The 57,671-nt window shown below is 34.7% G+C and carries 67 protein-coding genes and 1 riboswitch (1 of these 68 running past the window's edge); of the genes, 18 read left to right on the top strand and 49 right to left on the bottom strand.

The window, feature by feature from the left end:
- The 21 genes from F8162_RS20220 to F8162_RS20120 form a co-directional block, all read right to left on the bottom strand.
- Positions 1-10, bottom strand: partial view of a chemotaxis protein gene (locus F8162_RS20220; protein WP_061680553.1) — the 5' portion only. The gene continues 899 nt to the left of window position 1, outside the view; 10 of the gene's 909 nt are visible here — the first part of the coding sequence; its start codon is at positions 8-10; its stop codon lies off the left edge, out of view.
- A gap of 120 nt (positions 11-130) precedes the next feature.
- Positions 131-616, bottom strand: coding sequence for a LysR family transcriptional regulator (locus tag F8162_RS20215; protein WP_151630955.1), 486 nt, complete (start codon positions 614-616; stop codon positions 131-133).
- Positions 617-838: 222 nt separating this feature from the next.
- Positions 839-1,177 (bottom strand): DUF3964 family protein, encoded by a 339-nt coding sequence (locus tag F8162_RS20210; RefSeq protein ID WP_000213334.1) that lies wholly within the window; start codon positions 1,175-1,177, stop codon positions 839-841.
- A gap of 49 nt (positions 1,178-1,226) precedes the next feature.
- The gene (gene flgE, locus F8162_RS20205; protein WP_098585632.1) at positions 1,227-2,540 is read right to left on the bottom strand and encodes a flagellar hook protein FlgE; all 1,314 of its coding nucleotides are present in this window, start codon (positions 2,538-2,540) and stop codon (positions 1,227-1,229) included.
- Positions 2,541-2,561: 21 nt separating this feature from the next.
- Positions 2,562-3,134: a flagellar hook assembly protein FlgD gene (locus F8162_RS20200; RefSeq protein ID WP_151630956.1), complete on the bottom strand. Its 573-nt coding sequence runs from the start codon at positions 3,132-3,134 to the stop codon at positions 2,562-2,564.
- Positions 3,135-3,137: 3 nt separating this feature from the next.
- The gene (locus F8162_RS20195; protein WP_151630957.1) at positions 3,138-4,247 is read right to left on the bottom strand and encodes a flagellar hook-length control protein FliK; all 1,110 of its coding nucleotides are present in this window, start codon (positions 4,245-4,247) and stop codon (positions 3,138-3,140) included.
- Between the two features lie 10 nt (positions 4,248-4,257).
- The gene (locus tag F8162_RS20190; protein WP_033692809.1) at positions 4,258-4,668 is read right to left on the bottom strand and encodes a hypothetical protein; all 411 of its coding nucleotides are present in this window, start codon (positions 4,666-4,668) and stop codon (positions 4,258-4,260) included.
- Between the two features lie 116 nt (positions 4,669-4,784).
- Entirely contained in the window at positions 4,785-6,089 is a 1,305-nt protein-coding gene (fliI, locus tag F8162_RS20185) for a flagellar protein export ATPase FliI (RefSeq protein WP_151630958.1), read from the bottom strand.
- Positions 6,086-6,775 carry a FliH/SctL family protein gene (locus F8162_RS20180; RefSeq protein ID WP_151630959.1) on the bottom strand — a complete coding sequence of 230 codons (690 nt, stop codon included), beginning with the start codon at positions 6,773-6,775 and terminating at the stop codon, positions 6,086-6,088. The genes fliI and F8162_RS20180 overlap by 4 nt, the downstream gene beginning before the upstream one ends.
- The gene (locus F8162_RS20175; protein WP_000883361.1) at positions 6,762-7,766 is read right to left on the bottom strand and encodes a flagellar motor switch protein FliG; all 1,005 of its coding nucleotides are present in this window, start codon (positions 7,764-7,766) and stop codon (positions 6,762-6,764) included. Before F8162_RS20175 ends, F8162_RS20180 begins: the two co-directional genes overlap by 14 nt.
- Before the next feature lie 13 nt (positions 7,767-7,779).
- A complete protein-coding gene (locus tag F8162_RS20170; RefSeq protein WP_087958212.1) occupies positions 7,780-9,354 on the bottom strand; it encodes a flagellar M-ring protein FliF C-terminal domain-containing protein in 1,575 nt (524 codons plus the stop codon).
- Positions 9,355-9,376: 22 nt separating this feature from the next.
- A complete protein-coding gene (gene fliE / locus F8162_RS20165) occupies positions 9,377-9,676 on the bottom strand; it encodes a flagellar hook-basal body complex protein FliE (RefSeq protein WP_048551712.1) in 300 nt (99 codons plus the stop codon).
- Positions 9,677-9,692: 16 nt separating this feature from the next.
- Positions 9,693-10,106, bottom strand: coding sequence for a flagellar basal body rod protein FlgC (gene flgC / locus F8162_RS20160; protein WP_042511534.1), 414 nt, complete (start codon positions 10,104-10,106; stop codon positions 9,693-9,695).
- A gap of 20 nt (positions 10,107-10,126) precedes the next feature.
- Positions 10,127-10,534, bottom strand: a complete 408-nt coding sequence (gene flgB / locus F8162_RS20155; protein WP_072192053.1) for a flagellar basal body rod protein FlgB — start codon at positions 10,532-10,534, stop codon at positions 10,127-10,129.
- Between the two features lie 370 nt (positions 10,535-10,904).
- Complete coding sequence (locus F8162_RS20150; protein ID WP_001058080.1) at positions 10,905-11,177, bottom strand: hypothetical protein; 273 nt, start codon at positions 11,175-11,177, stop codon at positions 10,905-10,907.
- The gene (fliS, locus tag F8162_RS20145; protein WP_151630960.1) at positions 11,167-11,535 is read right to left on the bottom strand and encodes a flagellar export chaperone FliS; all 369 of its coding nucleotides are present in this window, start codon (positions 11,533-11,535) and stop codon (positions 11,167-11,169) included. The genes F8162_RS20150 and fliS overlap by 11 nt, the downstream gene beginning before the upstream one ends.
- A gap of 22 nt (positions 11,536-11,557) precedes the next feature.
- Complete coding sequence (locus F8162_RS20140; protein ID WP_151630961.1) at positions 11,558-12,934, bottom strand: flagellar hook-associated protein 2; 1,377 nt, start codon at positions 12,932-12,934, stop codon at positions 11,558-11,560.
- Between the two features lie 19 nt (positions 12,935-12,953).
- Positions 12,954-13,817 carry a flagellar hook-associated protein 3 gene (locus F8162_RS20135; RefSeq protein WP_151630962.1) on the bottom strand — a complete coding sequence of 288 codons (864 nt, stop codon included), beginning with the start codon at positions 13,815-13,817 and terminating at the stop codon, positions 12,954-12,956.
- A gap of 41 nt (positions 13,818-13,858) precedes the next feature.
- On the bottom strand, positions 13,859-15,157 hold the full coding sequence (flgK, locus tag F8162_RS20130) for a flagellar hook-associated protein FlgK (protein WP_097949033.1): 1,299 nt from the start codon (positions 15,155-15,157) through the stop codon (positions 13,859-13,861).
- A gap of 17 nt (positions 15,158-15,174) precedes the next feature.
- A complete protein-coding gene (locus F8162_RS20125; protein ID WP_151630963.1) occupies positions 15,175-15,627 on the bottom strand; it encodes a hypothetical protein in 453 nt (150 codons plus the stop codon).
- 16 nt (positions 15,628-15,643) lie between these two features.
- Complete coding sequence (locus F8162_RS20120) at positions 15,644-16,108, bottom strand: YaaR family protein (protein WP_000946323.1); 465 nt, start codon at positions 16,106-16,108, stop codon at positions 15,644-15,646.
- Between the two features lie 143 nt (positions 16,109-16,251).
- Here F8162_RS20120 and F8162_RS20115 point away from each other — a divergent pair, with 143 nt between their 5' ends.
- Complete coding sequence (locus F8162_RS20115) at positions 16,252-16,749, top strand: flagellar motor switch protein FliG (RefSeq protein ID WP_151630964.1); 498 nt, start codon at positions 16,252-16,254, stop codon at positions 16,747-16,749.
- Between the two features lie 39 nt (positions 16,750-16,788).
- Complete coding sequence (gene cheR, locus F8162_RS20110) at positions 16,789-17,571, top strand: protein-glutamate O-methyltransferase CheR (protein WP_116443078.1); 783 nt, start codon at positions 16,789-16,791, stop codon at positions 17,569-17,571.
- Between the two features lie 32 nt (positions 17,572-17,603).
- Here the strand turns inward: cheR and F8162_RS20105 are convergent, their stop codons facing one another.
- From F8162_RS20105 to F8162_RS20075, 7 genes are all read right to left on the bottom strand, one after another.
- On the bottom strand, positions 17,604-18,320 hold the full coding sequence (locus F8162_RS20105) for a hypothetical protein (RefSeq protein ID WP_097840426.1): 717 nt from the start codon (positions 18,318-18,320) through the stop codon (positions 17,604-17,606).
- Positions 18,321-18,347: 27 nt separating this feature from the next.
- Entirely contained in the window at positions 18,348-19,700 is a 1,353-nt protein-coding gene (locus F8162_RS20100; RefSeq protein ID WP_151630965.1) for a transglycosylase, read from the bottom strand.
- A 16-nt stretch (positions 19,701-19,716) separates the two neighbouring features.
- Positions 19,717-21,357 carry a flagellar motor switch protein gene (locus F8162_RS20095; protein ID WP_151630966.1) on the bottom strand — a complete coding sequence of 547 codons (1,641 nt, stop codon included), beginning with the start codon at positions 21,355-21,357 and terminating at the stop codon, positions 19,717-19,719.
- A gap of 173 nt (positions 21,358-21,530) precedes the next feature.
- A complete protein-coding gene (locus F8162_RS20090; RefSeq protein WP_151630967.1) occupies positions 21,531-23,534 on the bottom strand; it encodes a chemotaxis protein CheA in 2,004 nt (667 codons plus the stop codon).
- Between the two features lie 129 nt (positions 23,535-23,663).
- A complete protein-coding gene (locus F8162_RS20085; RefSeq protein WP_000940576.1) occupies positions 23,664-24,032 on the bottom strand; it encodes a response regulator in 369 nt (122 codons plus the stop codon).
- A gap of 149 nt (positions 24,033-24,181) precedes the next feature.
- Complete coding sequence (locus tag F8162_RS20080; protein ID WP_151630968.1) at positions 24,182-24,859, bottom strand: OmpA family protein; 678 nt, start codon at positions 24,857-24,859, stop codon at positions 24,182-24,184.
- Positions 24,860-24,881: 22 nt separating this feature from the next.
- The gene (locus F8162_RS20075) at positions 24,882-25,715 is read right to left on the bottom strand and encodes a flagellar motor protein MotP (protein ID WP_000502146.1); all 834 of its coding nucleotides are present in this window, start codon (positions 25,713-25,715) and stop codon (positions 24,882-24,884) included.
- 172 nt (positions 25,716-25,887) lie between these two features.
- Here F8162_RS20075 and F8162_RS20070 point away from each other — a divergent pair, with 172 nt between their 5' ends.
- A complete protein-coding gene (locus F8162_RS20070) occupies positions 25,888-26,490 on the top strand; it encodes an HD domain-containing protein (RefSeq protein ID WP_151630969.1) in 603 nt (200 codons plus the stop codon).
- A gap of 25 nt (positions 26,491-26,515) precedes the next feature.
- Here F8162_RS20070 and hfq read toward each other — a convergent pair whose 3' ends face one another.
- Entirely contained in the window at positions 26,516-26,704 is a 189-nt protein-coding gene (gene hfq / locus F8162_RS20065) for an RNA chaperone Hfq (protein WP_098093065.1), read from the bottom strand.
- 53 nt (positions 26,705-26,757) lie between these two features.
- Positions 26,758-26,976 carry an aspartyl-phosphate phosphatase Spo0E family protein gene (locus tag F8162_RS20060; RefSeq protein ID WP_151630970.1) on the bottom strand — a complete coding sequence of 73 codons (219 nt, stop codon included), beginning with the start codon at positions 26,974-26,976 and terminating at the stop codon, positions 26,758-26,760.
- A gap of 239 nt (positions 26,977-27,215) precedes the next feature.
- On the opposite strand from F8162_RS20060, the gene F8162_RS20055 reads away from it, so the two are divergent.
- The 6 genes from F8162_RS20055 (at position 27,216) to F8162_RS20030 (ending at position 31,861) form a co-directional block, all read left to right on the top strand.
- On the top strand, positions 27,216-27,335 hold the full coding sequence (locus F8162_RS20055) for a YjcZ family sporulation protein (RefSeq protein ID WP_000120179.1): 120 nt from the start codon (positions 27,216-27,218) through the stop codon (positions 27,333-27,335).
- Between the two features lie 166 nt (positions 27,336-27,501).
- Positions 27,502-27,969 carry a VOC family protein gene (locus F8162_RS20050; RefSeq protein ID WP_151630971.1) on the top strand — a complete coding sequence of 156 codons (468 nt, stop codon included), beginning with the start codon at positions 27,502-27,504 and terminating at the stop codon, positions 27,967-27,969.
- A gap of 7 nt (positions 27,970-27,976) precedes the next feature.
- Positions 27,977-29,191, top strand: coding sequence for an MFS transporter (locus F8162_RS20045; RefSeq protein WP_151630972.1), 1,215 nt, complete (start codon positions 27,977-27,979; stop codon positions 29,189-29,191).
- 128 nt (positions 29,192-29,319) lie between these two features.
- Positions 29,320-29,769 (top strand): ArsR/SmtB family transcription factor, encoded by a 450-nt coding sequence (locus F8162_RS20040; RefSeq protein ID WP_063263704.1) that lies wholly within the window; start codon positions 29,320-29,322, stop codon positions 29,767-29,769.
- 19 nt (positions 29,770-29,788) lie between these two features.
- Positions 29,789-31,009, top strand: a complete 1,221-nt coding sequence (locus tag F8162_RS20035) for an MFS transporter (protein ID WP_151630973.1) — start codon at positions 29,789-29,791, stop codon at positions 31,007-31,009.
- A gap of 126 nt (positions 31,010-31,135) precedes the next feature.
- Positions 31,136-31,861, top strand: a complete 726-nt coding sequence (locus F8162_RS20030; RefSeq protein WP_151630974.1) for a sulfite exporter TauE/SafE family protein — start codon at positions 31,136-31,138, stop codon at positions 31,859-31,861.
- Positions 31,862-31,955: 94 nt separating this feature from the next.
- Here F8162_RS20030 and F8162_RS20025 read toward each other — a convergent pair whose 3' ends face one another.
- The 4 genes from F8162_RS20025 to F8162_RS20010 form a co-directional block, all read right to left on the bottom strand.
- Complete coding sequence (locus tag F8162_RS20025; protein WP_151630975.1) at positions 31,956-32,540, bottom strand: DJ-1/PfpI family protein; 585 nt, start codon at positions 32,538-32,540, stop codon at positions 31,956-31,958.
- A gap of 85 nt (positions 32,541-32,625) precedes the next feature.
- Positions 32,626-33,360, bottom strand: a complete 735-nt coding sequence (gene nfsA / locus F8162_RS20020) for an oxygen-insensitive NADPH nitroreductase (RefSeq protein WP_151630976.1) — start codon at positions 33,358-33,360, stop codon at positions 32,626-32,628.
- A 229-nt stretch (positions 33,361-33,589) separates the two neighbouring features.
- On the bottom strand, positions 33,590-33,907 hold the full coding sequence (locus F8162_RS20015) for a DUF4870 domain-containing protein (RefSeq protein WP_151630977.1): 318 nt from the start codon (positions 33,905-33,907) through the stop codon (positions 33,590-33,592).
- Positions 33,908-34,056: 149 nt separating this feature from the next.
- Positions 34,057-34,635, bottom strand: a complete 579-nt coding sequence (locus F8162_RS20010) for a YdcF family protein (protein ID WP_225990166.1) — start codon at positions 34,633-34,635, stop codon at positions 34,057-34,059.
- A gap of 161 nt (positions 34,636-34,796) precedes the next feature.
- Here F8162_RS20010 and F8162_RS20005 point away from each other — a divergent pair, with 161 nt between their 5' ends.
- Positions 34,797-35,462: a DUF421 domain-containing protein gene (locus tag F8162_RS20005; RefSeq protein ID WP_000923941.1), complete on the top strand. Its 666-nt coding sequence runs from the start codon at positions 34,797-34,799 to the stop codon at positions 35,460-35,462.
- A 36-nt stretch (positions 35,463-35,498) separates the two neighbouring features.
- Here F8162_RS20005 and F8162_RS20000 read toward each other — a convergent pair whose 3' ends face one another.
- Together F8162_RS20000 and F8162_RS19995 are read right to left on the bottom strand one after the other, a co-directional pair.
- Positions 35,499-36,854 carry an MATE family efflux transporter gene (locus tag F8162_RS20000; RefSeq protein WP_151630979.1) on the bottom strand — a complete coding sequence of 452 codons (1,356 nt, stop codon included), beginning with the start codon at positions 36,852-36,854 and terminating at the stop codon, positions 35,499-35,501.
- A 148-nt stretch (positions 36,855-37,002) separates the two neighbouring features.
- Positions 37,003-37,833 carry a MerR family transcriptional regulator gene (locus F8162_RS19995; RefSeq protein ID WP_151630980.1) on the bottom strand — a complete coding sequence of 277 codons (831 nt, stop codon included), beginning with the start codon at positions 37,831-37,833 and terminating at the stop codon, positions 37,003-37,005.
- A 268-nt stretch (positions 37,834-38,101) separates the two neighbouring features.
- Here F8162_RS19995 and F8162_RS19990 point away from each other — a divergent pair, with 268 nt between their 5' ends.
- The gene (locus F8162_RS19990; RefSeq protein WP_098873124.1) at positions 38,102-39,265 is read left to right on the top strand and encodes a cation:proton antiporter; all 1,164 of its coding nucleotides are present in this window, start codon (positions 38,102-38,104) and stop codon (positions 39,263-39,265) included.
- A 63-nt stretch (positions 39,266-39,328) separates the two neighbouring features.
- Here the strand turns inward: F8162_RS19990 and F8162_RS19985 are convergent, their stop codons facing one another.
- The 8 genes from F8162_RS19985 to F8162_RS19950 all read right to left on the bottom strand — a co-directional run bounded on the left by F8162_RS19985 (position 39,329) and on the right by F8162_RS19950 (position 45,886).
- The gene (locus tag F8162_RS19985; protein WP_192797641.1) at positions 39,329-39,691 is read right to left on the bottom strand and encodes a DUF3986 family protein; all 363 of its coding nucleotides are present in this window, start codon (positions 39,689-39,691) and stop codon (positions 39,329-39,331) included.
- Positions 39,691-41,040, bottom strand: a complete 1,350-nt coding sequence (locus tag F8162_RS19980) for an aspartate aminotransferase family protein (protein WP_151631761.1) — start codon at positions 41,038-41,040, stop codon at positions 39,691-39,693. Before F8162_RS19980 ends, F8162_RS19985 begins: the two co-directional genes overlap by 1 nt.
- A gap of 180 nt (positions 41,041-41,220) precedes the next feature.
- Positions 41,221-42,771, bottom strand: a complete 1,551-nt coding sequence (locus tag F8162_RS19975; protein ID WP_001103251.1) for a cation acetate symporter — start codon at positions 42,769-42,771, stop codon at positions 41,221-41,223.
- Positions 42,772-42,773: 2 nt separating this feature from the next.
- Complete coding sequence (locus F8162_RS19970) at positions 42,774-43,115, bottom strand: DUF485 domain-containing protein (protein WP_151630982.1); 342 nt, start codon at positions 43,113-43,115, stop codon at positions 42,774-42,776.
- A gap of 246 nt (positions 43,116-43,361) precedes the next feature.
- On the bottom strand, positions 43,362-43,991 hold the full coding sequence (locus F8162_RS19965; RefSeq protein WP_098259039.1) for a sterol desaturase family protein: 630 nt from the start codon (positions 43,989-43,991) through the stop codon (positions 43,362-43,364).
- An 82-nt stretch (positions 43,992-44,073) separates the two neighbouring features.
- Positions 44,074-44,367, bottom strand: coding sequence for a cytoplasmic protein (locus F8162_RS19960; protein WP_151630983.1), 294 nt, complete (start codon positions 44,365-44,367; stop codon positions 44,074-44,076).
- 19 nt (positions 44,368-44,386) lie between these two features.
- Entirely contained in the window at positions 44,387-45,019 is a 633-nt protein-coding gene (locus tag F8162_RS19955; protein ID WP_000466560.1) for a LysE family transporter, read from the bottom strand.
- 138 nt (positions 45,020-45,157) lie between these two features.
- Entirely contained in the window at positions 45,158-45,886 is a 729-nt protein-coding gene (locus F8162_RS19950; RefSeq protein WP_151630984.1) for a YqcI/YcgG family protein, read from the bottom strand.
- 267 nt (positions 45,887-46,153) lie between these two features.
- On the opposite strand from F8162_RS19950, the gene cspB reads away from it, so the two are divergent.
- On the top strand, positions 46,154-46,351 hold the full coding sequence (gene cspB, locus F8162_RS19945; protein ID WP_001161731.1) for a cold shock-like protein CspB: 198 nt from the start codon (positions 46,154-46,156) through the stop codon (positions 46,349-46,351).
- A 119-nt stretch (positions 46,352-46,470) separates the two neighbouring features.
- Positions 46,471-46,719, top strand: coding sequence for a DUF2564 family protein (locus F8162_RS19940; protein ID WP_000534395.1), 249 nt, complete (start codon positions 46,471-46,473; stop codon positions 46,717-46,719).
- A gap of 33 nt (positions 46,720-46,752) precedes the next feature.
- Here the strand turns inward: F8162_RS19940 and F8162_RS19935 are convergent, their stop codons facing one another.
- From F8162_RS19935 to F8162_RS19925, 3 genes are all read right to left on the bottom strand, one after another.
- On the bottom strand, positions 46,753-46,929 hold the full coding sequence (locus F8162_RS19935) for a zinc-finger domain-containing protein (RefSeq protein ID WP_000358801.1): 177 nt from the start codon (positions 46,927-46,929) through the stop codon (positions 46,753-46,755).
- A 12-nt stretch (positions 46,930-46,941) separates the two neighbouring features.
- Positions 46,942-47,601, bottom strand: a complete 660-nt coding sequence (locus F8162_RS19930) for a ribonuclease H family protein (RefSeq protein WP_151630985.1) — start codon at positions 47,599-47,601, stop codon at positions 46,942-46,944.
- Positions 47,602-47,749: 148 nt separating this feature from the next.
- Positions 47,750-48,238: a QueT transporter family protein gene (locus tag F8162_RS19925; RefSeq protein WP_151630986.1), complete on the bottom strand. Its 489-nt coding sequence runs from the start codon at positions 48,236-48,238 to the stop codon at positions 47,750-47,752.
- A gap of 6 nt (positions 48,239-48,244) precedes the next feature.
- Positions 48,245-48,289, bottom strand: a riboswitch (PreQ1 riboswitch).
- A gap of 132 nt (positions 48,290-48,421) precedes the next feature.
- On the opposite strand from F8162_RS19925, the gene F8162_RS19920 reads away from it, so the two are divergent.
- The 3 genes from F8162_RS19920 (at position 48,422) to F8162_RS19910 (ending at position 50,669) form a co-directional block, all read left to right on the top strand.
- Positions 48,422-49,294: an aldose 1-epimerase family protein gene (locus tag F8162_RS19920; RefSeq protein WP_151630987.1), complete on the top strand. Its 873-nt coding sequence runs from the start codon at positions 48,422-48,424 to the stop codon at positions 49,292-49,294.
- A gap of 69 nt (positions 49,295-49,363) precedes the next feature.
- Positions 49,364-49,750 carry a reverse transcriptase-like protein gene (locus tag F8162_RS19915; protein WP_000573873.1) on the top strand — a complete coding sequence of 129 codons (387 nt, stop codon included), beginning with the start codon at positions 49,364-49,366 and terminating at the stop codon, positions 49,748-49,750.
- Positions 49,751-49,763: 13 nt separating this feature from the next.
- Positions 49,764-50,669 carry a DMT family transporter gene (locus F8162_RS19910; protein WP_151630988.1) on the top strand — a complete coding sequence of 302 codons (906 nt, stop codon included), beginning with the start codon at positions 49,764-49,766 and terminating at the stop codon, positions 50,667-50,669.
- A gap of 2 nt (positions 50,670-50,671) precedes the next feature.
- On the opposite strand, the gene F8162_RS19905 is transcribed toward F8162_RS19910, so the two are convergent.
- Positions 50,672-50,932 carry a DUF6123 family protein gene (locus F8162_RS19905; protein WP_001195212.1) on the bottom strand — a complete coding sequence of 87 codons (261 nt, stop codon included), beginning with the start codon at positions 50,930-50,932 and terminating at the stop codon, positions 50,672-50,674.
- A gap of 182 nt (positions 50,933-51,114) precedes the next feature.
- Between F8162_RS19905 and F8162_RS19900 the strand changes: the two genes are divergently transcribed.
- Positions 51,115-51,675: a cysteine hydrolase family protein gene (locus F8162_RS19900; RefSeq protein ID WP_151630989.1), complete on the top strand. Its 561-nt coding sequence runs from the start codon at positions 51,115-51,117 to the stop codon at positions 51,673-51,675.
- Between the two features lie 42 nt (positions 51,676-51,717).
- Here F8162_RS19900 and F8162_RS19895 read toward each other — a convergent pair whose 3' ends face one another.
- Entirely contained in the window at positions 51,718-52,578 is an 861-nt protein-coding gene (locus F8162_RS19895) for a GNAT family N-acetyltransferase (RefSeq protein WP_151630990.1), read from the bottom strand.
- Positions 52,579-52,700: 122 nt separating this feature from the next.
- Between F8162_RS19895 and F8162_RS19890 the strand changes: the two genes are divergently transcribed.
- Positions 52,701-57,671 (top strand): beta strand repeat-containing protein (locus F8162_RS19890; protein ID WP_151869341.1); only part of this gene is annotated, 4,971 nt, incomplete at its 3' end.

Here is a 57,671-nt window from a genome sequence, read left to right as displayed (position 1 = left end):
CTTGTGACATAAAGGTGTCGCTCCCCTTCCATTAATTCCGTATATCTAATTATTAAGCTTTATAAAAGAGAAAAAGTCAACTACCTATATAAAAAATATAGATAGTCGAAAGTTTTATTTTAAAAGACGCTTAATCGTGTATAAACGAAGCAAGTGCCTCTAATAACACTTCTTGTGCTCCTACAATTTCTGTCGGCATTGCTTCCCACTTTTTTGAAAGCTCCGTTTCGACTCGTATTCTTAGCTCCGAATCCATTTCTTCTAGCACATATTCTTTCGTCGCTATATCAACATCAAGTAGTGCAAGCGCATATAATTCTGGATCATTTATTTTTTTAAATAATCGTTTCAATATAGATGGTGCTATATGTTTTAATTTTTCAATATGAATTTCTTTATCAGAAAATAGTAACTCATATTGAATAAACGTAACATTTTCTTTAATCACTTTAAAATAGCAATTATTTTTTTTATCATTTACAAAGTAACCGTTCGGATCTGCAATAATACTCTCTACTTTACGAATTAAATCCGGCAAACTACTCGCCGCCATTACAGTCCGCTGCTCAACCTCACTCGGCGAAATGAATGTAACGCGATACTTATTTTGCGCCATCCTCCTCACCTCTCCTTTTATAGAAATCTATCGTCACAAATAAACTTATTAGTCCATCTAACACGCTAAGACCATATTATTCATACTACACTTCACTTAAATCTTCTTAAACTAACCTAGTAACTCTCCATATCTCTGGTCTTAAACAACGGTCGAGCACCCACATAAGCACTAATCGCCAGATCCTCTCTCAAAACCTAAAAAAGGGCTTTTAAAAGCTTTTTAAGAGCTTTTCAATAACTCGATGTTATTGAACCAAAATGCAATCTGCTGATCCGTTATCCCTGATAGTGTAATAAAAAACTCACGGCACTTCATCTCGTCCTTAAACAGTTGATACTTCCATTCTCCTTCGCTACCAACACTTACGAAATAAAACTCATGAATACGGCCAATAATTGATTGCTTTTCACCAAATGAATATGCAGGTACTTGCTTAATTTCAAATTGATCAGGTAAATATATATGCTCTTCTCGTTCCATTTTTAACACTTGCTCTGCAAGTTCACGTTTATTTTCGAAAAAAGGCAATTGTAAAATTCGCTCTTGTCTTGTCGTCATACGAATAAAAAACCCTTTCTACTACATTACAATTTTACTTTATGATATATTATCGAATTAAGTTTACAACTTCATTTAATACTTCATCTGAAACTTTAATTACTTTCGCATTTCCTTGGAATCCGCGTTGATAAAGCATTAAATCAACAAATTCTACAGATAAATCTACGTTTGAACTTTCTTTTGCTGACCCTCGTACATTACCTGCACCATTCTCACCAGCAACACCTACCCCTGGAATACCCGCTGATGGTGTCGCAACGTAATTTCCATTCCCTGTTTTCATTAATCCACCTGAATTCGGGAATGTAGCTACAGCTAGTTGCCCTACAACTTTCATACTACCATCCGAATATTTCATCATAACGAAACCACCATCTGAAATAGAATAGTCATTTGCAATTGCAGCTGGACGCCCCGTTACTTCTGTTGTAGAAATAGTTTTCCCTGTCGGATAATTTGTTAATCCGCTTAAATCAAGTGTTAGACCACCACCAAAAGGAATTTGAACAGATCCACCTTTAGTAATTTCACCAGTTACTGGATCTTTTTGTACAGCCTCATCTGTCTCCTTTAAATTTCCTAATGTATCAAATTTAAGATTTTTTTCGCCCGTCATGCCTTCGACAGGCTTAAATTCTTTTTCATTTTTAGAATCATTCCTTACAGAAACTGTATATGTATATTCGCCTGGCACTGGCTTTTCAACTTCTTTACCATCTACAGTCTCTTTTGTAGTCTTTTGTTTAATATTTACACGTAACGTTAACGAGTTCCCTTCCGCATCAAAAACTGTGAATTCGTGAGATAATGCATTTTGGTTTCTAGGAAGGTTGCCACCTATTGTCGCTTTATCTGTTTGAATCCCACCAACAGCTGATCCCATTGGAATATGAATTGGGCTTGGTCGTGAAGAAAAATCTACTTCTTGTGTTCCTGTTTTTACACCATAACCTAGTACATACTGTCCACCTGTATTTGTAACATAGCTATCTTTCGATACACCAAAAGACCCTTTTCTCGTATACTCTACATTTCCCCCGTTACGATCACCAACTAAAAACAAACCGTTTCCTTCTATCGCTGTCTCCATTTTATCACTAGTTAAAGTAATAGAACCGTCACTAAAATCTGTAGATGTCCCACTGAACTTTACACCGTTACCAATACTCTTTGGATTCGTACCAGCATAGGCACCATCACCACGTGAACCAACCGTATTATTATATAGCAAATCATCAAATATAGCCTTTTGCTTTTTATATCCAACTGTTTGTGCATTTGCAATATTATTTGAAGTAACACTTAATGCATTTTGTGCTGCATTCATCCCTGTAATACTTGTATATAACGCTTTAATCATAACCTTTGTACACTCCTTTTATTAATCTTGCTTAACCTCTTCATTTTTTTCTATATCATCTTTCTTCTCATCTTCCGGATTAGTTTCTGTTATTGGTTTATCAGAAACCCTTTCTATGAAACGAAGTGAGACAACTTGATTATCAACAATAAGTTGCACATCGTTATTTTCAGCAAGTCGAACGGTTTCCACTTGACCAGTCACTTGCTTTCCATTATTGCTTACACCTCTAACGTACTTTCCTAAAAACTTCATCCCTCCATCAAGAGCCGTCGAATACATCGTTGATTGCAGTTTATCTACTGCTTTCGTCATATTCTGTACTTGCTCCATAAGCGATAGCTGTGCTGTTTGGTTCATCATTTGGTTCATATCCATCGCATTAAACGGGTCTTGATGTTGAAAGCTTGCTAAGAAAAGTTTCAGGAAATCATCTTTATCCATAATACCGGGTGTTTTTTGAGTACTTGCTGATAATCCGTTTGCTTGTTGAGCTGTCGACTGTGCACCAGTAACAGATGCGTTCTTTGTTTGTGCTCCTGCTTGTAACGGAATATGATTTGTACTCGTTGTATTTAATCCAACTGTTGGCACACTTTATTCCTCCAATAATCCCGCAAATTCTTTTGCATGTTGTTTTTCATGTTTCGTACTTACTAATTTTTGTTTTTGCCTTTGCTCTTGTTCTCGCTGCTCTTTACGGTTTTCATCTTTATCTGAATAGCTAATTTGAATATTGATTTCTTTTTCTTTTAACTTCAGTCTCAATTCATCAAAAATGATTTCAACACGTTTTTTCGCATCATGTTTTTCCATTTCTACGTGAACATCAATTTGATCTCCATGTTTTTTCATAAACACCGTTAATGTACCAAGTTTTTCTGGATTTAACTGAAATAAAACACGCTCTTGTTTCACTACAAATTTTTGCAACGCTTCTACTTGTGCTTCCATTTTCTTTCCTAAGTCAGGTAACGTAACTTTCTCAGCGCCACTATTTGATTTTCCTATTTGATCCGTACCCGTTGCTTTATTTAATAACTCCGCACCCGTTGAACTCGAATCGTTTAACACATCACCTTCAGGCAACTCTATCTTTACATCATCGCCCTCAGCTTTCGGAAAATCTGTGCCTTTAAACTCTTCTTGTTTTTTTGCAATATTACAAGTTTCTGTTTCTACAACTTTCAATGCTTGCATCGTTTGCTCCGGCATCTTCATTTTATCTAATACCATTTGCATTGTATCTTCTAAACATATAGCATTTTTGATATTCATATTTGAAAGAAGTTCTTGTAATTGTTGTAATTCTGCTGCGGGTAATTCGTTAAGTTTTATATTTCCATATTCTTTATACAGCTCTTGTATTTTTTGTATGTATTGATATAACAATTCTGGCTGCACACGTAATTGCTCAATTGCAACCATTTGCTCAGATACAGCTAATAACAACTGTTCTGTCTCTTTTTTTTCTTCTTTCTTTACAATTGGTTCTTCTTTCGTTACTAATTGTTTAGAAAGAATATATTCTTTTTTTTCTTCTTTTGGTGCTTCTTCTCGTTTCATTTTCTCCGTTTTCGGCTGCTTTTTATTTTCCATTCTCATCGTACGATCGAATGAAGAATCTTCACTTTTCGATTGTACTTCTAGCCCTTTTTCTTTTTGCGGAGGTAAACTTTGTTGCACCGGTAATACAGACTGTATCACTATATTCACCTCATCCATTCATACACATTTTCAAATCAAGAAGCATTTTTTCTTCCTGCTTTTCTCTTACTTTTGCAAGCTTTTTACAGTCTTCTTGATACATCTCATCAATGACACGTTCTTTTTCTTTTACTTGTTCTAAAAGGCTTTCATTTTTTTGAATAAAACCTTCCGTTTTTTTAATTTTCCGATTCCATTCTTCTATTCTTTCAGGTGAAAACGTATGTGACGAAAGCATGCCAGCCATTATACGCTGCCCAGTTTGTACGACTTTACTACGCGATTTTACAACATATAAATCATATTCTTTTTTTTGTTCTATTTTTCTTTTTTCGGCTGTTAATTCATACACTTCTTTCAAAATCTGTTCTTTTTCTTGATTTATTTGCAATTTTATCGTGTCGTACTGCTGCTTATCCACCTGTTTTCATAGCCCCTTCCTATTATAACGTTCTCTTTTTCTATTATATAGTTTTTTCCCAAAAAAATCTGTGAAATATTAAAAAACAAAAAAATAAGACCTCTTAGGCAGAGGTCTTATACTATATAGTGCATCGCTTCAACAATATCATCAAATTGGAAACGATCAGATCGACCTTGTTTTAAAAACGTATTTATACCTTCTACTTTATTTTTGCATTCAAAAACATAAGCATTTTCTTCATTTTCTTGAATCGTTCCTAATTTGAAATATAATTCATTTTCTTTATAAATAGATAAGATTTTTCTCATTTCATTTGCAAGTTGCCAATGTGTTGGCGAAACGATTTCTTCCATAATCCTACTTACTGAATCTAGCACTGAAATAGCAGGGTAATGACTAAGCGTTGCAAGCTCACGTTTTAATACAATATGTCCATCTAAAATACCACGCGCTAAATCTGGTACAGGGCCGTTTAAATCGTCTCCATCAACGAGTACGGTATAAATACCTGTTATGGATCCCTTTTGTGTTTTCCCAGAGCGCTCTAACAGCTTCTTCATATAGCTTTCCATTAAGAGTGTTTTACCACCGATCGGCAACTCTTTAACGGCAATATCAACACTTCTACGCGCGTCAGCAAAACGAGTAACAGAGTCCATCATAAGTAGTACGTTATTACCTTGATCACGGAAATATTCAGCAATAGACGTTGCAAGCTTCGCTGCACGAAGTTGCATTAGGTGACTTTCATCTGACGTCGCTACAACAACGACGCTTTTTCGCATTCCCTCTTCACCTAATTCTTTTCGAATAAAGTCTTTTACTTCTCGGCCACGTTCTCCTACTAAACTAATAACATTAATGTCAGCTTTTGCGTTTTTCGCAATCATTCCGAGTAAAGTAGATTTACCAACACCAGAACCTGCAAAAATACCAATCTTTTGACCGATGCCAATTGTTAGCATGGAATCAATAGATTTGATTCCCGTTTCAAATACATCGGTAATTTCTTCACGTTCAAATGCATGAATAGGCGGGGCATCTAGTTTTATTTTTTGTAGTGGAATATTCTCTGCATCCTCATTTAGTACTTCGCCATTTGCACTTAACACTTTTCCGAGTAAATGATTGCCACGAGGTATAACAACATCTTCTGCAATTAGTGTAACTGAATCTCCGTAACATACTTTTTCTGTTTGTTCAAATGGAAGTAGCATATTGTTTTCTTTTTCAATTGCGATTACTTCACATAAGATGCTGTGTTCTCCAACGAGACAAACATCACCGATTTTCGCCTTTGGCCCTTTCGCTACAAAAAACTGTTCTTGTACACTATGAACTTTACCGACTTTCGTATAAAACGGCGTTTCAATAAACGTATTCCATTTTTGGTTTTCATTCATTAATAGTCGAGTCATACATTTTGCTCCTCAAATAACTTCTCTTCTTCCCATTTCTGGCGAAGTTTCGCAAATATAGGTGCAAATTTAAATTCAAAGAGCTCTTTCTCTTCTTCCAGAACGAATTCACCAAACTGTAAAGAAAAATCATATTTCCATTCTACTAACTGTAGTAGCCAATATTCTTTCGTATTTTCCTTCTCTTCTTGAATACGTTCAAATGTTTCTGGATGTACTGTGATGACTAATTTTTCAAACGAAGTAGGCAACGTTTGAACGATACCAGTTAAAATGGGTAACACATCAAGTAATCGTGAATCTACCGCTTGATTCACGATTTTTTCTGCTAGATGAAAAGATTGATCCCATAATAACTCTGTCCATTCATATGCTGTTTCTTGTTGTTCTTTTTGAAACTGCATACGTGCTGCTTCCATCTGTTCCATTTGTTCATGAATATGCATTTGAAATTGTTCTTTATCTTGCAATAGCTGTTGACGCTCTCGTTCTAGCATTTGCTGCTCTTGCCTTAGCTGATTCATTTCCATATGTAACGATTCTTGCTGCGCGCGAAGTTCTGCATGATCAACTTGTAATTCTTCCTCTTCTATATGAACTGCGGCTGGCTTTGGGTATTGTAATTCATACGTTTCTTCAGAAAAAGAAACAGAATTCTTCGGAATTCTGTTTTTAAATAAGGACATCATCTTCACCTCTTTGAACGATAATTCTTCCTTCCTTCTCTAGCTTTTTCACTGTACCTGTAATCGTTTGCTGCGCCTTTTCAGCATCCGTCATCTTAAGCGGTCCTAAGCCATCTAATTCTTCCAGAATCATCTCTTTACGGTTTGAAGACATACATGTAAATAATTTTTCTTTAATTTCTTCTTTTGCAATTTTAAGTGCTTTCGCAATAACACCATTATCTGTAATTTCCTCTAACACACGACGAAGTGCAAGATCTTCAAGTCCGAGTAAGTCTTCAAATACAAACATGTTTTCTTTAATTTTCTCAGATAACTCATAATCCATTTCATCCAGCTTTTGAAAGACTGTTTTTTCAACACCTCGTGAAACATTATTTAAAATGTTTACTATTGTTTTCAAGCCATCCGTTTTATTAATTGCATTAAATGCCATATTATTTAATTTTGATTTTAATAAATCCCCAATTTGATTTATTAATTCACCATCAACTTGCTCTAGCTTCGCAATCCCCATTACCGTTTCTACTCGCTTATGATCTGGTAATCTCTCAATTAATTGAGAAGCAAGCTGCGGTTTAATATAAGAAGCGATAATTGCAATTGTTTGTGGTGACTCATCATTAAGTACAGTAAGAAGCGGTTCTAAATCTGTAAGTGAATTTAAGAATTCAAACGGATTATCTTTGTTATACCAAAGATCTTCTAATAATTTTTCTAGTTCGTCTTCTGGCATGTTTTTAAATATGCGACGAATATATTCTTTATCTGGAGTCACTAGGTTCAATTCTTTTACATTTAATTCATACAAGAATTCCCCTAGTACATTTTCTAACGTTTCCGGTTTATATACACGAAACTTCGCGATTTCACGAAGTAATACTTCTTTTTCCTCAGCTGTCATATATTCAATGACTTTTGCTGCCACCCCTTCTTCTAATGTACGAATAAGGATGGCAGCTTTTTCTTTGGAGGAGATTTCATCTAACATCGTTGTTCCTCCCTTACTGTCCATTTAACCATTTTTTAATTACTTTTGCAGTACCTTCTACATGTTCTTTCGTAGCATCCTGTACTTGTTCATCTAACGTTGGTTCTTTCGGTTCTTCTGGCTCAGGTTTTGGTTCTGTTACTATTTTCTCTTCAGGAATTTCCATAATACTTTCACTACTTGCAGCAATTTCCTCTTCTGCTAAGTATTCTTCATATTCCTCTTCTTCTTTCTTTCTCTTACGTCTTGCTAAGAAGAACCATACTAGACCACCAATCGCTAATAAACCAGCTGGAATTCCACCGAATAACCACCAGTTTATACCGCTTTCTTCTGGTTCTTTCTTCTTCTCTTCTTTCGGCTGATCAAACTGAACAGTTACAACGTTAACTTGACCGTTTGTAAAGTTTCCATTCGGATCAGCTTGAAGCCCAGCAGCTGTGCCGATTGCTTCTTTGAAAGTAGTCATATCTATTTTTCGTTTTACTAACGTATCGTTGTCTACCCATACTACAACATTTGTTTTCGTTAATTCTGGGTGTTTCTTAATTGTTTCAACTGTTTTATCTATTTCATAGTTTTCAATTTTGTTACCATTTTTATTATCATAGACGATTTTACCATTTTGATTATTGTTCGTACCGTAGTTTGGTACTTCGCCGTTCGCTGTAATACCAGCGCCTTGTTTCGTCTCTGCTCCTTCTTGTGCAGTAGAGCTCTCTTCTTGCTCTTGTTTACTACGAAGTACACCTTTATCACCATATTTTTCTGACTGGCGTGTAACTTCATCATAGTTTACAGATACTTTCGTATTCACTTTATATTCATTCGGTTTAAACATCGTCATTAATGTTGCATCAATATCTTGCTTTAATTTACCTTCAATTTGTTGTTGCATCTCTACTTCTTTTTCATAAGAAGAGGAACTAGTAGAATGCGCTTCATCTGCCCCTTTTGAGATGACACCTTTTTTACTATCAATCACACTTACTTCTTCTGCTTTCACGCCAGGAACTGCTGCACTAATCATTTGCTGTATACCCGCAACTTGATCCGCCGTTAATAATTGGCCACGCTTCACACCAACCGTAATCGCCGCTGTCCCTTTTGCTTTTTCCTCATCAAAAATTGTCTCTTTTTCAGGCAATGTAATTTGAACATTCGCCGTTTCAACTGTCGCAAAGTTTCTTACGATATCTTGCTCCAATTGCTTTTTCGTACCGACAATTTGCTTCATTTTTTTATCTTGCTCACTTGAACCGAGCGAGCTTTCTAATAAAATTTCCTCACCGCTTTTAGAATTAAACGGTAAGCCCATCCCATTCATTTCTTTTCGAACCCATGGAGCATCATTTTTTTGCACACGAATCGATCCATCGGCCGCTAACTGATAATCGACACCTAACTTTGATAATTCTGCTGTAATCTCTTGCTTATCTGCATCATTTAAATTTTGATATACAACAACATATTTATCTGGCAAGGTGAAGTATAAAAGTGCTCCTGTTACAATCGCTAAAAGCGCAGCACCGATTACTAACTTATGCCACGTTTTTAACGATTGGATAACATTTTTCATCTTTTCCATTTAAACACACCCGTCCACTTTCCTAAATTTGCATATTAATTAGTGACTTATAATTTTCAATAAGATTATCACGTACGAGAGCAGCCGTTTTCATTTGAGACTCAGCCTTCTTCTGCTGAATTAAAACGTCATGCGTTTCTCCTACCCCTTTAGTTAATAAATCATATACTGCTGTTTGCGCATTGTTTTGCGTTTGATTCATATCTTCCAATAAATCAATAAACTTTTTCCCCTCAACTACTGATGTTTGAGAATTTTTCGGTGCACCAATTGACTGAATTGCTCCAAATGGTTGCGTATTTAACATTGGTTGGATTTTCATATTACTATATTCCCCCTTATCCTCGGCCAATTTCTAAATCTTTATCAAGCATTTTTTTATTCGCATTTAATACACTTGTATTTGCTTCGTACATTTTTTGGGCAACCATTACATTCGTCATTTCAGCAGTCACATCAATATTTGGATAACGTACATATCCTTCTTCATTTGCATGCGGATGTGTTGGATCATACACTAAGTTTTCAGTTTTATCTGCTTCAATACTTTTTATTTTTACCCCATTAGTAGGAGACCCATCTAACATATTTGCAAAACTATTGTTTGATTCTAGCACTACACTACGACGCTCATATAAATTCGCCCCCGGAGCAGCCGTTGTATTTGCATTTACAATATTGTTAGAAGTAACTTCCATCCACTTTCTCGCTGTCGTTAGCCCTGAGCCACTTGCATTAATTGCCTGAAACATCGTTGTCTCTCCTTCTACTTTTAACGTCCGCGTGCCGCTTGGTTAATTGCATATTGTGTATTAATCGCGTTAATTGAAATACCGTATAACTGATTTGCTTTCATTAAATCTAGCATTTCTGTCGTTACATCCACACTATTCCCATCTTTATTCGTTTGCATTGATTTTGTTTGAATCTTTGCATATGTATTTTTCGTATTTATTGTCGGTAAGTGCATTTCATTCGTTTGATATAAATCTGGATTGCTCTTTAAGTCAGCAGCATTGTTTTTATATAATGCACTACTTTTATTCATTTGCTCAGCAAATGTTACATCTTGCGCTTTATAGCCGGGTGTATTCGCATTTGCAATATTACTAGAAACAGTATTTCGTTTCGTCACTAAATAATTCATATAATGGCCTACATCACTCACTAAATCTGGCATATTCCACACCCTTTCTTTTCTAACTTCAGGATCCACTGATGGAAGTTTCACTTCATTATTTATTTTCTTATATGTGTTTATTAAAATATTAACAATCATGTACCCTTACATATTTTATTCCATTTTTTCATTGTTGTCTTTAGAAAAATATAAAAATATAAAAAAGAATACAAAAAAACTGTATACACGCAATAATCTATAAACCATTTCACTATATGATCTACAAACTAAAGTTCATTTTCACATTATTTAGATTACTACTATTTTTTTCATTACAGTCATAAAATGAAACCTCAATCAGCGGAAATCTTTATTTAAACAAAGGAATGGATCCCCTCTTAAAAGGGGAATCCGTTTCTAAACTCTATCATTAAAATTTACCGTAAAATGAATTAGCTTTCATGCGCCCATCATTTGTCATAATCATTTCTTCTAAAATCTTTTGCTTATCTCGAATATGCTGCGCCGCCTTAATAATGAATGGGCTTACTTCTGCTGCAACTTGCGCACGTGTTTCCTCATCCAATGTCATCATCCAGCGATTTAACATTTCACTCTTCTCAGCAAACTCTCCATCTGACACTTGCAATTCACCGATTTCATTAAAACAGCCGACAAACGTCCGATAAATATCATTGTTCATTTTCAAGTGCTCCGCGGTAACCGTCTATTAAATCTTGTAACACTTTCACAATCGCATCCACGTCTTTTGCTTCACGTGTTACTTTCATCGTTTGAATTTGAATGCTAATCCAATCGTATAAGCCATATAAACTATCGTATAAATCTTTCGTAATATCAGGATTTAACTGGAGCTTCAACTCTTCAAATATACGTTCTAACTTTTCAAGAAGTTCATCACCATCTTGAATTTTGAATGCATTTAAAAGTTCTTCCAATTTACGAAACTCGATGATACATCTTTCATAAATAAATATTGTATTTTTAATCGGATTACTGGTCATAATATCATTTTGCATATAACGTTGCCATGCTTGCATACAATCACTTCCTCAGCTTTCATTAATCGTCACTTTTTGTTTTTGTCATTGCTTGAATTGTCTTCAGCTGACTATCAAGTAATGCTAACTGACTTTCTAATTTTGCATATTTATCAATAATTGTTTTTTGTTTTTCCTTATTAACCTTATCAATATCTTGAATTTTTCTCTCTAAATCAGTTACTTGCTTTTCAATACTTTTAGAACGTTTCCCAATAATCCCTTCATCGCCAAATATCCCGTCTAATTTTTTCTCTGTATCATGACCTAATCCATTCAAGCCAAAGAAAAATTGTTTCGTAGATTCTGGACTCTCTTTAAAAGCTGTTTTCAATTTTTCCTCATCAAGAGTCATATTACCTTTTTTATCAATTTGAATTCCAAAAGAAAATAAATACTTATCATCTTGAGAAAATTTAAAAATACCTGTCATTGCATTATTGATAGCAAATGACACATTATTCCCTTGCATTACTCCATTTTCCCCAGCAAATAAATCCAAACTTTTAACAGCCTTATTATACTCGTCTTTCATTTTTTTTATTAAATCTATCGAATTTTTTATATCAGAATCTTCAATAGTTAATTTTATTGGCTCTGTAGTTTCCTTTTCTAAATTAATAGTTAATCCTGGAATTGTATCAATCTTATTTGTTTTACTAGTTCCTTTTATTCCATTTATTGTATACTCAGCATTTATTGCTCCTGTCACTTGATGTGCAACAACATTTGTTCCATCCGTATTTTTCGCAGAAGTAACTAGCCCTATATTTTGCAAAAAACCATTGGCGCCATCAGTTAATTTCAGCTCTCCAGCTTCTCCCGCAGTAGTCGATGTGAAAAATAGTTGATCCCCTAATGTATATATTGATGCACCATAATTTCCATTATTTATCTTATTGACAAGATCTTTATACGTCATATCTTTTGAGATTTTAACTTCTTTTCCATTTATCTGAAATACATCATCTACTCCAAGTTTTAAATCTAAACTAAATTTTTGCTCCATGCCTTCAGGAGTTTTTGAAGGAGTAAGTGGCGCTGTAGTTATTTGATGTCTTTCAGCTACTCGTTCTACTGTAATCGTGTATGTTCCAGGAATTGCAGCAGCGTCAGCTTGTGCTTTCATAAAACCATCTTTCGATAGAGTTGTTTTCTTTTCATCACCTTTAAATGCGTATAAATCTTTGAACACTTGTACAAGATTTCCAAATTCTTTTTTCATGCTTGCATACACATTTTTTTCATTTGTTAATGTTTGTTTTTGTGTAGTATAGGGTGATTTTTTCATTTCCAATGCTTGTAACTCTAAATCTACTAACTTCTTTGTATCTATTATGTTATTTCCTAAATTCCATATTTGTTGTCTGCCACCATAATCAGATATTGTTCCTGCCATATTTTTCACTCCTTATCATTTACATGTAGTCTAAAATACTCGTTTTACTCATCGTACTAACTGCTTTAAGCGTCGCTTCGTATGTTGCGTTTATATAAGCTAAATCAGAAATGGCTACCGCTAAGTCAACATCCTCAATTTCTTTACGGTTTTCTTGAAGTGCTAAATTTTGCTCGCTTAAAATTGTTTTAAATGTCTCCATTGTGTTCATTGTCGAACCAACTTCAGTTGTACGGTTAATGATGCTATCTAAGTTTTTCTTATTTTCTCCTAATAACGGCTGTAACGCTTTTTGGTCACCTTTTTGCATCGCTTCACTCATCTGTTTTAACGTTTTTATAACAGGGGATAATAACGCCTCTCCGTTCCGGAACGCTTTGAATTCATAACCGTCATTTAGTTTCCAGTTCACATCATTTTTTCCACCTTGGTACGTACCATCTTCTGTAAACGGTGGATTCTCTGCACTATCACCACCGAAAATATAACGGCCTTGTTCTTTCGTATTCGCTATGTATACGACTTGTTTTAAAATTTGATCAATCTCTACACCAATAGCCTGCAATTCTTTTTCACTATTTGTTCCATTTAATGCTTGTACTGTTAACTGGTCTGCTCTTGTTAAAGATTTCAAAACACCTTGTAAAGCAGTTTCAGTTTGTGTTAATACATTTTTCGAATCCGCTATATCTTTTTGCATTTGCTCCATATTCGCCAATGAATGTTGAAGCGCAAATGATTTACTTGCTGCAAGTGGATCTTCACTCATAAAAAGGTTTTTCTTCCCTGAAGTTACTTGATTTCGGTGGTATTGTTGTTGCACATTCAAATCCATTAACTGATTCTTTGCCCAGCTTGCATTTTGAAATGTAGATACTCTCATTTCTATCTCCTCCTTATATATTTCCAATCCATTACTATCACTTATCGAATAATCGAAAATAGACTATCAAACACTTCATTCATCGTAGTAATAGCTTTAGAGTTTGCAACGAAATATTTTTGGAAGGCCATTAAATTAACCATTTCCTCTTCCATATTAACGCCTTCAACACCCATTTTTTCTTGCTGAATCCCCTCTAATAAATCCCCATGAATTTTTTGATAAGCATTCACTGCACTTTTATCAGATGCAACACCAACTACGAATTGGTCTAATGCTTGTTTATAAGAAAGACCTTCTTTATAATTTCCATCTGTAATTGCTGCTAGTTTATTTGCTGTTTCAGCTGATATTTTCATTTTCGAAACATCTTTTGCAAATTCAGGGTTTAATTTCATATCTTTCGCTTGATCTCCAACGAAGAACTCTTTCCCCATTACTGTGTTCACTTCATTCTTTACAGAACTCATTAGTTCTTCAAGGTTTTTCTTATAACTAGCAATCTTCGCTTTCGTATCGATCGCTGATTGGATTGCTCCACTAGTTAAAGGAATTTCCGAACCATAAATTTCAGCAGTCATTGGTTCTTTTTCTTTATTTAATTGAAGTGGATATGTATCTTGTCCATTTACTGTTAAAACACCATTCATTCTAACACTCGCGATATTAGGATTCATAGATTCATAAGACACTTCTATATTTGCATACTTAGACATTTCTGTAATGATACGATCACGTTCATCCAAAAGTTGATTTGGCACTTGTGTACCTGCTTGTCCAATTTTTTTATTCGCTTCCGCTAAACTGCCAGCAAGACGATTAAATTCATTGACATGCGCTTCAATATCTTCTGTCGTTTGTGCTTCTGCTGTATCTAAGCCTTTCGCTAGACGATTTACTTGACTTGTAAACTTCCCAGTTTCAGAAATTAATGTATCGTAGTAATTTGGTTGTTCTGGATTTTTTGCAACTTCACGAAAGGCATTAAAGAAGCCATCCATTAAACTAGATAATGAATTCTTTCCTGTCGTTCCAACCATAGATTCTACACGTGATAAAGTCGAATTCATATAGTTATAGTAAGAGAGTTGGGATAATTGATCGTTAAACTGTTTGGTCTTCACTTCATCTGTAATACGGTCAACGCCTAACGTTTGTACACCGTAACCTATTTTTTGTTCAGGTGAATAGCCCTGACTTGCTCCAGCCGATCCGTAATTCACCATTTGACGCACATAACCAGGCGTATGAATGTTAGATAAATTTTGTTTCGTCGTTTGTAATCCCATTTGTGCCGCTAACAAACCCGATAGCGGCGTATTATAATCAGATAATCTCATAATGTTTCACTTCCCCTTTACAATAGTTCGTTCATAAAGATTTGTGAATTATTGTTTCGCTCTAAATTATATTCAGAAACGGAATCCACAATACTTTCTGTAGTTTTTAATAGTACGTTTAAGTAATATTGATTTTTCAAAAGAATCATTTTTACATTCTCTTCTAATTCTGTTAGGTTTTTTTGTAATTCTTCCATTTTTTCAATTTCTTCATGAGAAAAATACAAAAATAACGCACTTACGCGAAATGCTTCCACTCCCTGTTCTTTACAAAACTGAACAACCATTTCTTCAAATGAACTTGATAACTTTTTTAAACCATCAATGTACTGCAATTGCTCTACTTGTAACTTTTGAACTGCATTTACATTTTTATGTTTTAAATTCTCATATATTTGTTCTCCAATCGCTTGAATGTTTTCATATGCTTTTTGAATAATAACGAGCTTTTCATATAATTGTATGTACATATAGCTTCCTTCCCTTTTACAAGACTAAATTTACAATTAAACCGTGGATTTCTCCAATCTGATTTAACATTTCTAAATGTCCCGTTTTCGTATTAATTAAATTCATAACATCTTCTAACTCATTTAATCCCATTTCCGCCTGTTTCACAATCGTCATTTTCTGCGAATATCCGTAACGCGGATGACGAGACATAACATCTTTATATTGCAATACATTATCTACGTAAAAATTCAAAAATGATTTTACTGTATTTTTGTATTCCATTACATTATCAAGCGTTAATTCCATTTCAATTTTCTCTTTAATTTCTCCAATATTATCGACAAATGCTTCCATTTGTTCTAGCAATTTATCTTTTTTCGGATCTGCATGCAAATTATCCGAAAATGCAAGTCCTGTCCTGACATTTGCTTCTTTCGGCATTTGAGTAGCAGGCGGTATATGCGATAAAATTGGATTATGCGAGATCGAACGCAGCATATATATCACCTATTTATTTTTTTATTTCTTCCTAAACTTAATCGTAAAATCCAGTTATTTATAATTATACTCTGAACACTAATATTTTGCAGTTATTTTTTATAAAAGATATGTTACAATTTAGCATGAGGTGGCACAAATCTATGAATATTCTTCTTTGTGGTTCAAATCAATTAACAGCATTAGATCAGGAAGAAATAAAAAAATTTTTAACTGACTATGCTCACAAACATAAAATTTACATATTATGTTATAAATCTATTGAAAATGAGATTCTTCGTTTTTTCATCGAAAACGAAAGACTCGCTCAAAATTTATGCCTTTACACGCTACAGCCGTTACAAGCATTAACAGATGAATTTCAAGAGGTCGTTGATTACTTAAAAAAACACGGAGCCGAGTATGTCGCTTTTGATCATCCTTCCGACTCCATTTACCGATCAGATTATATGTTTTTTGTAAAACAAATAATCGAAGATACCGATTTAGTTCTCTGTTTTTATAATGGGGACAAGCATACATCTGTCATTCCCGTTGACGTTGCAAAAGAAGCAGGAATTGATGCTGTTATTTATGATTTACCAGGTTTACATGAAAAACAGATGAAAAAAAACTTTGAACAAAAAATCCGTATGATGTAAAGGGGGAGGCACAATATCGTTATTGTGCCTATTATAAATATGATAATTGAACAAGATTATGATCATTTTATCGCGAGTTTTAAACAACAATTCAATATGGATATCGCTTCATATAAACAAGATAGAATGCGTCGTAGAATCGATGCTTTTATTTCGAGAAAGGGCTTTGAGAGCTACACTAGTTTTCTAAGCAATTTACGTACCGATCAAAATTTATTTTTAAGTTTTATTGATTATATTACAATTAACGTTTCAGAATTTTTTAGAAATAAAGAACGTTGGCAAACGTTAGAGACGAAAGCACTACCAAAATTACTTGAACAAAACAACGGAAAATTAAAAGTATGGAGTGCCGCTTGCGCTGCCGGTGAAGAACCATATACACTCTCTTTAATTTTATCGAAGCATCTAGCTCCATTTCGTTTTGAAATACAAGCAACAGATCTTGATTTTCACATTTTAGAAACTGCAAAACGTGGTCAATATACAGAACGTTCTTTAAAAGAATTACCTACCGATTTGAAAGAACGTCATTTCACAAAAGAGAATGATATATATTCATTACATCAAAACATTAAGCAAAACGTTACGTTCAAACAACATGACCTGTTAATGCAGTCGTTTGATACAAATTACGATTTAATCATTTGTCGCAACGTAATGATATACTTCACTGAAGAAGCAAGGGTAAAACTTTACGAAAAGTTTAGTCGTGCTTTACGAAAAGGCGGCGTACTATTTGTTGGTAGTACCGAACAAATTTTAACACCTGAACGTTATAATCTTCAGAGATTTGATACATTCTTCTACGAAAAAATATAAAAAGGTCGTCACAATGTAAAGTGACGACCTTTTTATATAACTCGAATTAAAATAATAGCAACAATCCATACAAAGAGAAAAAGAAATGTCATAGACCATTTATGTTCTTGCATCGTTTGTTTCAGGGCCTGTGATAATTGTGTCATATTCATTTCTGCGAGCGCTCTCCATACACTTACATCCCGCTCTTTAGCAGTGCGATCTGTAACGCTAATTAAAATAGTTTCGTTAGACAATTTCGTTATGTAAGCAGTAATAACCGTTACCATTAAATTTATATTTCCTTCTGAAGAATCACTTTCCACTCTAGAAAGGAGTGCACTTACATCTAATAACGGAATATGTACTTTTCTACCAAATGATAATTGTACTTCAGCAAAATCATACGTCCCATCTAACAAAGGAAGCTCTTTTATATGTGCCTGCTTAACAAGCCCTTGCAAACTTCTCATTACTTGTTCAAATACTTTTTCTGTTTGCTTGCCTTCTCCAGATAACGTATGCAACTTTTTAAAGAGTTGTAACACTGTATCCATCTCTTTAGAAAGCATTTCCTTCATAACCTTTCCATCACCTAAACTCGCAAGTAAAATCCCTATTTCATTATTTTTCGAAATAATCTTAGACTGTCCAGTAAACACTAGATTACTATGCTTTCGTTCTTTCTGGATTTCATGTTCCGAAATAGCTGCAGGCTGTTTTAATGGTTGTAGCGTCTTATTTTCAATTGTCGTACGTTTAATCTCCATCTAAGCGCCTCCACTACTATGAAATTATTAGCCCCATTCTTTATTACTTTTTAAAACTAAAAACAATACGAATAAACCAGACATAATAGCAAATACATTAGAAGCTTGTATTCCTTGGTCACTTTTTGCTTCTTTCTTCTCTTCCGGCTCCTCTTTTTTCTCTTTCTTTTTCGAAATGACTTGATTGTTATTATCTTTATCTTTTTGAGCCTTCGTTTTATTTACTTCCTTATTGTCTGTGAGAGGCTCTTTTATAACATAGGTAATTTTTTCTTTCTCTTTCAATGGTTCTTTTATAAGATCGTTTACTTTCTCTTCTTTTTTCGGAATTTGAACAACTGGTGGTTTTTCTTCCTGAAGCGGGATTTCTACTTTCGAGTCTTCCTGCTTCTCAGTTTCTTTCTTATCTTCTAATTTATTTTCTAATTTATCTTCATTCTCTCGTTCTTCTATCTTTTTATCCTCTTCTGTTTTTTGCTCCAAAACAGAAACGATATACTCACTTGCCTCAACCAGTTTATTGCCGGCCGCATCCACTATCTCTACAAGTAGTTCGTATGTGCCACTTGGCAACGTATCCGTTATTTCAAATACTTTTTGCCAATCCATATCACGCCTATTGTAATCTAATAAAAAGGTAATCTCTTTATTTCCTTTCCCCTTTAATATTACACGGACTTCTTTCACAACTGATTCTACGTCTGTCGCCTTCACTCGCACACGTATAGAATCGCCTTGTTTTCGTTCAATTACGTTTCCCTTCGTCTCATCAATCGTAACTTTATGCAACTTCGGTAACTCTTTATCTAGAGTTGGCACTTCATTATTTATACGAATGAGCGGGACTTTCACTTCATTTTCTACAAGCTCTTCTTTCTCATTTTCTTTGTAACTTTGAACGAGCTGAAGGTTCCAATCACCTTGCAAATCAAAAGTCTCGACCTTGTAGTTAGCAATCCATAGCTTCGTTTCCTCTTCATACTTAAACGATAGCATTCTTTCTTGTTCATACTGATCGCCGTTTTTTGGCAAGCGCAAAATACCTTTTATACTTTGAACATTTTTCTCTTTCGGTTCTACAATAAGCCGCACTTCTTCGCCAACTTTTAATTCTGGCTTATTTACTGTAATAACCCCTTGATCCGTCTCTATCTTTTTTTCGATTTCTTGTTCATTTGCTACTTCTTGTTGTTCCTCTTTATCTTGATTCACTTCCACTTGCTCTGGTTGCTCTTGAACTTCTTTGTTTTCTTCTTGCACATTCACTTCATTTAATTTTTGTTCTGGCACATTTTGCTCTTCCGCCTGACTTTGCAGCGGGAAGAGCAAGCACATATGTATGCATAGCCAGCAAATTAGAAAGAACTTTACGCTTTTCATCTACTATTTCAACGCCTTATAGTGATTTCGTCACTTTTACTCCGAAAAATCCATCTACATTTACAAGTTCACCATACGCCACCAATACATCATTTACATAAATACGAATTGGCTCGTCAATATCCTCATCTAGTACAACCGCTTCATTCTCTTGTAAACTTAAAATATCTTGAATTGTTTTCACTGTGCTTCCAAATACAAATTTCACATTCATTTCTACATTTTGTAAGATGGATGTGTCCATATATACTGGTTCCATTTGTTTTACTTCTTTAAATTCAATAGGTTGCACAACAGGTTCTACAATTTTTTCTTCTTCAATTTCTTCCGTAACAATCTCTTCTTCCTCTTCCATCATTGGATATAGAAGTCTTCTTACCATTTCTTTCGCTTCTGAAATCGGTAAAATTTGATACATTTTCGATTGAAGCAGGTCGCCAATTTCAAGGTTGAACGTAATTTGGACGAGTTCGTCCACTTTCATTGACTCTCCCAAATATTCCATTTCTTCTTTTAACGTTACGAATTTAACATTTGGTGGTGTCATGTCCATTTTTTCTTGAAACATTTCTGACATCGCCGTCGCAGCATGCCCCATCATTTGATTCATGATCTCTTTAATACCGCTCAGTTCTAATTCACTAAGTTCTTTCTCTGGATCAACTTCTCCTGTTCCCATCATCATTAAATCTACCATTGTTAAAGCGACATCTTTCGTAAATACGAATACATTCTCATTCTTTAGTCCTTCAACAAAATCAACATTTAAAATAACAAATGGGACTGGTACTCCGTCATAATGACGAACATTGATTGATTCTACATTGGGCGTACTAATTGTAACTGGCTGATTTAAAAGTGTTGACAATACTGTTGAAGCGGAACCAATTGAAATATTTGCAATTTCACCAAGGACATCCTTCTCTTCTTGTGTTAAATGCTCTTTTTCAACTTCTTCTACAATCTCAGTTTCCACTACTTCTGCTGGCTCGTCTTGCTCTTCTACGTCACCAGATAATTGCATTAATTTATTTACCATTTGTTTCGCATGTTCAACTGAAACAATTTGCACAAGTTTAGAATTTACAAGATTATCTATCTTTAAATCAAACGAAACTTTAACAATCGTATGATTCCCATCGATTTCAGAGATTTTCTCCATTTCTTCTGATAACTTTACAACTTTAATTGTCGGCGGAGACATATCTACTGTATCTTGGAAGAATTCAGACATAGATGTAGCTGCGAACCCCATCATTTGATTCATCGCTTCTTGTACAGCACTTAGCTCTAATTCACCAAGTTCTTTTCCGTCTTCAACTTCACCTGTTCCCATCATCATTAAATCAGCAATGGATAATGCAACATCTTGCTTAAGGACAAGAAGATTTTCCATATCTAATCCTTTTGTAAAATGAATGTTTAATACAACGTGTGGAACTTCGACGTCGCTTGAATCATATAAATCTACCAATTCTATACGAGGAGCAGTAATGCTTACTTGCCTATTTAAGATTGTTGATAATACAGTCGAAGCTGAACCAAATGATATATTTGCAATTTCGCCGAGAATATCGCATTCTTGAGGCGTTAAATGCTCATTTTCTTTTTCTAGCACAATTGTGCTCGTATCCCCTTTTGTGTGTTGCTCAGGCATTTTCTCTGCCTCCTCATTTCTGTTTTTCTATCAAATGATATAAACTCTCATTTTATTTTAACAAACTTATTATATAAAACATTAATATGTATTTATTCCCATTTTTAGATTAGTAACGATTAACCAAAAAGCTCCCCAATTGTATACAAGTGGGGAGCTTTCCTTCATTCCTATTATAAACCTTCTGGGTTTAAAATGAGGACCACTCGTCCATCACCGAGAATCGTCGCACCAGAGAAATAGTTAGAACTCTCTGCAAAGAAGTCACCTAATGACTTTAGGACTATTTCTCTTTGACCGATAATTGTGTTTACAATAAGTCCATAGCTGCGATGTGTATTACGAACAATTAACACAGGAACCATTTGACCATCATATGACGCAAACGCCTCATCTACTGTTTTCTCACCAAATACAGTACTTAAATGCTTCACTTCAATAATTTGATTACGGTAATTTAACACATCTTTTCCTTGTAAGGATTGGATGTCTTCTCTCTTAATCCGAATTGCTTCAACAATATTACCAAGAGGGAAAGCATAACGTTTATCATTCGTTTGAACAAGCATAGATTGAATAATGGACAACGTTAATGGCAGTTCAATTCTAAATGTACTACCTTTTCCTTCTTCAGAATCAATAATTAAATGTCCACCTAAACTATGAATCGTATGTTTCACTACATCTAATCCAACACCACGCCCAGAAAGGTCTGATACAACTTCAGCTGTACTAAATCCTGGTTGGAAGATCAAATCAAACACTTCACGGTCCGTTAATTTATTTGCCTCAGATTCTGTTACAACACCATTTTTAATCGCTTTTTCTAATACTTTCCCTTTATGAATACCATTTCCATCATCCGTAATTTGAATAACGACATGATTTCCACTATGAAACGCTTCTAATTTAATCGTACCTGTCTCATTTTTACCTGCATCACGACGTTGTTCAACAGTCTCAACACCGTGATCAATTGCATTACGAATTAAATGAACGAGTGGATCACCGATTTCATCAATAACAATTTTATCAACTTCGGTGTCTTCACCTGTAATTTGTAAATCGATTTTCTTCCCTAAATCTTTCGCTAACATACGTACCATACGCGGGAAACGATTGAATACCGTTTCAATTGGTACCATACGCATGTTTAGTAGTACATTTTGAATATCTTTTGAAATATCGCCTAATCGATTTAAATGCTCAATTAATTCCTTGTTTTGAATTGCTTGTGCCAATTCATCTATACGGCCACGCTCAATTACACTTTCTTCAAACATGTTCATTAATCTTTCAATTTTTTCTAATTGAACACGTATAGAACGATTTTCCACTTTACCATTTTTCGTTTTTGCAGCGCTTTTAGCTGGTGTAGCATTAGCTGATTGCTTCGATTCTTCTTTATTTGGTTCCACATGCGTAGCCGCTTGTATATCTTCCTGCACGGCTTCTTGGGTACCCAATTCTTTCGAGACTACTTCTTTTAATGTATGTCCTTGCTTCACTTCTACTTTCTCAATTTCAGAAACATGAAGCACTACTTGTTTTAATTCTTCTTCACTTTGATCAGTATCCATAAATACTGTGAACTCAAACCCGAAAGCATCTGCTTCAATTTCCTCAATACTTGGAACTGTTTTTTGTACATTACCTACATTTTGCAGTGCTTCAATACACATAATTGCACGTACTGCTTTTAAAATAGCTTGTTGCTCAACAGTTATATGCACTTCATGCGAAACTGCATCATCATTATTTATAAGTTCTTGCTCAATATATTCCGCAGGAGTTTCTACATTGCCATTCAATAATGCTTCTAATTTCTGCTTAGTTGTAATTACATCAATATTGCCCATTCCGCCTTGTTGCACATCTGCAACCATCTTCTCTAAATTATCAATGCACTCAAAAATCACATCAATAATCTCTGCATTTACAACTATATTCCCATGACGAATTTCATCTAAAACGTTTTCCATTTTATGCGTTAAATCCGCCATTTCCGTAAATTCCATACTCGCTGACATACCTTTAAATGTATGGGCTGAGCGGAATATTTCTCCCACAACATCCATATCAGTGGGATTTTGTTCTAAAGTTAGCACATTTTCATTTAGCGATTGTAAATGTTCTTCTGATTCCTCAAAAAATATATTTAATAGATCTGTTTGCATTTTAATCCCCTACCTGTCTAACAAACATTTCATTCATGTATAACAATTTAATGTTTTAAAGCAAGAAAAAAGGGGGCCACACGCATATCCGCTATCAATGTTTAGATTCCTTGTGGCACCCCTTCTATATTAGCTGTTTGCTACTTTTGTTAAAGCTTCGATTACGCGATCTGCTTGGAATGGCTTTACAATAAAGTCTTTTGCCCCACCCTTAATTGCATCTAATACCATACCTTGTTGTCCCATTGCAGAACAAATAACAACTTTTGCACTTGAATCAATTTTAATAATTTCTTTTAATGCTTCAAGTCCGTCCATTTCTGGCATAGTAATATCTAATGTAACAATATCAGGTTGAAGTTCTTTATACTTTTGAATTGCCTCTACTCCATTTTCCGCTTCTCCGATTACTTCAAATTCAGAATTACTTTTTAATAAGTTTTTAATCATTGTTCGCATGAACATCGCATCGTCTACAACTAAAATTTTATGTGCCATTCTTTTTGATTCTCTCCTTCTATGTATAAATATATCTTAATATTTCACCTTATCATTCTCACTCATTATACAAAATAAAATGATAAAATTTAATATTTTTTTAAAAGAATTTTCGTATTTTTATTATTTATTATCAAAATAACAATATACTATTCTTTTATATAAATGACAACGCGACGGTTTTTTTCCCAATTTTGTGGTGAATCATTTGGTACTACTGGCTTAGTATCTGCATATCCGACCGCAGCTAGCCTTTTATCGTCCACATTATACACTTCAATTAAGTGATGAATCATATTTGCCGCTCGTGCGGAAGATAATTCCCAGTTTGAAGGGAATTTGTCGTTATGAATCGGTCTACTGTCTGTATGTCCTTCTACAACAATTGGATTTGGTACTGATTGGAAAAATCCAACTAATTGACTTATTATCTCTTTCGCTTCCGGTTTAACATTTGCGTCACCTGTATCAAATATTAAATTATCTACTATAACGACGCTTACCCCTGTATCCTCACGATATACATTCACTTGACTAATACCGTTATTATCTACATATGCCTTTAATTTCTTATATAATTCATCCATTCTTTTTTTCGAGATCATTTTTTCATCATTTTTTTCATGCGAAATATCTGGTATTGTATTTTCCATTACTTTCGCATCTACTTGCTCCACGTCACTAAACTTTTCAAGCATCTTTGACAATTTTACTGCATCCTGCTTTGATGTAGCAACTAATAATACAAAGAAAGTTAATAATAACATCGTTAAATCTGTAAAAGTCGTCATCCAACGAGGCGATCCCTTTTGCGGTCGTTTCATCATAACCATACCACTCCTTGAAATATTAGGCTGCTCGTTTTACCTTTTTTATCTTTGTTTCGTATACATATGTATCGAGTTTCAACTTTAATTTAGAAGGAATTTGACCGCGATATAATTCTGAAATCGCTTCAATAACAAACTTCTTCTCTGTATATAAATCTTCAATACCACGATACACTTTTTCAGCAAGAGGGATTGCAATCATATTCGCAAGTACTGACCCATACAATGTCGTTAACATTGCAACTGCCATCCCTGTACCAATTTGCGATGTGTCTTGCAAGTTTTGAAGCATAATAATAAGACCGATTAAAGTCCCTATCATGCCCCAAGCTGGAGCGAAATCGCCAATTTTATCTAGTAATGCTGCCCCTTTTCTTAACTCATACACTTCCGTTTCAACATCTTTCATTAACACTTCTTTTAATTCATCTTCATCGTAACCACTTAACATTAATCGAATTCCTTTTTGAATAAAAGGATTGTCTACTTGCTCTCCATCAACTTCTAAAGAAAGCAAACCGTGTTTTTTAGACTTTTTTGAAAAATCGACAAACAAATCCGTTAACTGTTCTAAATCTTCTTCTTTTCTATGTAAAACAGTAAAAATACTTTTCGTATATTTTTTTATTTCTCCAAATCGATATGCCACAACAATTGTCGCAGTTGTTCCCCCTATGACAATTAAAATAGATGAAACATCTAAAAAGTTTTTAAAAGCTTTTACTCCGCCGCCGCCAATCATAATTGCCGCTATTACAATAGCAAAACCTACTATTATGCCCACTGGGCTAGAAATATCAAACTTCCTTTTTTTTCTTTCTGGTCTAGCAAACACTTGATTTTCGTCTCCCATATTCCGGCCCTTCCCTTTTCATTTTTATAAAACATTTTTTTATTTTAATAATGCGTTTTCACATATATTAAGTATTATACGCTCATCATCTATTTATCGCAATATACTCATAGAATTGACACATTTCATTTCCATATTAGAATTATAGTATGGAAATATGAGGAGGATCACGATGGAACATAACATTTTACAAGTCATTGCACTAGCAGAAAAACTAAAATATGAAATGCGACACAGCTGGCTTTCTAACGGACGTCAAGAAAGTGTTGCTGAACATACGTGGCGCATGTCTCTAATGGCCATTTTAGTTGAGCCTTATTTAGATCAAAAAGTAAACATTGAAAAATTACTTAAAATGGTCATTATTCACGACCTAGTCGAAGCTGAAGCTGGTGATATTCCTGCTTTTGATACGATGAATAGTCATGAATTACAATTACAAAAACAAAAAAATGAGCAAGAAGCCATTTTAAATATTAAACGAACATTAAAAGGTTCTCTCGGTCAGGAATTATATGATTTATGGATGGAGTTTGAAGCGAAAGAAACGTACGAAGCAAAAGTTGCCAACGCACTTGATAAGCTTGAGGTGAAAATTCAGCATAACGAAGCTGATATTGATACGTGGCTACCAATTGAGCATAAAATGACTTTCCAAGTAGCAAAGCATACAAACTTTGATTCTTTCCTATCTAAATTACAAAAGATTATCGAGCAAGACGGAGAAAAGAAATTATTAGATGCCGGCATTGACGTGGAAGCTTGCAAACAATAATGAAAAGACACTCAATATGAGTGTCTTATTTCATTATTGTTGATATAGCTTGCTTGTAAATAAGTTGTTGTTTTCCATCAACTAACATTAAAACGGTAAATTTGTCTATTGCAACAATTTCTCCTACTATTCTAACGCCACTCTTTAAAAAAATTGTAACAATACCTTTTTCTTCTTTTATTTGTTTATATAGCTCTTCTTGTAAATGTTCCAAATACTTTTCTCTCCTTTTCGCAAAATATCTTAATATAAAAAACTAAAAATTATTTATTTATGTACCTTATCTTTTACACTCATAAACTTATTAATAAGTATATCTAAATCTTTGCTAAATAACAAAACTTTATCATGTTCCAATCCGTGTCTAGCAACAAGTTGGATTAGCTCTTTCTTTTTGTTTTCTATTTTATTGTGTAATTTTCTCATCTCCATCTCTTTACTAAAACTCCCTTTTCCCATAATATTACTTGTAAAATTATAGTACAAATTCTCTCATAAAAAAATATAAAAATGGTTTTTTTTACAATTTTTATATTTTTTTATGAACAAATCGCAAAATATGTAACGATTCATTCACATATCCCTAGCTAAACATACAATCAAAATGGCCATACAGGCGTTTGTCTAATTATAAAAGAGACTGGCTCTTTTTCCATACAAAAAACATACTGTATACAGTAGTCCATGAATTATATAGATTAACTTACTCAAAAGGAGGAAAACATATGAGCTATGGTGGAAGTTGCGCTGGTTTCGGCGGTGGATTTGCTTTGCTTATCGTACTATTCATCCTTCTAATTATCATCGGATGTAGCTGTTGGGGTGGCGGCGGATACGGATACTAATATATCCTATCCTTAACAAATGAACGAAAAACTATACGAAAACAGCTCATATTTGAGCTGTTTTTTCATACTTTCGTATGAAATGATCTCCCTCCTTTTTGTGATCTCAACTCATAAAAAAACATTTACTATGAAATAAGAAACATTTTTACTAAGAGGGATTACAATGATTAAAGGTCTTTACGAAGCACATTTACCTGTCCGTAACCTAGAGATATCAATATCTTTTTATGAATCACTTGGACTGAAATTATATAAAAGAGGAGATGATATTGCTTTCTTTTGGATTAAAGAAAATGAAAGTTGGCTCGGCCTTTGGGAAGGCACAGAATACAAAGTTAATTATCACCCCTCTTTACGACACATCGCCTTTCAAGTAAGCTTACATGATTTAGAAAATGCGATTCATTGGCTAAATCAAAAAGGCATTTCAGCACGAAAAGATTTCGGAATGGAACCAATTGAACCGATTGTTTTTCCAGCATTAGCGCATGCCGCCGTATACTTTAACGATCCTGACGGAAATAGTTTAGAATTGATTGCTCAATTACCTGTTGGACTTCCTACAGCAGAGAAAGTGTACTTAAGCGAGTGGAAAAAACAAGTTCGAGCATTATCATTACATAAGGATTAATCTTTTTATGTCAGTTTCTTATTCTGCGCTTCTTAAAACAAATACTAACTTCAAAAAACTATTTTATGGGCAAACGTTAAGTGTACTCGGAGACTGGTTTCATACAATAGCTTTATTAACATTCGTCTATAGCATAACGGAATCTCCATTTATGATTGCACTCACCTTTATAAGTAAAAGTTTGCCCCAACTTCTTCTTAGCCCTTTCATAGGCGGAGTTGTAGATCGTTTTTCTAAAAAGAATATTATGATTTTTACCGATATTACACGGGGCATTCTAGTCCTTACATATTTATTCGCAAGCTATAAAATTGAGATTATTTTCATTGCTAATATATGTTTATCTATACTTTCTTGCTTATTTGAGCCGGCTAAACAAGCAACCTTAAAAAATGTCGTACACCAACATCATTTCGTAACCGCTAACTCTCTTTCTAGTACAATGAATGGTTTTATGTCTATTATGGGGGCTTCTTTAGGCGGGATACTTGTACAATCTTTACATATTGAATCCGCTTTTTTAGTAAATAGCCTTTCATACTTTATTTCAGCCTATTTTATTTATAATATGAGTGTCCCTACTCATGATACTTGTAACGAAAAGAAAGCATTTTTTACTGATATAAAAGATGGTTATACATACATATTACAAACAAAAATCATTTTAACGTTAATTCTTGTTGGCATTTCATGGGGCATGATTGGCGGCACTTATCAGCTACTTTTAACGATCTATGCCGAAAGAATTTTCCACACGAATATTGGAATTTTATATACAGTTCAAGGGGCTGGGCTTATGATTGGGAGCCTCCTCGTTAATCTTTATATGTCTCATAATAAAGAAAAAATGAAAAAAGCATTTGGTTGGGCCTATTTCCTACAGGGAATTTTCTTTCTCGGATTCATTTTATCCGATCAACTTATTATCGGTATCATTACATTATTCTGTATGCGCATAGCAGGAGGAATGATCGTTCCACTTGATACGACATTACTTCAAACTTACACGCACGAAAACATGCTTGGTAAAGTTTTCTCATTCCACTACTCTATTTATGGTTCGCTTATTCAGTTATCTATGTTTTTTACGGGATGGCTTTTAGAAATTCTTTCTCCGCAAGTTATTGGTACCTTGCTAGCTATATGCTGTATTTTTGTTAGTTTTATATGGCTGTTCTTGTATTATCGCGGGAAACTTAATGAAGAATCTACTATTACTTAATAGCATGTTTATGTACATGCTATTTTTATTTATGTCGAAATATAAAGGAAAAAGGCGATTTATTTCCCTTACGTTCTAATTTTTTAGAATGTACAATAAATTTAGATTATAAGAAAGGAGATGTCATAATGTTTGACGATAGACTTACTATTTCAGCTGAGCAGCAGAAACTTATTTCCAATGCAACCCGCATTCAAATTCTTCACCTTTTAAAAGACGAAGCACTCACTGCAAAGCAAGTAGCTACTAAACTAAATAAATCTGCTGGTAGCGTACATTATCACGTTCAAATTTTATATGATGGAGGGTTACTTGAATTAGTAGACACGAAAGAAAAACGAGGAATTATTGAAAAATATTATAAGGCAAAATCTGCTCATTTCTATATTGAAGAAAGCGGCACAGAAGGAACGAATACAGGTAGTCATATTGTATCTCATTTATTTTTAACTCCAGAGGAATTACAACAGCTTACTTGGGAAGTTTCACAAGTTTTATTACGCTGGGAAAACAAAACCGCTCGTCAATCAAACTCCGAAGAGGAATACGCTATTTCCTGCAGGATTAAAAAACAATGAAAGAAAGGTCCAGCTGCTCATGAAAAATAAATTATTATTATTGTCGGGAACAGGAATTTCTCGTTTAGGTGATTTTATGTATCTCATCGCCCTAAACGTAATGGTGTTAAATAGCACAAACTCCCCTGCTGCTGTAGCAGGATTATGGATTGTAGGTCCAATTGCGACCGTTTTTACAAAAATATGGTCTGGCAGTATGGTGGATCGATTAAACAAACGATCCATTATGCTCATCACAGATATAATTCGAGCAGCTCTCATTGGCTGTATTCCACTATTTGATTCTATTTGGGCCATTTATATTTTTATCTTTTTGACTCGTATTGCCACATCCTTTTTCGATCCAGCTTCATTTTCTTATAGAACAATGCTCATACGAGCTGAAGAACGCGCTCAATTCAACGCTTGGAATAACTTTTGTACAAGCGGGGCTTTTATTATCGGTCCAGCCCTTGCTGGAATACTTCTCACCACGTACTCAGCATCCTTTGTAATTTACTGCAACTCACTTTCCTTTCTACTTTCTACTATTCTCATTTATTTCTTACCAAACATTACACTACAAACAAAGCAAAACGAAGAAGTTGCAAATACTTTCGTACAAACATTACGAAGTGATTGGAAACAAGTTTTTTCATTCGCTCGAACTGAAACTTACATCATTCTCATATTCGTTTTATTTCAAGCTACTATGCTTGTTTCTATGGCACTCGATTCACAAGAAGTTGTATTCACAAAACAAGTACTGTTTTTATCCGACATGGAATATAGCATGCTTGTTAGTATAACTGGTGCTGCATATATTTTTGGTTCATTTCTTGTTTCTCTCTTTGCTAAACGATTACCGATTCAATATTGCATCGGATTCGGTACGATATTCACAGCAGTAGGTTATGTAATATTCGCCTTTTCAAATTCATTTATAGTTGCAGCAGGCGCTTTCATTTTACTGGGTATTGCTTCATCATTTGCTGGTACTGGCTTTATCACATTTTATCAAAATAACATCCCGGTTCATATGATAGGACGTATTGATAGCGTATTTGATTCCATAAAAAATTTCATCCAAATCTTTTTCATTTTAGCAATTGGCGCATCCGCACAATTTCTTTCCGTTCAAATTACTGTAATCATTAGCTCATTACTCATTCTTTTCCTTTCCTGTATATTGGCACTCCGAGTAATGACCCCTTCACGTGAAAAATATTTTAAAGCTACAGGATCGTCATTGGAATATTAAATGCAACATAAAAAGCGGCTATTTAGCCGCTTTTTTCCCGTATTAAAGGACAGTAAGCCCCCCACTGATTAAAGTTTCACTTTATGTTAAAATATGTATTGGATCTGATTATGTAGGAGGGCTATTTTGGAGATTATATTCATTTTCATATGTATTATATTAGTAGCTTCTATTTTACAAACAAGTACAGGTTTTGGCTTTTCTATTATGGCAACACCTTTCTTACTCATGTTATTTCTACCACAAGAAGCTATACAAATAAATATCATTTTATCATTAATTATTTCCATATCGCTCATTTGGAAAATAAGAATGGACATTGATTTTATTCTACTGAAAAGATTAATTTTCGGAAGTATAATTGGTGTTCCTTTTGGTATCATCATTTTCACTTCTATTAACATCAACACATTTAAATTAGCAATTAGCATCCTGCTCTTACTTTTAACGTTGATACTAATATGCAACTTTAAGATTCAATCAACAAAATCTAGAGATTTCATAGTTGGCGGATTATCTGGTCTTTTAACGACAAGTATCGGTATGCCAGGACCACCCCTGTTACTTTACTTTACAGGAACTGATACGAAAAAAGAGAAATTGAGAGCAACTACATTAGCTTTTTATCTATTTATATATTTCATTAGTCTACTAACTCAAATACTCTTTACTGGCACAAACAAAATAATTTGGGAATCAAGTTTTTATGCTATTCCAATCGTATTTCTAGGTTTGTATATAGGTCAAATTATTTTCAAATGGCTTAATCAACGGATTTTCAAAATATTTACGTATATCCTTTTAAGTTGTACGGGTATGTATCTTCTTATTGAAAGTTTACATTTGTTATAAGTAAGTTTTTCAAGACAATAGATGCTTTAAATTGTACAAAAACTTATAGATTTAAACGATAAAAAGCGGCTATTATGCCGCTTTTTATATTCACTTATACTAACGTTTCATCACAAAGCTCTGTTACATTTTTAAAGTACTGCAAGTTCTCATTCGCTTCAGCTTCATTAAATAAATTGAGCTGCTTCATTATTTCAGCAGCAAATTCAACGTACGCAGACCCTACCGCTGTTATTATTTTTCCATCAACGGTTACATCTTTATTTTGTTTATATTCCCATTCATGTAAATGCGCTAATTGTTTTTCACCTGGTGTTAATGATGTTGAAAATTTCTTCTTATTAAGTACTCCTGCCGCATGTAGTAAAGATGTCCCTGCACAAATACCTGCTATCCATTTATTTTGCTTATGTAATTCGTTCACGATAGATAACAACTTTTCATTTTCTAAATGCTCAAAAATATGTCCTCCTGGTACGATAAGCACTTCATAGTCTGCTACTTCAATATGCTCGATAGCGACATGTGGTTGACACAAAAACCCACCTTCTCCTGTAACGGTTTTTCCGTCTACAGTTGCTGTTATTATTTCAAATTCCTTACTTATCAAAAATAAACTCGCTATATTCACTTCAAATTCTGCAAATCCATCAAATAAAAAGATTAAAGCTTTTTTCATATTATCTCCTCCCCCTATACTTATTCGAAGATAATCCTATTTCTCCTCCAAAAAGGCAGACCTACATGCAGGTCTGCCTTTTTACTCACTTCTTATTAAATCCTTTTTCACTTAAAAATTCTTTCATATGCATTCTTTTTTCTTTAGACATAAACGAACTCATTGATTCCGTCCATGTTACGTTTTTCTTATTTGATGATCTTGCTTTGTAATACGAGCTCATCGTCTCATCGTATTCGTTTAATAATTCATCATATTTCTTTCCATCATACCCATTTTCATGAAGGATTGCAGCTACTGGTAAACGTGGTTTCACTCCATGATCTTCATCTGGAACACCAACTGTCATTCCGAATACAGGGTATACTTTATCTGGTAAACGAAGCAATTCACTTACTTCCCTCGGATTATTACGAATACCACCAATATAACAAATACCGTATCCTAACGATTCTGCTGCTAGTGCTAAGTTTTGCGCGAAAAGTGAAGCATCTACCGTCGCAACGATAAAGTCTTCTACTCCTTCATGCTTTATCTCTGTACCATGCTGTTCACATGCCATTTCAAGTCGTTTTAAATCTGCACAACAAACAAAGAATGCTGCGCAATCCTTCACGTGACGATTTCCGGATAACTCTGCTAATTTAGCCTTTAGATCTTGATCGGTTACATATATAACAGAATACGCCTGTACAAAATGCGAGGAAGCGGCATGCTGCGCAGCTTGCACCATTCTTTCTACTACACCTTTCGGAATTGATACTTCTTTATATTTACGAACTGAAACGTGTTGCTCCATTTTATGTATAATCTCATTCATGAAAAACACTCCTTTTTTCTCTTCATAATGAAAAATTAACATATCTTTTTCAATATTCACAACTTATAAGCACAAAAAGAGCAATTCTTTTTGAATTGCTCTTTTTAAAACGTCTATCAATACGGTAAATGAAATTATATCGACGATTCCTTGCACAACATCAACCATTCTTCGAATATCTCGACTTACCGACAAATACCGACAAACTTACATCGAATTATTCCTTATTTTACGCTGTTTTCAAAACTGTAATACCTTTTACGATATTCCAAATGAAGTAATAAATCCCTACAAGAATGAACACCGCATATGTGATCATCATGCCAATTCCAGCACCATCGGATTGATTGAAGCTTACACCATATATGCCGGATACTGCCAATCCACCAAATAAAATCGCATACGGGAAAATATGTGACCAAAATGCTTTTTTCGCGTGGTATTTCACTTCATCCTCCGCAACGAAGTACACGATAATTGGCAGTAAAAATGGTGCAAAAAAGATACTAAAGTAACATAGTGAAGATAATATATTATTTCCTTTCATCCGATTCACCTCTAAATAGTTTTTGTTATCTTCATTATGTCAGGAATCCATTCTAGAAACTATCGCTTTACCTTTCATAAACATGACATCTTTGTAAGATTCTCATCAAAAATAATCCCGCCTAGATTTCCAGGCGGGATTATTTTTCTCTATATTCGGTTCATAAACCAATATTGCGTAATGGCTAAATACTCTCGTATATTCGATGGAATGACAATTCGCTTCGGTGTTTCGGCCGGAAGACCTTCTAATTGTAACCCTTGTTTTGCTGCTATTTTTTTCGCTCTAAACATATGGAAATCGTTTGTTACGATCATTCCTTTTTTCATATTGTCTGGAATTAACGGTTTTGAGAATGTAATATTCTCATCTGTACTTGTTGACTTATCTTCCATAATAATGCGGTCTTCTGCAATTTTTAATTTCATTAATCCATTTTTCATTGCTAATGCTTCTGAAATATCTTCGCCTTTTCCTTTCCCTCCAGACACAATCGCAATTGTTTTTTCATGTGATTGTAAATACTCAGCTGCTTTATCAATACGATATTGCAATGAGTACGACGGTTTCGTTCCGTTTACTTTCGAGCCTAATACAATTATATAATCCGCATCGTAGGTAGCATTCATTTGCCCATGCTTATAAATGTTATATTGTAAAAATCCCGCATAAACGGCACAAACCATTATAATTCCTATTATATACTTAATTATTTTCTTCTTTCTCATATCCATATACCCCTATGTTCTTTTCTTCTTTCATGATAATATCCATTTATTTGTTTGTATACAGACAAATTCCAATTCACCCTAATTTATCCTTCGGAAAGTAATATTTATATTTTCTTTCGGGAACAGTAAGTACAACTTTGCACGAAGGAGTGTCTCTATTGCTTCTCTTTTTATGTAACGTATCGTTCTTTTTTATCTTATTTTTACTATCACTTAAGATGCTCGGTAAATCTGCTTTAGCACAACTAACTCCTCATGATTTTGGTGCTATTATCTTTTTATCTTATTTAGCTTTTCAGGCCATACCAGTCTCTGGTGCTTTGCAAGCTTTTCTCGGTATGGTCGTTATTACATGTTTGCATTTACTTCTTACAAAATTAAGTTTACTAAACAAACTAAATCGGTTTATTCTTGGGCACCCTATCATTTTAATTAAACATGGTGATATTATTTTTGAGAACTTACAAAAAAGTAGATATCCAATTGCTGAACTACTGTCTAACCTTCGCGTCGCAGGATACCCAAGTGTTCATGAAATTGAATATGCTATTTTAGAAGCAAACGGAGCCATTAGTATTTTACCAAAGCGTGAGCTTGTACCATTAACTCCAAAAGATTTGAACATAGATGTTACGTATGCCGGATTACCCATTGCCCTTATCGTTGATTCGCAAATTCAATACGATAACTTAAAGTTAATTCATAAGGACGAAAAATGGTTATATAAAGAATTAAAAGAAAAAGGCATCACTAATATTAAAAGCGTTGCTTTCGCATCTGTTCAAGAAACAGATGGATCTTTTGCGATTAGTTTAAAAGAATAAAAAAATCCCCTCACTTGCTCAAGGGGATTTTCTTCATTATATCGCTTCTTTCTCTCCCGCCATATTTAATGGAACAGGATGTTTCATACGATTCATCGTAAATACGATAATCGCTGTCAATACTTCAGCTACTGGCATAACGAGCCAAATTCCATTTATCCCAAATAATTTTGGCATAATCCATAATAATGGAATAATAAATAGTAACCCTCGGCTCATTATAATCAGCACTGATTTTGTCGTTTGTCGCACTGATTGGAAATACTCTCCATACACAATGTTATAGCCTAAAAATACATATTGGATAAAGAACAAGCTAATACCCGTTAACGTTAACTCCAACAGCTCTGGAGATTGGACATCAAATAGACCAATAATATATTTCCCGAAGAATAATCCGACAATTATTGCAATACCACCGAGTACTATCGCAATTTTTACAGCGAACTTTAATCCTTCACGCAATCTCTCTGATAAATTTGCACCGTAATGGAAACTAGCGATTGGTTGTAATGCTGCTCCAACACCAAAGAATAATAGTAATGTCATAGCGTGAATACTATTCACCATCGCATAAGAAGCGACTCCTACTTCTCCTGCATATTGAACGAATGCAATATTAAAACCAATTGTAACAATCGCTACTGTACTTTCTGCTGTAAAGCTCGGGAAACCTATGATCATAATTTGTTTAACTGTATCCCATTCAAAATGGAATTTCGTCCACTTTAAAATACTACTTTTTCTAAAGAAGTGCGTTAATAATACAAGGAAACCAATTGCTGCTGAAAGAATAGTCGCTGAAGCAGCACCCGTTACGCCCCATCCAAAGATGAAAATAAAGATATAGTCAAACACTATATTTAATACAGCCGTTACAACTAGACCTGCCATTGCTAAATTAGGATTTCCGTCATTTCGTATAAATGTACTTAAAATATTTTCTAAAACGTATATCATTCCAAACATTAATAACACATGTAAATAGTCTAACGCATACGGTAAAATCACTTCATTTGCACCGAATAGATAAGCTAAATCCTCTATTCTCCATAAGCAAATTGCTGCTAAAACACCTACTATAATTACTGCTACTGTCATGGATTGAGTAAAAATAGACCTTGCTCTTTCTATTTTATTTTCACCTAATGCAATGGAATATAATGTTGCCCCTCCCATTCCAATCCATAATGAAATTGAGAAGAAAATTGAAAACGCTGGAATAGCCACGTTTACTCCTGCTAATCCGTTTGCTCCAACTCCTCTACTAATCATAACCGCATCAATTACAATATTAACTGACATTAACACCATTCCTAGAACGGCTGGTATTAAATAAGAAATAAATAAGCTTTTTATTGGTTTTTCTCTTAACTTTTCTGTTGCTTCCATACTCTAATATGCTCCTTTTTTTCAACTCTCTTTTCTTAGTTTAAACCTTCAAGTAACTTGAAGGTCAATAGAGAATTTTAAAAATAGGTAACTGAATTATCGTGTTTAATATCAATTTGTAATGATACGAGGTCTATAACTGATTGCTTTATTTTTTCATGATAGGAATTTGAATTTCAGTTACTTGCTCCTCTGGATTTTCTGTTACAGACCAATCAATTAATGCAATCTCAATCGCATCTCCACTTACTTCGTATCCTTCTTGATCAATATATTTCATTAATTTCTTATATGTTTCATCCGTTTCTTCATATGGGCCGTGATGATATACACAGGCAAACATACCTTCTTTAATTTCATCTGAGCTATGTACTTGAAAAGGCATGTAATCTAAAAGAATGAAAACACTGCTATATGCTTGAAACTCATTTTGCATTAATGCTTTTTTTGAAATTGTCACACCTATATCTCCTGAAAATATACTATCATCAATTTGCTTCATATTTTTTTGAAGCGAATGTATATAATAATCAAACATATCATCTGTTGCATTAGGCGCCACTGCAATCGCTGTTATTTTTCTTTTCGGTATCTTTTTCATAACAATTCGATTTGTTTTCGCTTTCGTCGCCTTCTTTATTAAATGAATTCTATGTTCCATTTTTGCCAAAGTATACTCAACTTCTCTTTGTTTTTTCAACATCATTTCTTGCTGCTTTTCAAGTAAATCGAGTGCATATGCTGGATTTCTTTCATCAATATATTTCTTAATTTCCTTTAATGGAATATTTAATTGGCGTAAAAATTTAATCGTATCTAATAGTGAAAATTGATCGATTGTGTAATAACGATAATTCGTTTGCGGATCTACAGTAGACGGATGAAAGATACCTTTTTCATCATAATAACGTAATGTAGATTCTGCTATATTATGCATTTTTGCCATTTCTCCAATTGTAAAGCGTTTATTTAATAACATATGTCCTTCTCCAATTCATAAAAAATGTAGCCTTATTTCTTCTTATTATATAGTGATTCCCTCCATACCTAAATCGAATCCTATCATGAAAATCTGCTATTTTTTCATTGATTTTTCATACATTTTATTATATATTAATTACAGGTTCAAATTACGAGTTCAAAAGAACTTGTAATCAGACCCTTTGTTTAATGGGTTTTACATATTTTCATTAGGCAAATTCCGAGAAATCGTATGATAAAAATAAAAATGATGAGGAGAGGATCCGATGGATTTCGAATTTTTCTTTCAAATTGCACTTATTTTATTAAGTACAAAGCTTGCTGGTGATCTTAGTGTTAGACTAGGTCAACCTTCTGTACTAGGTAAATTAATTGTCGGTATCGTTATCGGTCCAGCTATATTAGGTTGGATTGAAAATTCAGAGCTTCTAACACAATTAAGTAATGTCGGTGTTATTCTTTTAATGTTTATGGCTGGTCTTGAAACAGACTTAGAGGAATTAAACGCAAATCGTAATTCTTCTTTAGCAGTTGCACTGGGAGGTATCGTTCTACCATTCGTAGGTGGTTACGTTTCTGGTCTTGTTATGGGGATGGAACAAGGAAATGCTGTATTTTTAGGATTACTTCTATGTGCGACAAGTGTTAGTATTTCCGTACAAACACTTCGTGATTTAGGAAAGATGAAAACACGTGAAAGTACAACTATGCTGGGCGCGGCTGTATTTGATGACATTCTTGTTGTTATTTTATTAGCATTTGCAATGAGCTTCTTAGGTACAGACGATGTTAACTTAACAATGGTTATCTTGAAGAAAGTTGTATTCTTCGCTTCTATTATTTTAATCGGATGGAAAGGTGTTCCTGCAATCATGCGCTGGTTATCACCACTGCGCGTATCTGAGTCTATCGTGAGCGCGGCTCTTATCATCTGTTTCTCATTCGCATATTTCGGTGAATTATTAGGAATTGCGGGTATTATCGGTGCTTTCGCAGCTGGTATCGCTATTTCTCAAACGAACTACAAACATGAAGTAGAAAAGAAAGTAGAACCAATCGCTTACGCTATGTTCGTTCCAGTATTCTTCGTAAGTATCGGTATGAATATTACATTTGACGGTATTGGCAATCAAATTTGGTTCATCTTAGCATTAACAGTAATCGCTGTATTAACGAAACTAATTGGTTGTGGCTTAGGTGCACGAATGACTGGATTTGACGCTAAGTCTTCTGCAATTATCGGTTCTGGAATGGTTTCTCGTGGTGAAGTTGCACTTATCATCGCAGGAACAGGACTTTCTTCAGGTCTACTAGCACAAGATTACTTTACAGCTATCGTTATTGTCGTTATTTTAACTACAATGATTACACCACCAATGTTAAAATACACTTTTGGTGCAAAAGATAAAGCAATGAAAGCAAGTAAATAAGCTTTCTACAATAAAAAGAGATTACTATCTTATAAGATAGTAATCTCTTTTTTCATTTTATCTTTAAACAATTCCGTTCGTTTTTAACCAATTTTCAAAAATAATTCGTGCTTCTTCATCATCCATATCATTACTAAATGAATACACCATAATGCCGTAATCATCTACATATTCACCTAGCTTCATTTTCTCCACTTTCTTATAAAAATCGCCTGCTTCATAATGCGGAATATAAGCATCCCAAACTGGTTCATTTATTCTTTTGTACGCCGTCACTTCTAAATCATATCCATCTTCATAATATCCGATGTGATAATGTTGACTAGGATCATATTTCTTCATAATAAATTCCCCCCCCTTTGAAAATTTATCATATTTCACATAATAAACAAAAGCGAGCTGTATATTACAGCTCGCTCGATTCATTAAATACGTTCCATCGCTGTCTTCAACGTCCCAACAACAAAGGCAATTTCTTCACTTGAAATAACAAGTGGTGGCGCTAATGTTATGACGTTATTATATCCTGCTGTTGTCATACCGTTTCGTCCTATAATTAAGCCTTTTTCTTTACAAGCATTTACAACACTTGCAATTTTGTCGTTATCAATTGGCTCTTTTGTCTCTTTATCATTTACTAGTTCAATTCCAACTAGTAGACCTTTTCCTCTAATATTCCCAACAAGTGGATGTTCTCCAATTTCTTCTTTTAATTGCTCTAATAAAAGCGAACCCATTTGTGCAGATCGCTCAATTAAATTTTCATTTTCCATAATCTCTAAGTTTTTAAGTGCTAATGCACAAGCTGCAGGATTTCCACCAAATGTATTAATATGACGGAAGAATTCATATTCTCCCTTCCCTTTAAATGCTTCATATATTTCTTTTTTCACAGCTGTCGCTGATAACGGTAAATATGCACTCGTAATCCCTTTTGCCATCGTAATAATATCAGGCTTTACATCATAATTCATAAATCCAAATGCTTTTCCTGTACGTCCGAAACCGCAAATCACTTCATCACTAATGAGCAAGGCACCGTGTTTTTGACATGTCTCATGAACAGCTTTCATATAGTCTTGTGGCGGCATTAATATGCCTCCGCCCGTAATAATTGGTTCCATAATAAAAGCTGCAATCGTTTCACTTAATTCCCATGTCATAACACGATCTACTTCTTTTACACATTCTACATCATAAATGTTCTCTGCTTCTATTCCAGGCATACGATAACAATCTGGCGGCGTTACATGTAAAAATCCTGAAGCAAATGGCTCATATTGATATCTACGCTGCGCTTGTCCCGTCGCTGCCATCGTAGCCATTGTGTTTCCATGATACCCGCGGTAACGTGACATAAATTTATAACGATGCGGTTCACCTTTTTGAGCGTAGTATTGCCTTGCTATTTTAAAAGCTGTTTCGTTCGCTTCCGAACCACTATTAGAGAAGAAAATAACATACTCTCCTCCAAGCCACTCATTTAATTTTTCAGCAAGCTTTATAGCCGGTTCATGCGATTGTGACATCGGAAAATATGATAATGTTTGTAATTGCTTATAAGCCGCCTCTGCAAGCTCTTTTCTTCCATATCCACTATTCACACACCAAAGACCGCTCATACCATCTAAATATCGTTTTCCTTGTATATCTTCAACCCAGCACCCTTCTGCTTTTGCCCCTACCATTGTACTATTTGGACTAAAGGGACGCATTCCGTGCCAAACATATTGCTCATCTTTTGCTAATAATTCATCAGTCTGTTTCGTTTTCATCATTTCTTCCACCTTCCATAACAACTTATTTTTCACAAAAGCTGCGCTGGTGCCATGATGATTTAATTTTCTCCCTACTTATTTTCATTCCACAAAATTAAGACAAAATCCTACTAACACTACAGTAATATTTACAAGAAAAAAAGAGCTTTTCTTATATATCGAAAAGCCCCTCTCTTTTTAATGGGAAGATGCATCACTAATACCATGACCAGTATTAGATTTCACAAGAATCTCATCAAATTTCGCTGCATCTTCTTTCTTACTAGATAACACAGTTCCTAAATATGCAGCAAGGAATCCAAGCGGAATGGAAATAATTCCAGGTGTCGTATATGGGAAAATCGCTTCCCCAACAAATATAGCTTTTCCAGCTACAGGGTTCCAAACATTTGGACTTAACGCTACGAGAACAATTGCTGATACAAGACCAACAATCATACCAGAGATAGCACCTGTTGTATTGAAACGCTTCCAATATATTGTGAATAATATAACTGGTAGATTTGCACTCGCTGCAACTGCAAATGCTAATGAAACTAAAAATGCTACATTCAATGTTTGAGCAAATAACGCTAGTATAATGGATAATACCGCTACTCCAATAGACGCATAGCGAGCCATTGACACTTGCTCTTTTTCCGTTGATTTCCCTTTGCGAATGATTTCATTATAGAAATCATGTGCGAATGCTGATGCGGCTGTTAATACAAGTCCCGCCACTACAGCTAAAATCGTTGCAAAGGCAATTGCTGATACGAAAGCAAATAAGAAATCTCCACCTAATGCTTTCGCTAATAAAGGTGCTGCCATATTACCAGCAGGATTTGCTTTAATAATTGCCTCATTCCCTACAAATGCCGCTGCCCCAAATCCTAAGAAAATTGTCATAATATAAAATGCGCCAATTAACCACGTAGCGTATACAACAGATTGACGTGCTGTTTTTGCATCACGTACTGTAAAAAAGCGAACAAGAATATGTGGTAATCCAGCAGTACCAAGGACTAGTCCTAAATTTAAAGAAAGTGTATCAAGACCATCTTTATACTTTACTCCTGGGTTTAAAAATGAATCTTTTAATGGCGTAGCTGTTTTCATTTGCGCGAACATTTCAGTCACACTAAAATTAAATTTTGAGAAAACGATAACAGAAATAATAAATGTACCAGCCATAAGTAATACAGCCTTGACAATTTGTACCCAGCTCGTCGCAGTCATTCCGCCAAAAATAACGTACACTGTCATTAATGTACCAACGATTAAAACGGATGTCGTATATTCGATCCCTAATAATAATTTAATAAGTGCACCAGCCCCAACTAATTGTGCAATCATATAAAAAATTGAAATCGTCATCGTATTAAGCGCTGCAACGCCGCGAACTTTTTTCGCATCAAAACGCGCCGCAATCATATCTGCTAACGTGTACTTCCCTAAATTTCGAAGTGGCTCTGCAACTAAGTATAATACAACTAAGTAAGCAACTAAGAAACCGATACTATAAAAGAACCCATCAAAACCAGTTAATGCAATAGCTCCAGCTATACCAAGAAAAGACGCAGCAGACATATAATCTCCTGCAATAGCCAGACCATTTTGCCAACCAGTTAATCCTCCTCCAGCTGTATAAAACTCACTCGCATTTTTCGTTTTTTTCGATGCAAAATAAGTTATGACTAATGTACCAAGAACGATGATTAAAAATAGTGCAAATGCGGTTACATTCAAAGTTAGCCCCTCCCTTTTTGCATATCTTGCAGAATGTTTTGCGAGATTTTATCAAAGGATTCTGCTTTTTTGCTATAAATCATACATAATGACCACGTCATGATAAATTGTGCAAATGCAAACACCCATGCCCACGTAACATCCCCAAATGCTGGTGTATTGAGCACCTTTGAATACGATGTTAAAATAGGTAGTGCAATAAAAAAGCTTAAAAAGAAAATACTCATCGGAACGATAAACCTCTTTTTCGTATTTAATAGCAATTGAAATTCTTCTGACTGAACAACCTCTGTATAATTCACTTCATTTTGTAGCTTACGTGCTGACGTATCATCTCTTTTCATTCCCATTCCCCTCTCTTACTAGAAATACAATTCCCCCTTGCATAGCTAAAGACTAAATTTTATAAATATTCAGAAACTTATTTTCATTTTAGACAATCCATACATTCCTGCAAAGATTTTTCGATAGACATTTTTCGGCATTTTCCCCTAAGTTTTTAATATACTTTTTCACCATAAAAATTACGCACTTCAATTCCGTACCAGCCAAGCTTTCATACTCGTTATAACAAAATAAAAAAGTAGTGCTTATCGCACTACTTCTGTCTTTTTCTCTTTTTCTAAATTACGAGCTGTTTCGCTTAATTCAACGTCTTTTCCATCTTTAAGCGTTCCAAATATGAAATCGAATACTGGATTTGAAACACCAAACCAAAACTTTTCATTTTTATAATGGTGTAATATGTGCTGTTTTTTGAGCCATCTTCCAAACTTAGTGACGGGACGAATTGGCTTATGTGCAATATAATGTTTCCATTCATAAACGAGAAGCATAATAATCATTCCGATTCCAAATGAAAGTGTAATAGTAACACTTTTTGCTATAGCGTATGATATAAGTAAATATATAGTAAAGCTTGGTATGCTAAACCATACTGGCAAAAATAAAAGTTTTAAATCATCTGGATACACGTGATGATCATAATGTAATCTTCTTAACATTTTTAATAAAAATACGTTTTTAGGCGGTTTTAAGTGAAATAAAAACCGATGTGTCATATATTCGTTAAGCGTATAAAAAACAATTCCAAACAAACACGCCAACACACCGATCCATGTGAAAAATTGCATTTTTAAAATAATGATGAAAATAAATAAAATACTATACATAATAACGATATCATGTTGTAAAAAGAACTCTTTCCCCACTCTCTTCATCTTCCTTCCCCCTTTTCCAAAAAAACAGCCGCAACATATCGTTACGACTATTTCTTTTATTTTTTATCTTATTCTATTCACTTTACAAATTTGCCTGCTGCTCTATTGTCGAGAAAAAATTGTTCGATCCAAATATATTTTGCTTCGGAATAATATGTTCCACCGCAAACACTGTTACTTCTCCTCTTTGTACCTCTCCAATTATAAGCCCAAATACTTCATGATTTACCGCAAACGTTGGTTGCTTTGTTTGTAGTAATCTTGCTGCATTATGAAATACCGCTTCATATAGTGGATTCCTATCAGTGATGTCTTTTCGGATTTTTGGTGCTAACGTAATAATAATTTCTTTTCCGTCAATAGTGGTTCGATACATAAAAATCTCCCCTTCAATCTTATGTGAACAACTGTAAAGCTTTGTATGCAAAATGGATAGAATATCCTACTAAAATAATACCTGCTCCGGCTGTTATATAGCCAAGTGCTTTTTGCTTTAATAAAGTTCTGCCAAAATGGACAGAAAAAGCGATATTTAAATTCCATAAAATAATGCCAACGATAATACAAAGGCTGTACAAAAAGGCTTCTTGTTTCGTTACCTTCGTAAGCAATGAGCTAAGTGTACTTCCGTATATACCAAACCAAAAAACGAGATTTAATGGATTGGATATCGCAATTAAAAAGCCTGCCATAAACGATTGTTTCAGGCCACCTACCTCTTCTTTTTTATATTCCATATTCGAGTGGGAAATTCCTTGTTTTACACTTTGAAATCCTAAATAAAATAATAAGAAAAACCCTGTGCAATACATAAAAGCTTGTACATATGTATACATAAACACAGAAGATAAACCGAAGTAAATGAGAAGCATAAATAAAATATCCGCAGTCATTCCACCAATTCCAACAACCCACGCATGCCAAAAACCTCGTTCAATTCCTCGTTTTAACATTTCAATATTAATCGGACCTACTGGTGCAGCTAATGAAATACCTAATACAATTTGTTGTATAATCGCTCCAAACATCGCTCTATCCTTTCTACTACCTTTACTATTAAGTAATGATGTAATGATGAAAAATAGACTAGCTTTCATCAAAATATTTACTACTAAAATACCCTTTTTTATCCAAAATATGCAAAAGAGCCATCTAGATGATGGCTCTTACTTTTCTAACTTATGAAGAAAAGGACATTTTCCTTTTAGCGGCTCTACATCGTCTCCTATGAAATATTGTTTCCATTCGCGATGATCCGGATCACCATAATGACTAATATTAGGATGCTTCGGCAGCTGATCCCACTTTTCAACCCGCTCGCGGACCGTTTGTCTTGAATATGCTCCTTTAGGGCGATCCCCTTCTAATCCATCAAAAATGGTTCGTGGTTGAAACCCAATAACGAGAGAATTTCCTAAATGCCTAGTTTTTCGTTGTTTATACGCTGGCGCATTTCCAAATGCAAATATCGGTTCCCCACCAAATGAAAATTCCCATAAGTAATGGTCTGGGTCTTCAGGAATTTGCTTCGGCCATGTTTGATCATCGTTTTCATGTAAATATTGTAGTACTTTCCAAAAGTAATCACGATAATATTCTAGTGATTTTTCTTCACATTCCGGTTCTACAAAAAGAAAAAATCCCCTTCTTACAATTGGGCGCTCTTTCATTAATTCTAAAAAAGATAACATTGTATGCGGCAAATGACTCCAATCATTATGAGAGAGGAAGGAATAACGAAGTTCATTCTTTTTCAAAGCTGTTAAGCCGAAATAACACGGGAAAGTTGGTTCTAGCACGACACTCGAAAAATTGTGAAATTCCTTTGTAACCCAATTTGGTATGTCTGTTCTCGTTTTCATTCCTTCATTATCTAATAAATAAGACTCGTTCATTCTTTCTTTCACCTCATTATGTATAGCATTCAATTAAGAATATTACATACTCGGCCTGTCCTATACCTATTTAAAAATCCGGCTGAAAAATTATTTAAAAATACAAAAAAATAAAATCGCTTACTTGACTAAATTCTACCAATTCGTGTATATTTAAATTAATCATTTAGCAGAATATTCAAGATTATAGCATTTTTAGTTTATATTATCTTTTCAAATGAATTTCACTAAATGAAAAAAGCAAATGTTTTTAGGAGGAATTGTAACATGCAAGGAAAAGTAAAATGGTTTAACAACGAAAAAGGTTTTGGATTTATCGAAATGGAAGGCGCTGACGATGTATTCGTACATTTCTCTGCTATTCAAGGCGACGGCTACAAAGCTTTAGAAGAAGGTCAAGAAGTATCTTTCGATATCACTGAAGGAAACCGCGGACCTCAAGCTGCTAACGTAGTAAAACTTTAATCCAACATATGACAGGAGGTTACCTAACTTGGTAACCTCCTTTGTTATTCCTTTGTATATTTCCGTTTTCCAGAGCAAAAACTATGTGAAATGCGCAATATACAAAGGAGGAATTAGCAATGGGATCAGAAGTAAATGATTTTGAAGAAGTAAAATTCCGTGTAGAAACAGCACAAAAAATGGTAGGATCAGCGACAATTTCAATGGATCCAGATACATTAGAGCATGCTACTACTGCTGTAGAAGCCGCTCGCTCTCAGCTTGAAATTATGAAATCTGTTGCGACAGATTTAGATGAGCCATTTCTAATGAATGAGGAAAAAAAATTAAGTAAATGTGAGCATCAATTAAATGAAGCAAGACACTAAAAAACATCCAGAGAATTTTCTCTGGATGTTTTTTCATGACAACTGTTCTCCATACTTTTTCAATGTTTCTCCAACTGTACATTGCCGTATACAAAAAGAATGAGCATAATACTTACTATTTGTCTTTCGATTATGTTCTCGCAAAAAACACCCTTCACAATACGTTTCTAATAAGTCATTTACCTCTGTAATGAGTTGCTTTTTATCCACCTTTGCACCTCTCTATTCGGTTATTTCTTTATGACTATCAATAACTGTTCCTTCTAATGCTTGCGTAGCTAATTGGTGTGCTTCTTTGTTTTGTTTTCTAGATATCGGCTCACATACAAGTTTTAATTTCATTTGCTTCGCCTTTTGTTCAATTTGATCTAAATAATGATTTAAATGCTCATCATAACAAGGCCATTCTCCAGCCAATTGCTGCAGAACAACTTGCGAATCACCTCGAAGTGTAACTGCTTCATACTTAATCCCTAATTCCTCGAGTATATTCATGCTGTATAATAATGATGCATATTCCGCTTCATTATTATCATATATGCCTTCTATGTATGCATTACGGCGAATTCGGTATTTTGTATTTCCTTTTTTATAGTATACACATATACCTACTCCAGCTTCTTTCGTCTGTACATCATAACCGCCATCAAAATAAACGAGTATTTCTTGGGGCTCTTCCTCCACTTGTTTACTCAGCTTTTTCATTTCCTTTAATGACCATTCTGCATCCATTTCATCATAAAATGATAGTTCCTTCACTCTTCCTGTTTTCTCGAAATCCTCTGCAAATTGCAGTACATCTTCTATGTGCATATAATCTGTCGTTAATTCCGTCTGCAAACTGCTCTTTGTTTTATACAACCAATGAATTTTATATTTCATACTAGATTCCCCTTATATAAGACTTCTTATATGTAGCCAGCTAATGAAAGCCTCACTTTATTTTATTATATTGTATCAAGAGTCACAGCATTATATTCAATGTGATTACATACAAAAAGAGCTATCCCTTTAGGAATAGCTCTTTCATCTATTGCATAAATCTTTCAAATTGTACTCGCTTATTAATCCAGTACATGACAGGCATACCGATCGCCATGACAACAAATTCACCGACTGCACATGTTAACCAAGTCAACATAAATGGTAAATCAAATGCAAGATGCAGTTCAATTGCAATCATAAACATTGTAATTGTAAAAATAACTGTATTAAAAATCATACGAGCCCAAACACCTTTAATAAATCGCATAGAAATAATCGTTGCAACTAATGCAAGAATAGATTGCCCTACTCCAAATACTAAGTCGTAAGCGATCATAGGTGAGAAAAAGAGATTTGTTAAAAATACACCTAATACAATTCCGTAAATTGCTTTCTTATTAAATACTATAAGATGATTAAACATCTCTGAAATACGAAACTGTACATTCGTAAAGCCAAATGGCTGAATAAGCATAGAAACAGCAATATATAATGCCGCTAAAATACCATTACCGACTAATGTTCTAATATTCATGACAAAATCTCCTTAGTTTTTTTACGTGGGATGGTTTCGAACCACGTTATTCGTTTTTTAAGCAACAAGATTATATTCTACGCAATACACACTCTTTCGTCAATAGATTCCTATCATTAACTACCTTTTTTCTTTTAGACAACGTATAATAAAACATATGAAAGATTTAGGAGGTTTCACTTCATGACAGCAACAATTCAAAATGAAAAAGTGATCGTTTCCATTTCTGACAAAGGTGCAGAATTACAAAGCGTTCGCTTAAAAGAAGATAATACCGAGTACTTATGGCAAGGCGATTCTACTTATTGGGGGCGCCGCGCACCAATTTTATTCCCAATTGTCGGCCGATTAGTAGATAATACATACTACGTAGATGGTAAACCATATTCTTTAACACAACACGGCTTTGCTCGTGACCTTACATTCTCTGTGAAAGAACAAAGTGAAACGAAAATCACTTATATTGTTACTAGTAATGAAGAAACATTAAAAAAATACCCATACGAATTCGAATTACTTGTTTCTTATGAGCTAGACGGACAAATCGTTCATGTAACATATGAAGTAAATAATCCTGCTTCAAAAGAGATGTTCTTCTCAATCGGAGCACATCCTGGTTTCAACTTCCCGTTATTAGAGGGCGAATCATTTACAGATTATCATTTATCATTTAATGGTTCTGAACGCTTAGAAACAAGCGTATTAGAAGGACCTTACCTTTCAAGCAAAAAGCAATTAATCGCTGAAAATACGAATGAATTACCACTTACATACGATTTATTTAAAAATGATGCACTTATTTTTGAAAATATGAATACGTATGAAATCTCTATTCGCTCTCATAAACATAATAAATTTGTAAAAGTAGAATTTGACGGATTCCCATTTGTCGGCGTATGGACAACAGGTGAGAATGCACCTTTCTTATGTATTGAACCTTGGTACGGAATTGCCGATGAAGTAACTCCAGCAAAAGATTTAAAGGAAAAAAAAGGAATTCAATCTTTACAAGTGAATGAAACATTTACATGTCGTTATAGCATTACAATCGGCTAATTACTCTATCCCCTACTTCAAAGAAACATATAAGTAGGGGATCATCTTATAATTTGGAGGTTTCTCATTTTGATTGAAGTATATATTGATGGTGCATCAAAAGGAAATCCAGGTCCTTCTGGTGCAGGGGTGTTTATTAAAGGGGTTCAACCAGCTGTACAATTATCATTACCACTTGGGACAATGTCCAATCATGAAGCAGAATACCACGCTTTACTTGCAGCATTAAAATATTGCACGGAGCATAATTATAACATTGTCTCTTTTCGTACAGATTCGCAACTTGTTGAGCGAGCTGTCGAAAAAGAATACGCAAAAAATAAAATGTTTGCACCACTATTAGAGGAAGCATTGCAGTACATAAAAAGTTTCGATCTCTTTTTTATTAAGTGGATTCCGAGTAGTCAAAATAAAGTTGCTGATGAATTAGCTAGAAAAGCTATTTTACAAAATTAACGGGGGTATGAGTGTGAAAAAAGATTGGATTGCTCCTCTTGCTTTATTATTTGTCTCTTTTATTTGGGGAGCTACATTTGTTGTCGTTCAAAATGCTATGTCTTTCGTTGGCCCATTTACTTTTAATGGTATTCGCTTTTTATTCGCTGGAATTATTTTATTATTCGTTCAAATGATTTTCTCAAAAAAAACTTCAAAACAAGATATAAAACAGAGTAGTCTCTCTGGATTGATCGTTGGATTCTTTTTATGTGTTGGCTATGTATTACAAACATTCGGCTTACTTTATACAACATCTTCAAAAGCAGGCTTCTTAACAGGGCTTAGTATCGTTATGGTACCCATTTTGTCTTTTATCTTTTTAAAACAAAAAGCTACCATTTTCATCGTACTTGGCATTGCTGTAGCAACAGCAGGTTTATACTTATTAACAGCTGGTGATTCTTTTCAATTGAACATTGGAGATATACTCGTTCTCGGTTGTGCAGTTGCTTTCGCTGCTCATATTCTCGTTAACGGCTTCTTTTCTAAGAAAATATCACCTTTATTATTAAGCACATCACAAGTATTAGCTGTCGGTATGTTTTCTTCTATTTGCGCCTTTTTGTTTGAAGATTGGGAAAAATTATTTTCAGTAGCACTATGGACGAATTCTTCCTTTTTATTCGCCCTATTTCTAACTTCCCTATTTGCAACATCCATTGCTTTTTTCATTCAAACATCAGCGCAAAAACATACGTCTCCAACGAGAGTAGCTATTATTTTTGCAATGGAGCCCGTTTTTGCTGCATTAACAGGCGTTCTCGTTGCAAACGAACAACTTTCTATTTCTGCTATTATCGGATGTCTATGTATTTTCCTAGGCATGGTTTTTGTTGAATTACCTTCCAAAACAAAAAAAGAAGCGCAGGCTGCGTGAAGTTACGCTTGTAACTTCCGCATAAAAGCCTTAGCGCTTTTTTTATCTGTAATTTCTTCTTCTTTCAATCGTTCTAATAATGCAACAAAATAACTCCCATCAAACTGTAATTGATGTTTAATTGTCGCTTCTATTGCTGCGTTCACAATTCCATCAGATGCACCAGTATATCCTTGTCCGAACATAATAAACCCTTGTGCTTCCTCTGATAATTTAAATCCTTTCGTATGTAAGAATGAAAGATAATCTTCTACTGTTTGCATGTTATTCCCACCTACTCAAAAATTCTCCATCTCCTATCATACATGTTTTTACACGCTATGAGAATGAAATTTCTTTGACAACTTTGTAAATCTATCGTCTACTGCATAGACAATAGAGGATTTCCTTGCAATATGAATGAATATGTATAGTGGAACTTATTTCATATTAAAGGGGAGACACGATGAAACAAGCACTATTAATTATCGATGCGCAGCAAGAATTAATGGATGGAAATGAACAAGAACATGAAGTTTTTCTTAAAACCGAGTTATTAACTACACTAAATACAGCCGTACAGAAAGCAATAGATGCAAATGCCCTTATTGTTTTCGTAAGAGATATCGATGTTGCTTCTGGCAGCGGAGAAGGATTTGAGGTACATAATCAAATTAAAGTCCCTCAGTCTGCAATCCTTATTAATAAAGCAGCAACAAACTCATTCTATGGCACTTCTTTACTTGAACTTTTAAAAGAAGAAAAAATTAACCATCTCGTTATAGGTGGATGTAAAACAGAACATTGCATCGACACCGCCGTTAGAACAGCTACTGTACAAGGATTTGACGTTACATTAATTAAAAACGGTCATTCCACAACTGATTCTAGCGTATTACCTGCAGAACAAATTATTGGTCATCATAATAAAACCCTACATGGACATTATAACGTTGATCATTTTTCTATGGTGAGAGATATTGAGGAAGACCTCTTTGAACCTATTCATGATCAATATCGTGATTAAATCAACCGTAAAAAGAATCCTTTTCACGAAAGGATTCTTTTTTTATCCAAAAATTTGTGCTGCAATACTATAGAGCCCATTATTCCTTTTTAAAAATTGATCACTATTTCTCATCATAATTGGTGGTGTATTCACCTTTTGAAAACCAGTAATCTCTAATTCTTTCATAAAATCATTCTTTCCTTCTGTTACATCTATTCTTAATTTTCCGCTATACCCTTTTGCTAACTCATGTACTATTCTCATTGCCATCGCATCATTTTTAGCAACGACTGGACCTATTATTTTATTTTCTGGTGTTTGTATACTTAAACCGTAACCTAATACATTTTGTTCCTTATCCTTTACAACTATACACTGATCGCTTTGCATAATTCTTTGTTTTAAAAACTCGTTTCGACTTGTTCCAAATGCGCCTTCATCTATTCTTATTATTTCTTCTAAATCCCCCTTTTTATAAACCATCATATATTCTTCATCTTCTGCACATTTAAAATTTGTATTGTACGAGTTACATATGTATTTATAAACATAACTTACTACCCTAAATCCTAATTTTTTATATAAAGACTTCCCCTCATCTGTAGCAATAAGCATAATTGGAGTTCGACCTAATACGCTATTCATGCAAGCATTCGTTATCGCCTTTCCAATCCCTCTCCCCTTATAGTCTGGATGTACAATGACCATTCCAATAGACGCTACTTCCTCCCCATATAATATTATTGCCGCACTAGCAATTAGTTCCTCTCTCTCATTCCACACACCGTATACAATACCTGAGTCAAAAATAGTCGCAATTTCTTCTCCGTTATAATCCCATCCAATATAAGAAGATAATGAAACAATATCATTTATATTTTCTTTTCTAAGACGCTCCACCCTAATTTCCAATTCAATCATAATCCATCCCCTTATCTAGACATTTAAATCATTATTATCAAATCAACTTGTACATGTTTCCTTTTATCTGACACACACATATCCTATTTTGACCAAGACTATATTGTAAATGAGGTGACAACATGCCCATTACGAATCGATTTTCTACCACCACTAACGGCGCACTCGCGATTACAGGTAATACTTTAGGCTTAAGTAAAATTAGTAATCAAAACCGTGCTGGTACAATCGGGGCAATTGGTGCATTTATAAGTACAAATACCGCTTTACAAGTGCCGAGTTTTCCTGCTGGGACAACATTAAACTATACACAAAATAGTTCTACCGCTCTTTTAAATATACCTGCTGGTAGTACTATTCTTTACGCAGAACTTGTTTGGGGCGGAAACTATTTATCTCGTGATCAAAACATTACGAGTGTATTAGGAAACCCAGTTTCTTTTACAACACCTGTGTCAACATACTCGATTCCCCCTTCATCTGTTACAGCTTCTAATCAAACATTCGTTTCTGGAGCTGTCACATTTGGATTTTATACACGCTCAGCAGATGTAACATCCCTCATTCAGGCTGGTGGATCAGGCTCTTATACAACTGGGGCTGTCCCTGGACTTGTAGATCCTTTAGATGCTTCTAACGGGGCTATTAATTCTTCTGGATGGACGCTCATTGTCGCTTATCAAAACGGTTCCTTGCCCGCAAGAAATTTAACAATTTACGTAGCCGGTAACCGTGTTTCTGCTGATACTGGTAGTGCAGATGTAGCTGTTTCAGGATTTTTAACACCTGCAGGGGGACCTGTAAGCGGGAGATTATTTTTAAGCTCTACTGAAGGGGATGCTGATTTAACTGGGGATCAAGCTTTATTTGGACCAAATTTCAGCTCATTAAATGCTTTATCTGGACCAAACAATGCTATAAATAATTTCTTCGGTTCTCAAATTAATAATGCGGCTGGAAACTTAGATACAACTGGGACATTCGGAACACGCAATCAAAGTGCCGCTACAAGCACAAATATCTCCGCAGGCCGGCAAGGTTGGGACATTACTTCTATTGATATTTCTCCTTATTTAACAAATTCTCAAGTCTCAGCTGCAATCCGTTTAACAACTAACGGAGATGCATATATGTTAAATACAGTCGGGTTACAAATTAATATAAACTCACCTAACATACAAGCAACGAAAAGCGTGAATAAAAGCGTCGCTGCAATTGGAGATATTCTCACTTATACCGTTACTATCCCTAACACCGGCCTTCTGCCTGCTAATAACGTTACTTTTACAGACATACTCCCTAACGGTACTTCCTTTATACCTGGCACTGTAACGGTAGATAACGTACCACAAACAAATGCAAATCCGGCTGCTGGTATATCTCTTGGAACAATTAATAACAATGCTTCTCGTACAGTAACTTTCCAAGCAACTGTCGTTTCTCTTCCAAATCAAAATCCAATTTCTAACACTGCGAATATTACATTTCAATATACACCAATTGCCGGCGGAACGACTTTTAACGGTCTTGCAACAAGTAACTCTGCAGGAACGCAAATTAACCTCGCGGATATTAATGGAACAAAATCAGTTAACAAAATCTTTACTGATATTGGCGAAACGTTAACTTACAGTATCGCCTTAGCTAATATAGGAAATATCGCAGCAACGAACGTTGTTTATACGGATCCGATTCCTAGCGGGACTACTTTCATTCCAGGGAGTGTAACTGTTAACGGCGTTACTCAAGCTGGTGCAAATCCCGCTAATGGTATATCCGTCGGAACTATTGCTGCTAATTCTACGACTACTGTTTCCTTTCAAGTATTCGTTCCTTCTATCCCGCAAACAAATCCAATATTAAATAGTGGTACAACAACTTATCAATACATTCCTGTGCCAAATCAGCCGGCAGTAAGTGGGACTGATACGACCAATATCGTATCTACTCAAGTAAATAACGCTACTGTAACTATGGCCAAAACAGTAGATAAAAATTTTGCAGATATTGGTGATACATTAACTTACACCGTTTCCTTTACAGGTACAGGTAATACGAATGCGAACAACGTTATTTTTACAGATATCATTCCCACTAGTACAACTTTTGTTCTAAACAGTTTAACAATAGATGGAACGACACAAGTTGGCGCAAATCCCGCTAACGGTGTAAATATAGGATCCATCCCAACCGGTACGACAAAAAACATTTCATTTCAAGTAGTAGTAACTACAATTCCTCCATCAGGTGTCGCACCTAACGGATCAAGCGCTTCTTATCAGTACACCGTCAATCCAAGCCAATCACCCGTTACAAAAAACATTTCTTCTAATCTCGTTTCCACTCAAATTAACAATGCAAATCTAACATTAACAAAATCAACAAATAAACAATTTGCTACAATTGGCGAGACAATCAGTTATACAATTCTTATTACAAACAGCGGAAATACAGCTGCTACTAACGTTCAACTAACAGATCCACTTCCGAATGGAACGATATTGACTCCTGGTACTGTAACACTAAACGGAGTTTTACAAAATGTAGATTCTCTCGTCGCCTTACCTATTGGCACAATTCCTGCTGGTGCTACTTTTACCCTTTCTTTCCAAGTAACAGTCATCAATATTACCGCCCAAAATCCAATCATTAATAATGCTTTCGCCTCTTATCTATATACTGTAAATCCAAGCTTTCCACCCACTTCAAAAACAGCAAATTCTAATTCTGTTACATCAACAATTAGACTAGCAAACCTTCAAGTTACTAAATCAGTAGATCAAACGTTTGCGGAAGTTGGCGATATATTAACTTACACTTTTTCTCTTACAAACGATGGAAATGTTACAGCGAACAATGTAGTACTATCCGACTCAATTGCGAATGGTACTGCCTTTGTACCAAACAGTGTTACGATTAACAATGTTGCTCAGCCAGGTGTTACACCAGCCAGCATCAACATTGGTAGCATCAATGCTAATACCACAATTACAGCTTCATTCCAAGTATTAATCACTAGCATTCCAAACCCAAACCCTATTTCAAATAGCGCTTCCATTTCCTATAATTTTATCGTTGATCCAAATACTGCACCTGTAAGTAAGAACACAGCTTCAACCACTACATTTACTCAAGTAAATGATGCAAATGTCATTTCGACAAAAACAGTGGACCGAGCGTTCGCTACTGTTGGGGATGTATTAACTTATACTATTCTTTTAATGAATGCAGGAAGTGTTACTGCTGATAGTCCAACTTTCGTAGATACAAATCCAGATGGCACTACCTTTATTCCAAACACGTTCCTTATTAATGGTGTGCTACAAAATAACGCAGATCCAAATATAGGTGTTCCGTTGCCCTCCATTCCTGCTAACGGTGAAATTACTGTTTCTTATCAAGTAACTGTCACCTCTTTACCAGCCCAAAACCCAACAATAAATTCATCTAGTACACAGTATAGCTTTATTCTAAATCCAGGCGATCCACCAACTATAGAAATATCTTTAAGTAACACTGTAAGTACACAAATTAACTTAGCAAATGTAGTTATTGTCAAACAGGGAGATTTAACTATTGCCGATGTTGGGCAGCCAATCACATATACAATCTCCTTAGCTAACCTTGGCAATACTCCAGCAAATAATGTAGTCGTTACCGATATCATTCCTACCGGCACCACACTCGTACCAAATAGTATTTTTATAGGTGGTACTTTACAGCTAGGCGCAGACCCAAACGCCGGTCTTCAAGTTGGTACAATTCCTGCTGGTGGTTTTACAACGATTGTCTTCCAAATTAGCGCGAGTGAGATACCCTCACCAAATCCAATTCAAAATAGCGCGGCACTCCAATATAACTTTATCGCCGATCCAAATTTACCTGCTGTTGTGAGAAATGCTACTAGCAATATAGTAGCTACACAAATTAATACTGCTAATATTGTTGCTACGAAACTAACGAGCACAAACTTTGCTGATGTTAGTGATGTCATAACGTATACAACGATTTTAACGAATAGCGGCAATATCCCTGCCTCTAATGTAACGTTTACAGATATCATTCCAGCTGGTACCATCTTCCTTCCGAATACTGTAACGATTAACGGTGTCCCTATAGCCAATGCAAATCCTGCTAACGGCATTCTTATTGGTACGATAGGAGCGAATTCATCACGTACCGTTTCATTCCAAGTTTTTGTACCAACTATTCCTGCGGTAAATCCAATTACAAATCAATCGAGCACTACTTTCCAATACACATATGACCCATCTAAACCAGCCGTCATGCAGATGGTGGCATCTAACACTGTACAGACAACTATTAATAACGCTACGATTACCGCGACAAAATCAGCCAATAAACAGTTTGCTAATATAAATGATATTATTACGTATACGACTACTTTAACGAATACTGGAAACACACTTGCATCAAATATAATATTTACAGATGCCATTCCAAGCGGGACTTCTTTTATTCCAAATAGTGTAACAGTAAATGGTAATACACTCTCTAATGCAAATCCTGCTAATGGCATAGCAATTGACCCTATAAATCCGAATACAAATACAATAATTTCGTTCCAAGTGCAAGTAAATTCCATCCCGAATCCGAATCCAATCCCTAATCAAAGTAATACCGCTTACCAATATGTCGTAAATCCTAACTTACCTCCAGTATCCTCTAATGCGTTAAGTAACGTAATAACAACTCAAATTAACAATGCTACTATTGTCGCTACGAAGTCAGTGAATACACCGAATGCTGCAATTGGGGACATCGTTACTTATACGATTGCAGTTACAAACACAGGAAATATCCCTGCCAGTGCTACAGTTTTAACAGATGGACTTGGACCTGGTGCATCCTTCATCCCAAATTCCGTTACGATAAATAACGTTTCCCAACCTGGATTAGATCCTTCCTTAGGTATTCATTTAGACGATATTTCACCAGGAGGCACTACTTTTATTACATTCCAAGTGAAAATCCTCGCTATTCCACCTAGTGGCACTTTAACGAATAATGCTCTTGTAAACTACGAATATGCAGTGAATCCAACTGAAACACCAGCTGTTGGTAGTACCGTT

Source organism: Bacillus sp. CH140a_4T (assembly GCF_008923725.1).
GTDB lineage: Bacteria > Bacillota > Bacilli > Bacillales > Bacillaceae_G > Bacillus_A.
Note: the sequence above shows the minus strand (reverse complement) of the source record. Positions and strands in the feature narration are given on the sequence as shown.

Coding starts and splice junctions, on each gene's coding strand:
- F8162_RS20215 (WP_151630955.1), bottom strand. CDS start 616: ATGGCGCAAAATAAGTATCGCGTTACATTCATTTCGCCGAGTGAGGTT.
- F8162_RS20210 (WP_000213334.1), bottom strand. CDS start 1,177: ATGACGACAAGACAAGAGCGAATTTTACAATTGCCTTTTTTCGAAAAT.
- flgE (WP_098585632.1), bottom strand. CDS start 2,540: ATGATTAAAGCGTTATATACAAGTATTACAGGGATGAATGCAGCACAA.
- fliI (WP_151630958.1), bottom strand. CDS start 6,089: ATGACTCGACTATTAATGAATGAAAACCAAAAATGGAATACGTTTATT.
- F8162_RS20180 (WP_151630959.1), bottom strand. CDS start 6,775: ATGTCCTTATTTAAAAACAGAATTCCGAAGAATTCTGTTTCTTTTTCT.
- F8162_RS20175 (WP_000883361.1), bottom strand. CDS start 7,766: ATGTTAGATGAAATCTCCTCCAAAGAAAAAGCTGCCATCCTTATTCGT.
- F8162_RS20170 (WP_087958212.1), bottom strand. CDS start 9,354: ATGGAAAAGATGAAAAATGTTATCCAATCGTTAAAAACGTGGCATAAG.
- fliE (WP_048551712.1), bottom strand. CDS start 9,676: ATGAAAATCCAACCAATGTTAAATACGCAACCATTTGGAGCAATTCAG.
- flgC (WP_042511534.1), bottom strand. CDS start 10,106: ATGTTTCAGGCAATTAATGCAAGTGGCTCAGGGCTAACGACAGCGAGA.
- flgB (WP_072192053.1), bottom strand. CDS start 10,534: ATGCCAGATTTAGTGAGTGATGTAGGCCATTATATGAATTATTTAGTG.
- F8162_RS20150 (WP_001058080.1), bottom strand. CDS start 11,177: ATGAACAATGATATTTATCGGACGTTTGTCGGCTGTTTTAATGAAATC.
- fliS (WP_151630960.1), bottom strand. CDS start 11,535: ATGCAAGCATGGCAACGTTATATGCAAAATGATATTATGACCAGTAAT.
- F8162_RS20140 (WP_151630961.1), bottom strand. CDS start 12,934: ATGGCAGGAACAATATCTGATTATGGTGGCAGACAACAAATATGGAAT.
- F8162_RS20135 (WP_151630962.1), bottom strand. CDS start 13,817: ATGAGAGTATCTACATTTCAAAATGCAAGCTGGGCAAAGAATCAGTTA.
- flgK (WP_097949033.1), bottom strand. CDS start 15,157: ATGAGATTATCTGATTATAATACGCCGCTATCGGGTTTGTTAGCGGCA.
- F8162_RS20125 (WP_151630963.1), bottom strand. CDS start 15,627: ATGTACATACAATTATATGAAAAGCTCGTTATTATTCAAAAAGCATAT.
- F8162_RS20120 (WP_000946323.1), bottom strand. CDS start 16,108: ATGCTGCGTTCGATCTCGCATAATCCAATTTTATCGCATATACCGCCT.
- F8162_RS20115 (WP_151630964.1), top strand. CDS start 16,252: ATGAATATTCTTCTTTGTGGTTCAAATCAATTAACAGCATTAGATCAG.
- cheR (WP_116443078.1), top strand. CDS start 16,789: ATGATAATTGAACAAGATTATGATCATTTTATCGCGAGTTTTAAACAA.
- F8162_RS20105 (WP_097840426.1), bottom strand. CDS start 18,320: ATGGAGATTAAACGTACGACAATTGAAAATAAGACGCTACAACCATTA.
- F8162_RS20100 (WP_151630965.1), bottom strand. CDS start 19,700: ATGAAAAGCGTAAAGTTCTTTCTAATTTGCTGGCTATGCATACATATG.
- F8162_RS20095 (WP_151630966.1), bottom strand. CDS start 21,357: ATGCCTGAGCAACACACAAAAGGGGATACGAGCACAATTGTGCTAGAA.
- F8162_RS20090 (WP_151630967.1), bottom strand. CDS start 23,534: ATGCAAACAGATCTATTAAATATATTTTTTGAGGAATCAGAAGAACAT.
- F8162_RS20085 (WP_000940576.1), bottom strand. CDS start 24,032: ATGGCACATAAAATTTTAGTTGTAGACGATGCGATGTTCATGCGAACA.
- F8162_RS20080 (WP_151630968.1), bottom strand. CDS start 24,859: ATGATGAAACGACCGCAAAAGGGATCGCCTCGTTGGATGACGACTTTT.
- F8162_RS20075 (WP_000502146.1), bottom strand. CDS start 25,715: ATGGGAGACGAAAATCAAGTGTTTGCTAGACCAGAAAGAAAAAAAAGG.
- F8162_RS20070 (WP_151630969.1), top strand. CDS start 25,888: ATGGAACATAACATTTTACAAGTCATTGCACTAGCAGAAAAACTAAAA.
- F8162_RS20055 (WP_000120179.1), top strand. CDS start 27,216: ATGAGCTATGGTGGAAGTTGCGCTGGTTTCGGCGGTGGATTTGCTTTG.
- F8162_RS20050 (WP_151630971.1), top strand. CDS start 27,502: ATGATTAAAGGTCTTTACGAAGCACATTTACCTGTCCGTAACCTAGAG.
- F8162_RS20045 (WP_151630972.1), top strand. CDS start 27,977: ATGTCAGTTTCTTATTCTGCGCTTCTTAAAACAAATACTAACTTCAAA.
- F8162_RS20040 (WP_063263704.1), top strand. CDS start 29,320: ATGTTTGACGATAGACTTACTATTTCAGCTGAGCAGCAGAAACTTATT.
- F8162_RS20035 (WP_151630973.1), top strand. CDS start 29,789: ATGAAAAATAAATTATTATTATTGTCGGGAACAGGAATTTCTCGTTTA.
- F8162_RS20025 (WP_151630975.1), bottom strand. CDS start 32,540: ATGAAAAAAGCTTTAATCTTTTTATTTGATGGATTTGCAGAATTTGAA.
- nfsA (WP_151630976.1), bottom strand. CDS start 33,360: ATGAATGAGATTATACATAAAATGGAGCAACACGTTTCAGTTCGTAAA.
- F8162_RS20015 (WP_151630977.1), bottom strand. CDS start 33,907: ATGAAAGGAAATAATATATTATCTTCACTATGTTACTTTAGTATCTTT.
- F8162_RS20010 (WP_225990166.1), bottom strand. CDS start 34,635: ATGAGAAAGAAGAAAATAATTAAGTATATAATAGGAATTATAATGGTT.
- F8162_RS20000 (WP_151630979.1), bottom strand. CDS start 36,854: ATGGAAGCAACAGAAAAGTTAAGAGAAAAACCAATAAAAAGCTTATTT.
- F8162_RS19995 (WP_151630980.1), bottom strand. CDS start 37,833: ATGTTATTAAATAAACGCTTTACAATTGGAGAAATGGCAAAAATGCAT.
- F8162_RS19990 (WP_098873124.1), top strand. CDS start 38,102: ATGGATTTCGAATTTTTCTTTCAAATTGCACTTATTTTATTAAGTACA.
- F8162_RS19985 (WP_192797641.1), bottom strand. CDS start 39,691: ATGAATCGAGCGAGCTGTAATATACAGCTCGCTTTTGTTTATTATGTG.
- F8162_RS19980 (WP_151631761.1), bottom strand. CDS start 41,040: ATGAAAACGAAACAGACTGATGAATTATTAGCAAAAGATGAGCAATAT.
- F8162_RS19970 (WP_151630982.1), bottom strand. CDS start 43,115: ATGAAAAGAGATGATACGTCAGCACGTAAGCTACAAAATGAAGTGAAT.
- F8162_RS19965 (WP_098259039.1), bottom strand. CDS start 43,991: ATGAAGAGAGTGGGGAAAGAGTTCTTTTTACAACATGATATCGTTATT.
- F8162_RS19960 (WP_151630983.1), bottom strand. CDS start 44,367: ATGTATCGAACCACTATTGACGGAAAAGAAATTATTATTACGTTAGCA.
- F8162_RS19955 (WP_000466560.1), bottom strand. CDS start 45,019: ATGTTTGGAGCGATTATACAACAAATTGTATTAGGTATTTCATTAGCT.
- F8162_RS19950 (WP_151630984.1), bottom strand. CDS start 45,886: ATGAACGAGTCTTATTTATTAGATAATGAAGGAATGAAAACGAGAACA.
- cspB (WP_001161731.1), top strand. CDS start 46,154: ATGCAAGGAAAAGTAAAATGGTTTAACAACGAAAAAGGTTTTGGATTT.
- F8162_RS19940 (WP_000534395.1), top strand. CDS start 46,471: ATGGGATCAGAAGTAAATGATTTTGAAGAAGTAAAATTCCGTGTAGAA.
- F8162_RS19930 (WP_151630985.1), bottom strand. CDS start 47,601: ATGAAATATAAAATTCATTGGTTGTATAAAACAAAGAGCAGTTTGCAG.
- F8162_RS19925 (WP_151630986.1), bottom strand. CDS start 48,238: ATGAATATTAGAACATTAGTCGGTAATGGTATTTTAGCGGCATTATAT.
- F8162_RS19920 (WP_151630987.1), top strand. CDS start 48,422: ATGACAGCAACAATTCAAAATGAAAAAGTGATCGTTTCCATTTCTGAC.
- F8162_RS19905 (WP_001195212.1), bottom strand. CDS start 50,932: ATGCAAACAGTAGAAGATTATCTTTCATTCTTACATACGAAAGGATTT.
- F8162_RS19900 (WP_151630989.1), top strand. CDS start 51,115: ATGAAACAAGCACTATTAATTATCGATGCGCAGCAAGAATTAATGGAT.
- F8162_RS19895 (WP_151630990.1), bottom strand. CDS start 52,578: ATGATTGAATTGGAAATTAGGGTGGAGCGTCTTAGAAAAGAAAATATA.